Genomic DNA, 54821 nt, shown 5'->3' with positions numbered 1-54821 from the left:
CAGGAAAGGGTTCCACCCATGCTCAAGAAAACTCTAATAAGTCTCGCCGTAGCGTCTTCCGTGGGCTTGACCGGCTGCCTCGGTGGCGATTCCGTCGGTAAGAACGCGGATCCCCAGTACAACATCAGCAACCCGAATTTTACTGGTAAGACCTGGCCGATCTTCAATCCCGTAACAAGCGAGCTCCCTGTTCCGAGTGACCTCCAGTTCACCCAGGGCGCCGGTGCCGACGGCACGCTGAATGGCTCTGATGCGAATGCCATCACCCAGGCGCTCGATTTCATGGACGGGTCCTCCACGGTCGCTCAGTTCGACGTCAAACTCTCTGGTTCCATCGACCCATCAACCGTCAACGCTACACCGGTCATCGTTGTTGACGGTGCGCCAGCGCCCAATCCTCAGCAGAACGTGTTCCTCCTTTCTCTGGACTTCCCGGGAGATGACTCGCTGCTGAACAGTTCATCCTATTACACCAATCTGATTGCCGAACTGGTCGCAAGTGGAGCCATATCCCCGGCTCCAGAGCGGACAAGCTTCCCGGGTGAAACGCCGACATTCAAGATCGGTATTGCGTTCCAGCAACTGCAAGCGGCTGTAACTAATTTCGGTCCAACCAGCCCGGAAGCTGCAGCAGCCGCTCAGGCAGTACTGGACTTCAATAACGAGTACCGGGCCGAAGTGGTATCGCTGGATGGCGGCACCAACAACGTGCTGCGATTCACCCCGCTACGTCCTCTGAATGACAAGACCAAATACCTGGTTGTAGTGACCGATGGCGTAAAAGATGCGTCGGGTGAAAGCATTGTTGCGTCTCCTGCTTACCAAAACATCAGCAACCCTGACGAGCCCCTTGGTACAGCCTCACTGGCACCGGTTCGGGGAGCGATTCAGAGCTGGGAAGCGCTGGCATCTGGCTATTTCACTAACCTGACCAACACCAGCCGCACAGCTGCGGGGCTTCCGCCCCTGTCTGCGGACAACCTTGCCCTGTCCCTGACCTTCACGACGGGAGGTACTGTTGATGTTCTGGAGGCAGCCACCTCTCCAGCGCAATTCTTCTACAAGAATTCCGTTGTAGACACGAAGCAGCAAGCAATCGCGACTTATCTCGCAAACAACGCCGATACCTTTGAAACGTTGACACCTTCACAGCAGTACGGAGTTCTGGCCCAAGAGGCGGGGATGGCAGTGGCACAGGCCGAAGCAGCGTCCCCTTCACTGAGACAGATCGCTGCGGGAACCGAGGCCAATCTGGCGATGGCAGGGGCTGATTTCAGCAACCCAGCTCCCCGAGCAATTACGCCCATTGAAGCGACTCGCGTGCCGACAACCGCGGTGCTTGGATCGTCAGCTAATCCAGGGACGATCTTCCAGGCGGGAATCAACCTTCCTTACTATCTGAAAGTACCGACGGAGACCGACCCTTCTAACCTCACCGCAACTTGGGAGGCATCGGAAACAGTAGGCGCAATCATTGATGCCAGCCAAGGAAATGCAGAAGGAACAACTCCGCCATCGGACAAGGTAACGTTCCGGTACCCATTTGCCGCGCAGAATGCCACTGTGTTTGCGCCTCTGCTTATCTCAGTGCCTGACAACTCGGCCTGCAGCGGACAAAAGCCTTATGACGTGGTGATCTATCAGCACGGCATTTTCGGCAATCGCTCCCACAGTTTGGCACTTGCCAACCAATTGGTTCCGGCGGCATCAGGCTGTAAAGTGACGGTGGCCATGGACCTTCCCATGCATGGTATAGCTCCTAAGCTTGCGACCGGTGATCTTGACCCAGCTCTGGGACTTAGCGTTGACGTGCAAGTGAACCCCAGCACTGGCGAAATCGTCGGTGAAAGCCCGCTGCCTATGAACGAGCGGCATTTCGGCTGGGGACAGACAGCTACAGGCGCACCCGCTCGGATGGAGTACTCTACCGATCCGGCGGAAGCAGTTGGCTCATCTGGTCAGTACTTCCTGAATCTCAGCAAACTGCCTGCAGCGCGCGACAACAACCGCCAGGGCGTGGTTGATCTTCTGAACCTCAACGCGAGCTTAGTAAACCTGAACGGCATCGATCTCGACAATGCTGATGGTGACGGCGACCCCTCAACCGGCGGCGGCGATGTGAATGTTCAGACCGATGGAAGCGGAAGCCGTGTCTACTACGTAGGCCATTCCCTCGGCGGCATCCTTGGAACGTCCTTTGTTGCGCTGGTGAATGACTCAGCTCAGGACGCCACGATTGGCAACGGCAACCTGACGCCTTTCACTGCAGCGGCTCTGGTAACACCGGGCGCCGGAATCGCCAAGCTGCTGGAGAACTCGCCTTCCATTGGCGCTCGTGTTCTTGCCGGCCTGGCGCAGTCTGGCCTGACCCAGGGTACAAGCAACCTGGAGCTCTACCTGAACGTTGCTCAGGCTTCGCTTGACAGTGCAGAGCCACACAACTTCGTGAACTCGCTGCTGGATAGCGCCACGCCTGTTTACCTGAACGAAATCTACGGTAATGGTGTAGACCGCTCCACTCAGGATCAGACCATCCCAGTTGCTGCAGATACCGCTTACGCAGGCGAGTACACTGCACCGCTGGGAGATGCCCTGCCGGCTCCGTTGGCGGGCACAGAGCCTCTGATCATGCAGCTTGGTGCGGAAACCATCGCGGCGAACACACAGACTACCGTTGGTACAAGCCAGGCAACCAATGTGGTCCGGTTCACCGCTGGTACCCATACCACCATCATTCGTCCGGAAGACACTGCAGGGACCGCCGTCTTTGCTGACATGGCGACCAACATCGCCAGCTTCTTCGGCAGTGCGGGCGGTGGCATCAGCTTCAACAATGCAATGTTTGTTAAGCAGAATGAGCCAACACCAGAAAATCCCTAAATCCACGGCTTACTAACCCTTTAAAGCCCCGGCATACGCCGGGGCTTTTTTATCGCTCAGTTTCTATGCCGAAACAATAAATGAGAAACAATTCATTATTTCGCTACACTGGTCTGGAGGCGTTTCGGAAAACCCGGAAAATGCGACGATCAGGCCTTTAAAGCATCGCGTTTACCGCTTTTCGGCCTACACTTGTAATCAGGATTGATTCAGTCAGACGGCGGGCTTGGCCATGGATATCGCGCAACCGGAATCTCCGGTGGTGTCACCCCAGCAGGTGACCGACACCAACCTTGAAAGCACCGAGCAGAGGCTCCGGCTCCGGCGGCTGGGCATGTCGTTTGCCTCCTACCTCGCCACTTTCTCCCTGGTCATTTTCTGCTGGTACCAGGGCATGGTGCCGGGCGAGGTGGTGGCGCAGTTTGCGGTGTTCGCGCTGGTGCTAAACGGCGCATTCTTTGCGCTGATCCGCTCCGGCATCAACCTGCGTTTCGCCGACCCCAGCATGACCAGCGCCCAGATGGTGCTGTCTCTGCTGCCGGCGCTCTGGGTAATGTTCTTCCTCGAGGCCGGTCAGGCCCGGGCGGCCTTCCTGATGATCGCCATGGTACCGCCGCTGTACGGCATCCTCGGCCTTTGCCGGCGCCAGTTCCTGGTGGTGAGTCTCTGGTTCTTCACCCTCTACGGCCTGCTCTACCTGAGCCTGCTGGTGTACAAACCACAGGTGCTCACGGGCGCCCTGGACCTGATCCAGACCGCCGCCTTCACCCTGGTGATGGCCCAGATCGCCATCATCGGGGGATTTATCAGCAGCCTGCGCCAGAAGCTGCGGGAGCGTAACCAGGACCTCAAGGAGGCCATGGCCCGCATCCAGGAGTTGGTGGACGTGGACGCGCTCACCGGCGTCTATAACCGCAGGCGCCTGTTCGAGGTGATTTCCGAGGAGTCCAATCGCTACAGCCGTTCTCCGGGCTCCTTCTCCCTGTGCCTGCTGGACGTCGACTACTTCAAGGATGTCAACGACACCTACGGCCACCAGGCCGGCGATGCCATTCTGCGGGGCATTGCCCAGTGCGTGTCCAAGGGCTTGCGGGAAATCGACTGCTTCGGGCGTTACGGCGGTGAGGAGTTCCTGATCGTGCTGCCCCAGACCCCGATCTCCGGAGCCGGCATCAAGGCGGAGCGGGTGCGACGCTGCATCGAAAGCCTGCGCTTCGACGACATCCGCAAGGATCTGAAAATCACCGTGTCCATCGGGGTGGCGGAGTTCCAGCCCGGTGAGGACACCGAGGCCACCCTGGCCCGGGCCGACCAGGCGCTGTACGAGGCCAAGCACCTCGGCCGAAACCAGGTGGTGCTCAGCGAGCAGCCACCGGTGGCTGTCAATGCATCGTCCTGATTAGTTACCGAGAACCTCGTCGTTGTCCGCCCCCAGTTTTTTGCCGATATAACGGCTCTGGCAGGGGGTGCGGCTGAACTTGATGGGGTGGCCGAGCTGGCGCTGGCTGCCGCCATCGTCACAGGCCACCTCGATCACCATGTCCCGGACCTGCAGCTGGGGATGCCTGGCTGCCTCTGACAGGGTCAGCACCGGCTCCACACAGGCGTCCTGGTGGGCGAACACCGATTCCCAGTGGGCAAGATCCTGCTTGCTAATTGCCGCCTTGATGGCGGCCTTGAGTTCGGCCTGGTGGGCGGAGTTCTGGCTGAGGCCGTAGCTTTTCATTTCCGGAATGCCTAGCAGGTCACAGAGGCGGCCACAGAATTGGGGCTCCAGGCTGCCCACCGACAGCCAGCGGCCGTCGGCGGTGCGGTAGTAATCGTAGAAGCTGCCACCGTTGAGCAGCGAGCCCTCCGGTTCAGGCTCGGCGCCGCCGGCCAGGCAAGCGGCGCCGGCCATGCCGTTGAGGGCAAACGCGGCGTCGGTCATGCTGACATCGATGAACTGCCCTTCCCCGGTCTGCTGGCGATGCACCACCGCCGCCAGGATGCCCATGACCGCATGATGGGAGCCGCCGGCCACATCTGCCACCTGGATGCCGAGCGGCGGCGGGCCTTCACCGCGGCGGCCGCTGTGGCTGCTCACCCCCGCAAGGGCCAGGTAATTGATGTCGTGGCCGGCCCGGTCCCGGTAGGGGCCGGTCTGACCATAGCCGGTGATGGCGCAGTAGATGAGGCCGGGGTTGAGCGCGTTCAGGACGTCGTAACCCAGCCCCAGGCGGTCCATGACGCCGGGGCGGAACTGCTCGATCACCACATCGTAGTCGGCCACCAGGGCCTTGATGGCCTGGACGCTCTCCGGCTTTTTCAGGTCCAGCCCCAGGGAGCGCTTGCCCCGGTTCAGGTAGGCGTGGGCGGTGCTGACGCCGCGATCATGGGGCGGCATCACCCGGGTCAGGTCGAGCCGGCCCGGCGCCTCCACCCGCAGTACATCGGCGCCCATGTCCGCCAGCATCATGGTGGCGTAGGGCCCGGGTAGCAGGGTGGTGAAATCCAGCACTTTGAGGTGGCTCAGTGGACCGCTCATGGTATCTCCCGATGGTTTAGCTGGGGGTTTTGGGGTGTTCCGGCAGTATGACTCCGTGTCGCCATGCTGACCGTTTTTACCGATTCGGCCAACCGCCGTGGCGGTCAATTGCATTGACCTTTTCTTCCACCGCGAGGCTGCGCTGCGGCGGTTGCATTGGTGGCCCGGCCCTCTATGATGGTCCTCGTTGCCGGCGTCAGAAAAGAAACGGGTCAGGAAGCAAGCATGGCAGAGCTAACGGTATCGCGACATTTTGTACTGGCCGCGCTGGCGGGAGCCCAACGCCAGGGCTACGACACCCAGGCCATGCTGCGGCAGGCGGGCATCTCGCCGGAACTGCTGAAGATCGATATGGCCCGGGTCAGCAGCGCCCAGTACAGCCGCCTGATGCAGGTAATCTGGAGCGTCATGGAGGACGAGTTCATGGGCCTGGGGCCGCGGCGCGGTCGTCCGGGCACCTTTGCCACCCTGTGCACCCTGGCCATTGGCGCCCCGAACCTGGAGGCAGTTTACGAGCGCGCCTACCAGTTCTCCCGCCTGTTCGAGCCGGCGCTGGCCATGCGGCTGGAGACCGACGGTGACGAGGCCCGCCTGGTGGCGGTGCTGGAGGGCGAGATCCACGACCCCATGCACTTCCTGCAGGAAAGCCTGCTGGTGATCTGGCACCGGCTGGGCAGCTGGCTGATCGGCCAACCGGTGGAGCTGAACAGCGCAGCCTTCGCCTACCCCCGGCCGCCCCACGGCGACGAGTACCGGCAGATTTTCCACTGCCCGCTGCATTTCGATGCGCCGGAGACGGAGCTGCGCTTCGACCGCCGTTTTCTGAGTGCCCCGGTGATCCGCGACAAGCCCGAGATGCACCGTTTCCTCAAGACCTCGCCGGCGGACCTGCTGTCCCGGCCCGATGAGAGCAACACCTACTCCGGCAAGATACGGGCGCTGATCGGCCGCGATTTCTCCAGGGCGCTGCCGGATTTCGAGTGGATTGCGGCGGAACTGCATACCAGCCCACAGACCCTGAGGCGGCGGCTGAAGCAGGAAAACACGTCATTCCAGGAGATCAAGGACCTGCTGCGGCGGGATCTGGCCATCTATTATCTGGCCCGGGAAGAGCTGCCCATCAACGACATCGCCCACCGGGTGGGCTTTACCGAGCCCTCCACATTCCACCGCGCCTTCAAGAAGTGGACCGGGGTGACCCCCGGCGCCTATCGTGAGGGCGAGCGCGGCGACTGAGCCTGCTTTAGCTGGGGGCCTGCAGGGTCCTGATGAGCTGGCCCAGGGTTCTGGCCAGTTCCGCCACGCGCTCGCGATCCGCCGCCAGCTTCAGCAGGCGCGAGCCGTCCCTGGGGTCATAGATCCAGCAGGTGGGGTCCACGCCGGGGCATTCCCAGCGCACGTTCGGATTGACGCCGTAGACACTCATGGTCTGTACCGACAGCCGCCGGCGTGCGTTCTCCCCTTCCACCAGGCGGGACTCCTGGATATTGATCTGGCCGTTTTCCGCCGAGACCCGGTAAAGGATGTCGGGCAGCGCGCCGGCGCGGACGATGCGCTGATCCTTATGCCAGCCCGCCAGTTCCAGCAGGGTGTTGGTATGAATCACCAGGGCCTCGGCGTCGGAATCCGCCAGGTAGAGCTGGCGCAGGCGGCTGAGGCTGTCGCTGTTGGCCGGTTCGATCACCGCCACCTGCTCGCTGCCGGCCGGCTGGGTGGGCGCCCGCTCGCTGGCGGTTTTCTGCTGCTGCTCCACCTCGGTGATCAGCTCCAGGGCGTCGGTGTAGAACTCGCCTTCTGCGCCGGCGCTCTGGATATAGCCCTCCAGGGCTTCCCGGGCTTCGGTAAGCAGACCGGACTGGAGCATGACCCGGCCCCGGTAATAGAGGTAGGCCGGCGGTTTTTCCGAATCCAGGCCCTGGAGGCGGTTGAGGAACTGACCGGCGTCACCCCAGCGCTGCTCCTTGATGGCCTGCTCGGTGGCGATCATCAGGCGCCGGGTTTCGTGTTCGGGGGCCAGCGCCTGAGCCTGGGTCGCCCAGAGGCTGGCGGCAATCAGCACACCGTGACAGAGGCGGCGAATCGGACTGCGTTTCACGTTCATACCGGGTTCTCTCCGTTCGGATTACGGCCGGGCTACTCTTCTTCCGCCTCGGGCCGGTCCTCCCTATCTTCGGCGTCTTCGATGTCCACTTCTGCCTGATCCATCACGGCTTTGGGCAATTCTTTTTTAACACGAACCCCCAGTTCCACAAAGCGGTTGGCCTGGGAAATCAGGTTGCCCCGGCCCCGGGTCAGAGTGTTCATGGCATTGTCGTAGGTGCCCTGCACGGTCTGCAGCTGGCTGCCCATGCGCTCCATGGCCTCCACGAACACCCGCAGCTTGTCGTAGACCGCGCCGGCCCGCTCGGCAATACGCCGGGCGTTCTGGCTCTGGCGCTCATAGCGCCAGATATTCTCGATGGTGCGCAGGGTGGCCAGCAGGGTGGTGGGGGTTACCACGATGATCTTGCGCTCAAAGGCCTCGGCGAACAGGTTCTCGTCCTGCTGGAAGGCCGCCACGAAGGCCGGCTCGATCGGCATGAACAGGAACACGAAATCCGGCGAGTGCAGGCCGTGGAGCTGGCTGTAGTCCTTCTCGCTGAGGCTGCGGATATGCTGGCGCACCGCCTCCACGTGGGCCTTGAGGGCGGCCTCCTTGTCGCTTTCCTCTTCCGCCACCACCCACTGCTGGTAGGCCACCAGCGACACCTTGGAGTCCACCACCAGGTTGCGGCTGTCCGGCAGGTGGACGATCACGTCGGGGCGCAGCAGCTGGCCCTCGCCGTCCCGGTAGCTGCCCTGGGTCTCGTACTCGATACCTTTACGCAGGCCGGATCGCTCCAGTACCCGCTCCAGGATCACCTCGCCCCAGTTGCCCTGGATCTTCTTGTCGCCCTTGAGGGCCCGGGTCAGGTTGGCGGCTTCCTCGGTGATCTGCTGGTTCAGCGCCTGCAGGGACTTGATCTCGCTGCGCAGGGCCTGGCGGTCCTTGGTTTCGGTGGTGTAGACGTCTTCCACCCGCTTGCGGAAATCCTGCAGTTGATCGCGGAAGGGGTTGAGCAGGGTGTCCAGGCTGGTGCGGGTCTGCTGGCTGAAGCGCTCGCTCTTCTGCTCGAAAATCTTGTTGGCCAGGTTCTCGAATTCCTGCTTGAGGGCGTCCCGGTTGCGCTCCAGCAGTGCGAGCTTTTCCTCGGTGGCCCGGCGCTCTTCCTCCAGGGTCACCTGGTATTCCCGCAGCTGGACCCGGGCCTCGTGCAGTTCCTGGCCCAGATGCTCGGCCTTGCGGGCGTAGTCGGCACGCTCCTGCTCCAGCTCGCCGATCCGTTGCTGACGGGCCTCGCCCTGGGACTGCAGGGAGGCCAGCCGATGTTCACCCTGGGTGGCCTGCTGGCGCCAGTCCTCCACCGCCCGGGTCTGGCGATCCAGCTCCGCCTCCAACTGGCCGATGCGCACACTGGCCTGCTCCGCCCGCTGTTCCTGCAGGGCCAGGCTGTTCTCGCCCTGGCGCAGCTGTTCGCGAACGCCCTCGAGTTCTTCGGCCAGAGACCGGGCCTGTTCCTCGGCCCGGCGGCGGCTCCGCTGCATGGGCAGGAACACCACCAGGGCGCTCACCAGAGCGGCAAGCAGCGCCCAGGCGGCAAGCTCGGGGGACAGCGCGGCTACAAGCCCTTCGGTCACGGCATACTCCTTAGGATACGGCTGCGATGGTGGCCATGGGGCCGGAAACGCCCAGATAGTACATCAACGGGAACCAATTGGCAGGCGCCAGCGTCTGACCGTAGAGCGGATTGTGCTAAAGCCGTATCGACACCCGGATTTGGAATTTGAGACATTGTCCCGGTGGCTGCGCATCTTTTGTTGGACTTCGGACGTACCATACGTTACATCACTACAGAGCGTTATGGACAACCTCCGAGGGTTCCCGAACGCGCCCCGGGCATCAGGAGGTCAGTATGCTGAAAGAACTATGGCGAAAGACACTGGGGCACCCTGGCCTCGAGGGTGGCAGCAGCGCCAGTGAGCGCCTGGATGGCGTCAGCCTCTCCTCCCACATGACCCATACCGGCGAATTCCATCTTGAGCGTCTCACCGAACTGCTGTCCGCCCGCTATGGCAAGACCTTTGGCGCCGGCAGCGCCAAGGCGGACGACCGCGGCATCCACCAGCTCATTCGTTTTGCCTCCCGCATCCAGGACCAGGACATCCAGCGCGAGCTGCTGCTGTTCTACCTCAACTGCTCCCCCGTGGTTCAGGACTACCTGAAGTCCGGCGGTGTGTTCAGCGAGGACCATTTCATCAGCCGGAACGCCGACCAGCACCCCCGCTGAATTCCCGATCCGTACTTGTACCATATCGGTCGTTCCTTAACGGACCGTATGTCACGCTCGTCCCGTCTGTGTTGTATACTCCCGCGCAAGAAAGTCTGTCTGCAAAACAGGCACATCACAATTTACGCACACCACGACACTGGCAGGCCAATGGCCGGCCCGGGTTGACGACGTTTGAGGTCCGGAATGCTTTATCGCCTTACCCGCTCCCACGCCACCGCTCTCATGGCCACCACGCTCGCCCTCACCCTGACCGGCTGTGCCCAGACCGGTCTTTTTGTTGAACGCACCGAACTGTCTGAACTGGATGCCGCCATTGCCAAGCAGCGCCAGGAGCTGTCGGCGCTGCAGAGCCAGGCCCGGGCCCATCAGGCCCAACAGACGTTGCTGATGGCCCAGCAGCAGGCAGCCACCGACAAAGTGCTCACCGCCATCTCCGAGCAAGTGGCCAAGCCGGAGTGCCCGCCGGTGCCGGAACCCCGCACCTGCCCCAAGGTCAGCTCCCAGGCTGATCGGGAAAAAGGCCGCACCGATCGCCTCAACAACAAGGTGATCGTCGGGGAGCTGGAGAAGTTCTATCTGGTAGGTCCGGGTTACGTCTATGACGCCCGCATCGACAGCGGTGCCACCACCTCGTCCATCGATGCCCGCAACGTCACCCGTTTCGAGCGTGATGGCGAGAACTGGGTGCGCTTTGACGTGCCGATACCGGGCGAGGCCGACAAGTTCACCACCCTGGAACGCCAGGTCCAGCGCCGGGTGCGCATCGTGCAGGCCACCGAGGAGGATTTCGAGCGCCGCGTGGTGGTGGACCTGCAGTTCATGATTGGTGACCACCAGCAGAAAGCCGAATTTACCCTGGCCGATCGGGGCCATATGACCCATTCGGTCCTGATCGGCCGCAACATCCTGCGGGATGTGATGCTGATCGACGTGGGCAAGGAGTACGCCACCGAGCTGCCGGAATCCATCTCTCCGGAAGCAGGTGCTAGCCAGTGAGCGTCCGATCCCGCAAGCCGTTCTATTTCGGTATCTTCCTGCTGATCACCTCCGGCCTGGTGCTGGCGGTGCTGCGCCACATGGAAATGGGCATTCCCTGGCAGGCCGGCGAACAGCGTCCGGTCTGGATGGTTGAGGCCCGCATCGACTTCATCGCCCAGAACGAGCCGGTGAAGGTGAGCCTGAATATTCCGGACAACCCGCCGGGCTTCACGATCCTCTCGGAACAGGCCGCTTCCCCGGGCTATGGTTTCTCCATTGTGCAGGAGAACCGCAACCGCCGGGCGGAGTGGACCATCCGGGAGGCCAGCGGCCCCCAGACGCTCTATTTCATGGTGCAGATGGTTCCCGACCGAAGCTCCGAGGGCGTAAAGCCAAAGCGTCCCCCCGAGCCCACGCAGGTGTTCTGGGAAGAGCCACAGGCCACCGCGGTGGAGGAAATCCTGGCCCGGGCGGCGGAGAAATCCAGCACCCCGGAAAGTCTGACCCGCGAGCTGATCAAGCTGCTGCGCTCCGAGGACCCCAACCAGAACACCGCCTTGCTGCTCACCAACAGTGACTACCTTGAGCTGCTCACCCGCATGCTCAACCACGCCGCCATTCCGGCTCGCATTGCCGACGGCCTGAAGCTGGAGGACGCCCGGCGGCGCCAGCAGCTGCGGCCGTTCCTGCAGATCTACAACGGCGAGTCCTGGCTGACCTTCAACCCCATGACCGGCCAGCAGGGCCTGCCGGAAGATGTGGTTCTCTGGCGCCAGGACTCCGCCTCACGCATTGATGTGGTGGGTGGCCGCAACTCCGAGGTCAGCTTCGCCATGCTTCGGCAGACCGTGCCGGCCATTCAGCTGGCCCGGGAGGAGATGACCAGCGAGGGCCTGGGCCTGCTGAGCCTGTACCAGCTGCCCATCGAGGAGCAGAGCATGTTCCGCATGCTTCTGCTGCTGCCCCTGGGTGCCCTCATGGTGGCCTTCCTGCGGATCGTGATCGGGGTGAAAACCTCCGGTACCTTCATGCCGGTACTGATCGCGGTGGCCTTCGTCCAGACGTCCCTGGCGCCGGGACTTATTGCCTTCGTCACGGTGGTGGCCATTGGCCTGCTGCTACGGGGGTACCTGTCCAGCCTCAACCTCCTGCTGGTGGCGCGAATATCCACCTTGATCATCCTGGTCATCTTCATTACCGCCGGGTTGAGCATCATGGGCTATCAGCTGGGCTTCAATACCGGCATGACCGTCAGCTTCTTCCCCATCGTCATTCTGGCCTGGACCATCGAGCGCATGTCCATCCTCTGGGAGGAGGACGGTGCCCGGGAAGTCATGGTGCAGGGCGCCGGCAGTCTGTTCGTGGCGGTCTGCGCCTACCTGGTGATGAGCCGGCCCACCGCCGGGCACCTCACCTTCAACTTCCCGGAACTGCATCTGGTGGTGCTGGGCCTGATCCTGCTGATGGGCCAGTACACCGGCTACAAACTCAGTGAGCTGCGCCGTTTCTACCCGATGAAGGTCTACGACAAATGAAGTGGGTGTCGCCGTTTGCCCTGAATCGGGTCGGGCTGCTGAACATGAACCGGCGCAATGTGGATTACATCCTGCGCTACAACGAGCGCTCCTCCTACCCCCTGGTGGACAACAAGCTCAAGACCAAGATTGTCGCGGCCGAGTGCGAGGTAAACACCCCCAAGCTGCTGCAGGTGGTCACCCAGCAGCACGAGATCTCACATTTTCGTGAGAAGGTGGGCGACCTGGACGGTTTTGCCATCAAACCCGCCAAGGGCTCCGGCGGCAAGGGCATCATGGTGATCCTGCGCCGTGAGGGCGACGACTACATCAAGGCTTCCGGCGCCGCGGTCACGGTGGCTGCCATGGAGCGCCACCTGTCCAACATCCTGGCGGGCCTCTATTCGCTGGGTGGCGCGCCGGACGTGGCCGTCATTGAGGATCTGGTGAACTCGGTGCCCACCCTGGCCAAGCATTCCTTCCAGGGCGTGCCGGACATCCGCATCGTGGTGTTCCAGGGCTATCCGGTCATGGCCATGCTGCGGCTGGCCACCAAGGCGTCCGATGGCAAGGCCAACCTGCACCAGGGCGCGGTAGGTGTGGGTCTGAATATCGGTAACGGCCGCTGCCTCAACGCCGTCCAGTTCAACCGGCCGATCCTGCTGCACCCGGACACCGGCCTCAACCTGAACACCATCGAGATCGAGGACTGGGAAAAGCTGCTGGTCATGGCCTCCCGCTGCTACGAGGCCACCGGTCTGGGCTACATGGGTGTGGACCTGGTGGTGGATGCCCAGTACGGGCCGCTGCTGCTGGAGCTCAACGCACGCCCGGGTCTTGCCATCCAGATGGCCAATGGCCGCGGCCTGCTGCCCCGGCTGCGCAACATCGAATCCCTGAAACGGCCGCATTTCTCCGCCGAGAAGCGGGTGCGCTACGCCATGACCGCCTTCGCCAGCTGACCACAGCTAATCGTCGAGCAATGAAAAAGGGCCCTCGCAAGGGCCCTTTGTCGTTCTGGCGTCAGGGTTCTTTGAACCCGTTATTTCGTCAGCTTGCCTTCGGCAATCAGGAGCGCTCGCTCGTGATTGAGGCCTTTTAGCAGGCTGTAGCACATCACCAGCAATACGAAGGTGAAGGGCAGCCCCACACTCACCGCACCGGCCTGCAGTGCGCTCAGGGCATCGGCGCCGCCAACGAACAGCAGTACGGCCGCGATGGCACCCTCGGTGACCGCCCAGAACACACGCTGAGCCTTGGGGGCGTCGATCTTGCCGCCGGAGGTGATGCTGTCGATCACCAGCGAGCCGGAGTCGGACGAAGTCACGAAGAACACCAGCACCAGTACGATACCGATGAATGACGTGATGGCGGTCAGCGGGATGTTGGCCAGCATCTGGAACATCGCCAGCGACACATCGGTGAGGCCCTCTGAAGCCAGCGCACCCACGTTGTTCTGGATCTGTTCCAGGGCGCTGCCGCCGAAGGTGCTCATCCACACAATGGTGATCACCGTGGGGATGATCAGCACCGCGGTCACAAATTCCCGCACGGTACGGCCCTTGGACACCCGGGCGATGAACATGCCGACGAACGGCGACCAGGAGATCCACCAGGCCCAGTAGAACACGGTCCAGCCGTGGAACCAGGTAGCGTCGTCCTCACGGCCGAAAGGGTTGCTCAGCGGCAGGATATTGGCCACATAGGCGGAGGTGGTGGTCCAGATGCTCTCGATAATGGCCAGGGTGGAGCCGGCGAAGAACACGAAGAACAGCAGTGCCGCCGCCAGCATCATGTTGGCATTACTGAGCAGCTTGACGCCGCCCTCGATACCGCGAATCACGGATATGGTGGCCACCGCGGTGACACCGGCGATGATCGCCACCTGTACGTTCAGGCCGCCATCGATGTCGAACAGGTAGGCCAGGCCCGAAGCCGCCTGCTGGGCACCGAAGCCGAGCGAAGTCGCCAGGCCGAAGATGGTGGCAAGTACCGCAACGATGTCGATGATGTGGCCGGGCCAGCCCCAGACCCGGTCACCCAGGATGGGGAAGAAAGCCGAGCGGATGGTCAATGGCAGGCCCTTGTTGTAGGCAAAGAACGACAGCGACAGGCCGACAATGGCGTAGATGGCCCAGGGATGCAGGCCCCAGTGGTACATGGTGGCACCCATGGCCATGCGAGCGCCCTCGGGGGTATTGGGCTCAGCCCCCAGTGGCGTGCCGTACCAGTCGGTGTAGTAGGCCACCGGCTCCGCCACGGCCCAGAACATCAGGCCGATACCCATGCCCGCAGCGAACAGCATGGCAAACCAGGACAGGGTGGAGAATTCGGGCTTGGCATCCATGCCCCCGATCCGGATCTTGCCGATGGGCATGAAGATCAGGATCAGACAGAAGAGCACGAAAAGGTTCGCGCTGAGCAGAAAGCCCCAGTCGAAAATGGCGATGGCCCCGTTCTTGGCACCATCCAGCATCTCCTTGGAGGCCGCTGGAAAAATCAAGGTACCGATTACGAACAGGACAATCAGCAGCGCCGTGAACGGGAAAACGATATTGTGCATATCGAACCCGAAGCGGGCGACGTTGTCCTGACCGACCACGTAGTCGGTCTGATACTCGTCTTTCAACGCTTTGCTCACGCGTGAGCCTCCCTCATTTTGTTGTGCAAAATTTGCCAGAGCCCGATCGGGGCGCAATCCCCTTCATCGTTTTACTCAACAATCTGTCAGGTTACAGAAAGTTTAGTCTATTGTTTTGAGCACGAAATATCAAAGTTGGGGGCCGGGTGTGGACACTGTATGGACACAAAATGGTGTAAATCCCTTGTAACCTGGGCTGAGATGGTTACTGTTGTAAAGGAACAGTAGTCAAGGTCAGTGCCTGTGCCTGGAGTCCTGCACCAGTCCACAAAACGAGCAACCTCCCCAGACGGCCGCTCCTTATGTCGGCCTCTCTCCTTTCTGTGCCTGCATTCCCGGCCAGCACCGGCTTCTCCGGTCATAAACCCACAAGGAAATTGATCATGAGAAAAACAACTCTGGCAGTATCCCTTTGCGCGCTCTCCGTATCCGGCCTGGCCAAGGCCGATTGCGGCGAGGTTTCCATTACCGAAATGAACTGGGCGTCGGCCACGGTGGTCACCAATGTGGCCAAGTTCGTCATGGAGCAGGGCTATGGCTGCGATGTGGCGGTGGTGCCCTCCGACACCGTGCCTGCGGTCACATCGGTGGCTGAGAACGGCGAACCCGATATCGTGACCGAACTCTGGCTCAACTCCACCGGTGAGGTCTACGAGCAGCTGGAGGAGCAGGGCAAGGTGGAACGCCTGGGCAAGGTTCTGGACCCGGGCGGTGTCGAGGGCTGGTGGCTACCCACCTACCTGGTGGAGGCCCACCCCGAGCTGGCGACCATTGAGGGTGTCATGGCCAACCCGGAACTGGTGGGCGGCCGCTTCAACAACTGCCCGGACGGCTGGGGCTGCCGGGTCGTCAGCGACAACCTGGTTCGCGCGCTGGACCTGGAGGCATCGGGTATCGAAGTCTTCAATCACGGCTCCGGCGAGACCCTGGCCTCGTCCATGGCATCCGCCGTGCAGAGCAAGGAGCCCTGGTTCGGCTATTACTGGGGCCCCACCGTGCCGCTCGGTAAATATGACATGACCAAGGTGGACCTTGGCGAGGTCAAGCCGGACGTCCACGCCCGCAACCAGAACCCGGACACTCCGAACCCCGGGGTATCGGATTTCCCGGCGGCACCGGTGCTGACGTCCGTCACCGCGGACTTCAAGGAGCGTGAGCCGGAAGTGGCCGAGATGCTCAGCAAGCTCACCTTCCAGACCAGCACCATGAGCTCGGTCCTGGCCTGGATGGATGAAAACAACGCGTCGGCGGAGGAAGCCGCTGTGTATTTCCTCAGCAACAACACCGACGAGTGGTCAGCCTGGCTCAACGACAGCGCTCGCGAGCGCCTGGCCGCAGTTCTGAACTGATCGGCCCCGGCGGCGCAGGCCCGCTCGGGTCTGCGCCTTCATTCACTGTTTCAGCGCATCGAACTGGCGCAGCATTCCGGAACCCTGAACGTCATGGCCACCTACGATTTTGTTTTCTCAGCCCTGGGGCTGGACGACTGGTGCTCCCGGGCAGGCGGCGATATGCCCATGTCCATGAGCGACCTGCTGGCCAAGGCCAAGGGCTCGGACGCCCAGCCTGAATCGGTCTGGGACCTGCCCTTCCCTTCCATGGACGCACTGAATGACGCCTGCCCCGCCTTCCCCCAGTCCCGCGAGCTCACCAAGGGCCTGGAACAGGGCTTCCTGGCGGTCAAGGACAACCTCAGCGTGGTGCTTGACCCCCTCACCCAGCCGTTGAGCTGGATGCTGGACACCACGCTCTACGCCATGCTCAATACGCCCTGGTGGATCGTCATACCACTGCTGCTGGCACTGGTGTTCTTCGTTACCAAATCCTGGAAGCTGGTGGGATTTGTTGCGGTCAGCATCCTGCTGTTGGCGTTTATCGACTATTACAGCTATTCCATGCAGACGCTGTCCATCATCTTCGTCTGTGCCTTTATCTGCGTTCTGTTCGGCGTTCCCATCGGCATTGCCATGTCCCGCAGTGATGTCATGCAGCGCCTCACCATACCGGTGCTGGACATGCTGCAGACGCTGCCACCCTTTGTGTATCTGATCCCGCTGATTTTCCTGTTCAGCGTGACCGAATCCAAACTCTACGGCATTGCCATCATCCTCTACGCCATCGTGCCGGTGATCCGTCTCACCAACCTGGGCATCCGGCTGGTGGACAAGGACGTCATCGAGGCGGCAGACGCTTTCGGCATGACCCGCCGGCAGAAACTCTACAAGGTGCAGATACCCCTGGCGCTGCCCAACATCATGGCCGGCGTCAACCAGACCATCATGATGAGCCTGGCCATGGTGGTCATTGCATCGCTGGTGTCGGCGCCGGGCCTCGGGGTACTGGTGCTGCGGGGCATCCGCAACCTGGAGCTGGGCGTGGGCCTGGTGGCTGGCCTCGGGATTGTCATCCTGGCGGTGATCCTGGACCGGGTGACCAAGGCCTCCCTGGCGCGCATTAATGCCGCCCAGAAGCATTAGGGGAAAAGACCATGACCAGACCCGTCAAACTCACCATCAGAAACCTCTGCAAGATCTTTGGTCCGGACCCGCAGAAGGCCCTGACGGCGGTCAGGGAGGGTGTCGGCAAGGCCGAGCTGCTGGAGCAGCACAACCATGTGCTGGGCCTGCAGGACATCAATGTGGACATGCGCGAGGGTGAGATCACCGTCATCATGGGTTTGTCCGGTTCGGGCAAATCCACCCTGATCCGCCATCTCAATCGCCTAATCGAGCCCACTGCCGGCGAGATCGAGCTGGATGGCGAGAACGTGCTGGCCTACGGCGAGGCCGCGTTGCGGACACTGCGCCGTGAACGCATGTCCATGGTATTCCAGAAATTTGCCCTGCTGCCCCACCGCACCGTACTGGAGAACGCCGGCATGGCCCTCGCGGTGCGGGGCTACAGCGTCCGGGAATTCGAGGCCGAGGCCAACAAATGGCTAAACCGGGTGGGTCTGGAGGGCAATGCCCAGCAGTACCCCCACCAGCTCTCCGGGGGCATGCAGCAGCGGGTGGGCATCGCCAGGGCGCTGGCGTCCAACTCCCCCATCATGCTGATGGACGAAGCCTTCTCCGCCCTGGACCCGCTGATCCGCTCTGACATGCAGGACCTGCTGCTGGAGCTGCAGGACGAGCTGCAGAAAACCATCGTCTTCATCACCCACGACCTGGACGAGGCGCTGAAACTGGCGGACCACCTGGTCATCCTCAAGGACGGCCACATCGTCCAGCAGGGCGAGCCCCAGAAGATCCTGCTGGAACCCAACGACCCCTACATCATCGATTTCATCAGCGACATCAACCGGGCGCGGGTATTGCGGGTGCGCTCCATCATGACCCGGACCACGGATGTCCCCGCCGACTGTGCCGGCGACATCGCCGACACCGACAACCTGGAATCGGTTATCGCCCGCTCCGGTGGCGATACCGACCACGTCTACCGGGTCTTGCGCAAGGGCAAGATCGTGGGCGTGCTGGACATGAAGGACCTGGTGCGGGCGCTGGTGCCCACCGAGGCCGCCACCAGCCGCAACGGCTCGGTGGACGCGGCCTGAGCTTTATGAAGCCGCTCAGCAGTGAGTGACCGTGGGGCAGACCTCGCCACCCCGCTCCCACTGAATGGTGGTGTGGTGGATGCGGAACTCCCGGGCCAGCATCTCCGAGGCCTCGCTGATCAGGGCGTCATCCCCCACCGGGTCGGGCTTGACCAGATGCACGGTCAGAGCGTTCTCGGTGGTGCTGACCGCCCAGATATGGAGATGATGGGCGGAGCTGACACCGGGCAGACTTTCCAGGCGCTGCTGGACTTCCGCCAGATTGATGCCCTTGGGTACCGCATCCACCGCCAGGTTGACCGAGTCTTTGAGTAGCTGCCAGGTGCCGACAAAGACCACGGCGGCCACGACCAGGCTGACCACCGGGTCGATCCAGGCCTGCCCGGTGAACATCAGGATTAGGCCGGAGATCACCACCCCCACCGATACCGCGGTGTCCGCAGCCATGTGCAGGAAGGCGCCCCGGATGTTGATGTCCCCCTGCTGGCCCTTGACGAACAGCAGCATGGTGGCGCCGTTGATCAGGACACCGATACCGGCCACGACCACAACGGTAAGGCCTGCCACCTCCGCGGGGTTGGCAAGTCGCTGAATGGCCTCCCAGGTGATTCCCCCGACGGCCGCAATCAGAATGAGCGCGTTGAACAAGGCCGCCAGGATGGTGGTCTTCTTGAGACCGTAGGTCTTGCTGATGGTCGCCGCCCGGTTGGCCAGCCAACTGGCCACCCAGGCCATCACCAGGCCCATGACGTCGCTGAGGTTGTGGCCGGCATCGGCGAGCAGCGCCAGGGATCCCGACAGCACCCCGTAGACCGCTTCAATCACCACAAAGAGCGTGTTGAGCAACACGGCGATGGCGAACGAGCGGTTGTGGGCCTGAAAATGATGACTGTGGTCGTGACCGTGACCGTCATTATGATCGTGAGCGTGCATAGTCACTCCTGCCCGCGGGCGCGTTACCGGGCTGTTTGCCGGAAACAACAAGGCCCGGGGTCTTTCGACACCGGGCCTTGTTGTGGAGATAATTGGTCGGGACGGCAGGATTTGAACCTGCGACCCTCTGCACCCCATGCAGATGCGCTACCAGGCTGCGCTACGCCCCGAAATGCTACTGGCCCGTTTGCGGAACCTGCCAAGGAGAGAAATCTCAGTGGCTTAGCGGGAGCGAAGTCTACACGAGCTCCCGGCAAAAATAAACACTTAAAAAGCCGCTGATTATTCCATAAAACCAGGAAGCCCCCGGACATTACCGAACCGGGCTATTGAGTACCTCGAGCACTTCTTCCAGCTCGGTAATCATCTGGCGGATAAGCTGCTTGTACTGCGAGGTGTCGTCCTTGATCTCGTGGCTGCTGAGCTTCTGCTTGGCGCCACCGATGGTGTAGCCCTGATCATACAGAAGGCTGCGGATCTGGCGGATGGTGAGTACGTCGGCCCGCTGGTAGTAGCGGCGGTTGCCCCGGCGCTTGACCGGCGACAGTTGGGGGAACTCCTGCTCCCAATACCGAAGCACATGGGCCTTGACGGCGCAAAGATCGGCCACCTCACCAATAGTGAAGTAGCGCTTGCCCGGGATCGTTGGCAGCTCGTTGTTATGACTGGGTTCCAGCATACGCCTCTACTTTCTGTTTTAGTTTTTGTCCGGGGCGAAATGTCACGACACGACGGGCGCTGATGGGAATTTCCTCACCGGTTTTCGGGTTACGACCAGGGCGCTGCTTCTTGTCCCGCAGATCAAAATTGCCAAAACCTGACAGCTTGACCTGCTCGTTGTGACTGAGCGCGTCCCGAATCTCGTCGAAAAAGGCTTCCACCATTTCCTTGGCTTCGCGCTTATTGAGGCCCAATTCTTCGTACAAACGCTCGGCCATCTCCGCTTTGGTCAACGCCGCCATTCATCAACTCCTTAATGTCGCCCCAAGCTCTTTCTGCAGTACTTTCACCACGCCGTCAAAGAGCGCGTGCACTTCATCATCATTCAGCGTGCGTTCCGGGTGCTGCCAGAACAGGCTCAACGCCAGGCTTCGGTTGCCCTCGCCCAGGTTCTGGCCTTCATACACGTCAAAGGCCCGCAAAGCGGTCAGATGATCACCCGCCGTCTGCTTTACAATACGCTCGACGTCGGCAAACGCAACGTCACTTCCGATAATAATAGCCAAATCCCGGCGAACTTCAGGGAATTTTGAAAATTCTTTGAAATTAGGCACATATCCTGTGCGTATTGGAGTCAAGAATAGCTCAAACACAAAGATCGCGCCATTGAGGTCGAGCTTTTTCTGCACTTGCGGATGCAGGGCACCAAGCCAGCCCACCGAGCGACCGTTCAGCTCCAGTCTTGCAGACTGGCCGGGATGCAGGGCCGGATGCTGGTCAGGGACGAAGGCGATGGACACACCCATCAGCGCGAACAGGGCTTCCAGCTCGCCCTTGACGTCGAAGAAGTCGGCCTGGCGGCGGCCGTTGGCCCAGTTCTCCGGATATTGTGGCCCCGCCACTACACCCGCCAGCATGGGCTGCTGATCGATCTCGTCGCCGAAGCGGACGAACCGCAAGCCGGTCTCGAACAGCCGGATGCGGGACTGCTGCCGGTTCTGGTTGTGGGCCACGGTCTTGAGCAGCCCGCTCCAGAGCGTGGTGCGCATCACCGACAGGTCACTGGAGATGGGATTGGCCAGCTCGATGCCCTTCTGGTCCGGGTCCACCAGCGCCTGGACCCTGGGGTCCACGAAACTGTAGGTGATGGCTTCCTGGTAACCCCGGGACACGAAAAAGTTCTGGATTGCCGACACCGGGCGCTTGGCCTCGGAAACAGGACGCAGCTCCAGACTGCCCACCGCCTGGGTAACCGGCAGATTGTTGTAGCCGTAGATACGGCCCACTTCCTCGATCAGGTCCACCTCGATGGTGATGTCCGGGCGGAAGGTGGGTACCCGTACCCGCCAGCCGTCCCGGAGCAGCTTGTCGATGTGCATGCCCAGGCGGCCCAAAATTTCCTCCACCTGGGTGCGGTCGATGTGAACGCCAAGCACATCCGCCACCCGATGCTCCCGCAGATCAATCACTTTCTCGGCCGGCAGGTCGTTGGGGCTGCTGACCTCGACGATCTCGCCGGGCTCACCACCAACGATCTCCATCAGCAGGGCCGTGGCCCGCTCCATGGCCTGGCGCGCCAGCTCGGGGTCAACACCCCGCTCGAACCGGTGGGAGGCGTCGGTGTGAAGGCCGTAGTGACGGGCCTTGCCAGCCAGCATGATGGGGTCGAAATAGGCCGCCTCCAGGATCAAATCCCGGGTAGCGGTGCTGACACCGGAGTGCTCACCGCCCATCACGCCGGCAATGGCCACCGGCTTGTCGTGATCGGCTATCACCAGGGTGTCGTCGGTAAGGCTGACTTCCTGGCCATCCAGCAGCACCAGTTTTTCATCCTTGCCGGCCATGCGGACGACAATGCCGCCCTGGATCTGGGCGCGGTCAAAGGCGTGCATGGGTTGGCCCAGCTCCAGCATGACGTAGTTGGTGACATCCACCGCCGCGTCAATGGAGCGGATGCCGGAACGGCGCAGCTTCTCCTGCATCCAGAGGGGCGTGCTGGCGCTCAGGTCCACGTTGCGCAGGATGCGGCCCAGGTAGCGGGGGCAGCCTTCCGGCGCTTTCACCGACACTTCCACCACGTCAGAGTGGGCGGCCGGCACCGGTGTGATCTCGGGGCCTTCCGCCAGCATCTGGTTGAGCACCCCCACCTCCCGGGCGATGCCCCGGATGGAGAGGCAGTCGGCGCGGTTCGGCGTCAGGTCCACATCGATGGTGACGTCATTGAGGTGCAGGTAGTCGGCGATGTCTCGGCCGACCGGGGCGTCGTCCGGCAGTTCCATCAGGCCTTCGTGGTTGTCGGAGAGACCCAGCTCCTGCTCGGAGCAGAGCATGCCGTTGGAGGGCTGGCCCCGCAGCTTGGCTTTCTTGATCTTGAAATCCCCCGGCAGGACCGCGCCAACGGTCGCGAAGGGCACCTTCATGCCGGCCCGCACGTTCGGGGCGCCGCACACCACCTGGACTTCGCCATCGCCGCCGGCAACCTGGCAGACCCGCAGCTTGTCGGCGTCCGGGTGGGGCTCCACCGCCATGACCTCACCCACCACCACACCGGTGAAGCGGCCCGCGACGGCTTCATAACCGTCGACTTCCAGACCCGCCATGGTGATCTGGTGAACCAGTGCCTGGGTGTCATTGGCGGGGTTGACCCACTGGCGCAGCCATTGTTCGCTAAATTTCATGGTGTATGCCTTATCCTGATGCGGTGAAGCCTTTAAAAGCCCTGATTCGTTCAGCGGCGGGGCCGCCGGCGCCCCGGTTAGCGGAACTGGCGCAGGAACCGCAGGTCGTTCTCGAAGAACATGCGCAGGTCGTTGACGCCGTAGCGCAGCATGGCGAGGCGCTCGACACCCAGACCAAACGCGAAACCCCGGTAGACTTCCGGGTCCACGCCGCAATGTTCGAACACCTTGGGGTGAACCATGCCGCAACCCATGACCTCAAGCCATTTGATGCTGCCATCCGGCTCACGCCCCCACTCGATATCCACCTCCGCCGAAGGTTCGGTGAAGGGGAAATAGGAAGGCCGGAAGCGCACTTTCAGGTCCCGCTCGAAAAACACCCGCAGGAACTCCTCCACGGTACTCTTGAGGTCGGCGAAGCTGACGTCTTTCTCCACCAGCAGACCCTCCACCTGGTGGAACATCGGCGTGTGGGTCATGTCGGAGTCGCAGCGGTAGACCCGACCCGGGCAGATCATCCGGAACGGTGGCCGGGAAGACTCCATGGTGCGGATCTGGACCGGCGAGGTGTGGGTGCGCAGCAGGGTACCCGGATTGAAGTAGAAGGTATCGTGCATCGCCCTTGCCGGGTGGTGGCCGGGAATATTGAGGGCCTCGAAGTTGTGGTAGTCGTCTTCGATTTCCGGGCCCTGTTCAACGGTGTAGCCGGCACTGGCGAAGAACTGCTCGATGCGCTGCAGGGTCCGGGTCACCGGGTGCAGTCCGCCCAGGTCCTGGCCGCGCCCCGGAAGCGTCACATCGATGGACTCCTTGGCCAGCTTCTGGTCGATCGCCGCCGCTTCGAGCTCTTCCTTGCGCGCGGTGATGGCGTCCTGGACCCGGGCCTTGGCGTCATTGATCTTCTGGCCGGCGGCCGGGCGCTCCTCGGCGGATAGCTGGCCCAGGGATTTGAGCTGCTGGGTCAGCACCCCTTTCTTGCCAAGGTAGTCCACCCGGACCTGATCGAGTGCCTGCAGGCTGTCGGCTTTCTCGACGGCGGCGAGACCGTCCTGCACGAGTTGTTCCAGGTTTTCCATGAACCCTAGCTCCAAATCAAATGTGGGCGCTGACATCTGGTATGTCACAGACAAATGCGTATGTCACAGACCGTATCGTGCGTCACAGAAAAAGTGCTGTGCCACTAACAAAAATAGGGGAAGAGCACGCTCTTCCCCTATTAACGGCAGCCCGGAGACTGCCCTATCGACCGATGAAAGAGCTTAAGCGGCCAGAGACGCCTTTGCCTTCTCCACAACAGCGCTGAACGCCTGCTGCTCGTTCATGGCCAGATCGGCCAGAACCTTGCGATCGATTTCCACGTTTGCCTTCTTCAGGCCAGCGATCAGACGGCTGTAGGACAGACCGTTGGCGCGGGCACCCGCGTTGATACGGGCAATCCACAGGGCGCGGAACTGACGCTTGCGGTTGCGACGGTCGCGGTAAGCGTACTGACCGGCTTTGATAACCGCCTGCTTGGCAACCCGATAGACACGACTGCGCGCGCCGTAGTAACCCTTGGCCTGATTCAGAATCTTCTTGTGACGACGACGAGCGACGACACCACGTTTTACGCGAGGCATAGTTTAATCCTTCTCTTATCCAGTAAACGCTTTACAGCGCGAGCATACGCTTGACGGAGGCCACATCGGACTTGGCAATCAGCTTGGTACCACGGAGCTGACGCTTACGCTTGGGGCTCTTCTTGGTCAGGATATGACTGGTGAAGGACTGCTTATGCTTGAAGCCGTTGGCGGTCTTCTTGAACCGCTTCAAGGCTCCACTCTTGGTTTTCATCTTGGGCATTTCTGAAACTCCGCATTCTATTTTTAAAAAACATAATGACCCCGAACGACAACTCCCCCGCGCATGGCAGGGGAGGCATCATCGGTCAGGATCACTTCTTTTTACGGGGAGCCACGACCATAGTCATCTGGCGGCCTTCCATCTTGGGCCGCTGTTCGACCTGGGCCAGTTCCTCAATATCCTGTTCGATGCGGTTCATGAGCTTCATACCAATTTCCTGGTGTGCCATCTCACGCCCGCGGAATCGGATAGTGATTTTGCCGCGATCCCCGTTCTCAAGGAAACGTACCAGGTTGCGTAGTTTTACCTGATAATCCCCTTCTTCCGTTCCTGGCCGGAACTTCAGCTCTTTGACCTGCACCTGCTTCTGCTTTTTCTTGGCAGCTGCCTTGGCCTTTTTGTCTTCGAAAATCTTTTTCCCGAAGTCCATTATCTTACAGACGACCGGATCGGAATCGGTGATCTGAACCAAATCCAGGGAGGCTTCCTCCGCCTGCTTCAGGGCTTCATCAAGCGGAACTATACCCACCTGATTCCCTTCGGCATCGATCAACCGGACTTCCTGGGCTTGAATGTTCTCATTGATTAACGCGCGCGGAGCACGTCCACCCCGATTCGTTCGCTGTTTAATAATCAGTTCTCCGTCTTGGTTCTGCCTTTGCGTTTTACTTCCTCGGCCAGCATGGCCTCGAACGCATCCAGCGTCATGGTACCCAGATCCTCACCTTTGCGGGTACGAAGGGCAACCGAGTTGGTTTCCACTTCCTTGTCACCCACAACGGCCAGGAACGGCACCTTGTTTAAAGTATGCTCGCGGATTTTAAAGCCGATCTTCTCGTTTCTCAAGTCAGCATTAACCCGGTACCCCAAAGATTCCAGGTTTTTCGCCACTTTCCGACAGTAATCACGCTGATTGTCGGTGATGTTCATCACCGCCACCTGGGTTGGGGCCAGCCACGTCGGGAAGGCACCCTCGTATTCCTCGATGAGGATTCCGATGAAACGCTCGAACGAGCCCAGCACCGCCCGGTGCAGCATGACCGGGGTACGGCGCTCGGAGTTGTCCGCCACGTACTGCGCCCCCAGCCGGCCCGGCATGGAGAAGTCCACCTGGATGGTACCGCACTGCCAGACCCGGCCGATACAGTCCTTCAGGGAGAACTCGATCTTGGGCCCGTAGAAAGCACCCTCACCCGGCAGCAGCTCCCACTCCACGCCTTCGCGATTCAGGGCCTGCTCCAGGGCGGCCTCGGACTTGTCCCAGACCTCGTCGGAGCCCACCCGCTTCTCCGGGCGGGTGGACAGCTTGTACAGAATCTCGGTGAAGCCGAAGTCGGTGTAGACCTCGTGCAGTAGCTCGATGAAGCGGGAAACCTCCTCCTGGATGGCGCTCTCTTCACAGAAGATGTGGGCGTCGTCCTGAGTGAAGCCGCGAACCCGCATCAGGCCGTGCAGGGCGCCGGAGGCCTCGTTGCGATGGCAGGAACCGAATTCCGCCAGCCGCAGCGGCAGGTCCTTGTAGCTCTTCAAGCCCTGGTTGAAGACCTGGATGTGGCACGGGCAGTTCATCGGCTTGATGGCAAAGTCGTGCTTTTCCGACTCGGTGGTGAACATGTCGTCGGCGAACTTCTCCCAGTGGCCGGACTTCTCCCAGAGCACCCGCGACAGTACCTGCGGGGTCTTGATCTCCTGGTAGCCGTGCCAGCGCAGCTTCTCCCGCAGGTACTGCTCAATGGCCTGATAGACGGTCCAGCCGTCCGGGTGCCAGAACACCATGCCGGGGGCCTCTTCCTGCATGTGGAACAGGTCCAGTTTCTTGCCGATCTTGCGGTGGTCGCGCTTCTCCGCCTCTTCCAGGCGGTGCAGGTAGGCCTTGAGGTCCTTCTTGTTGCCCCAGGCGGTGCCGTAGACACGCTGCAGCTGCTCGTTGCTGGTGTCGCCGCGCCAGTAGGCACCGGCCACCTTGGTCAGCTTGAAGGCTTTGAGCTTGCCGGTATTGGGCACGTGGGGGCCGCGGCAAAGGTCGATGAAATTGCCCTGGCGGTAGAACGAGAGCTTCTCGTCACCGGGGATGTCCTGGATGATGCGGACCTTGTATTCCTCGCCCATCTCGTCGAACAGTTTGACCGCCTCGTCACGGGACATGACCGAGCGGTGAACCGGGATATCCTGCTTGGCCAGTTCCTCCATGCGCTTCTCGATCCGGGCCAGGTCTTCGTTGGTGAAGGGCCGGTCGTACTTGAAGTCATAGTAGAAGCCGTTGTCCACCACCGGGCCGATGGTGACCTGCGCATCCGGAAACAGCTCCTTCACCGCCATGGCCAGCAGGTGCGCGGTGGAGTGGCGGATGATATCCACTCCCTCTTCGTCGCGCTCGGTGATAATGGCCAGGTCGACGTCGTCGTCGATGGTGTAGCTGGTATCCACCAGGCGGCCATCAACACGGCCAGCCAGGGCTGCCTTGGCCAGGCCGGCGCCGATATCGGCGGCCACATCGTGAACGGTGACGGGTTCGGAAAAACTGCGGTGACTGCCATCCGGCAGGGTGACAACGGGCATCGGGAACAACTCCTCTCAGCGGTGATCCGTACCAAAGACCACGTGGTTTCGGCGCGGCGTTACGATCGCCGCGCAAGGCTGGCGATTGTAACAGCTCACCGCTGAGCATGTCATGTTACCCGACGCCCGTTACGGGCGTTTCTCAGGCCTTTTCAGGCAGATAGCCCCGGTCCTCGTCGGTGCGGCGGCGCACCTGGCCATAGGCCACCAGGCCCAGGAGCAGCAGCGCCGGAACGAACATCCATTCTTTGGGCGGTCGCTCCAGCGGCACCCGGATGGTGTCGATGGTCCAGCCGTATTGCAGGCCCGCGGCTTCCGCGGGACTGCCGAACTGGACGAAGTCCACCAGCATCCGGTCGTCCTCCTCCCTCAGCTCCAGGCCAGTGGCTTCCAACCGCGCCTCGGGGCTATCCCCTGCCGGCACTTCGAACTGCATGTAAGTGGACACATCACTGCCGTCCAGGGACATGCCGGACGCCTGGACCACCAGATTTCCGCCCGGCGGCACCTGCTCGATGTACTCCATCAACTGGCTCGCGGGCTGCTGTTCGTGAGGCGGGTAGATCCGATCCCACCAGAAACCAGGCCGGAGCATGGTGAAGGTCACCAGCAGCAGGATCAGGGTCTCCCACTTGTAGCTCTTGGTGAGCCAGTAACCCTGGGTTGCCGCCGAGAACACCAGCATGCCTATTATCGAGCTGACGATGGTGACCATCAGGTCGAACCACCCGGTCAGTCCGATCAGCAGCAGCTGGGTGTTGAAGATGAACATGAACGGCAGGATCGCGGTCCGGATATCGTAGGTAAAGCCCTGGATACCGGTACGGATGGGATCCGCCCCGGAGATGGCCGCCGCCGCGTAGGCGGCCAGCCCCACCGGCGGCGTATCATCCGCCAGAATACCGAAGTAGAACACGAACATGTGCACCGCGATCAGCGGCACGATCAGGCCGCTCTGGGCCCCCAGCGTGACGATCACCGGCGCCATCAGGGTGGACACCACGATGTAGTTGGCGGTGGTGGGCAGCCCCATACCCAGCAGGAGGCTGATGACCGCAGTGAAGATCAGCATCAGCATCAGGTTGCCGCCGGAAATGAACTCAACAAACTCGGTCATTACCAGGCCGATGCCGGTCAGGGTCACGGTGCCCACCACGATACCGGCGGTGGCGGTGGCCACACCAATGCCCACCATGTTGCGGGCGCCGGTGGCCAGTGAGTGGATGAACTCCTCCACTCCCACCCTGACCTGCTGGCCGATCTCGCCGCGCTTGCGGAAGAATGCCTGCATGGGACGATGGGTCACCACGATGACAATCATGAACACCGTGGCCCAGAACGCCGACAGCTGCGGCGAGAAGCGCTCCACGGTGAGACACCACACCAGTACGACCACCGGCAGCAGGAAGTAGAGCCCGGTTTTCACCGTCGGCCCCACTTCCGGCAAGGTGTTTATGTCATCGGTGGGCTTGTCCAGCTCCAGCTCCGGGAAGGTGGCGGAGTAGGCCACCAGGCCTACGTAGGCGGCCACCAGCAGCGGTGCCAGCACCCACATGGCCTGCTCACCCAGCAGTTCCTTGATCCAGCCAATGCCGTAGTAGACCGCCAGGGTCAGTATGCAAAGCCCCAGCAACAGGAACACCCAGGTGAGCATGCGCTGTGCCAGGGTGGGCTTGTTGAGCCGCTCGATGCCCCGCATGCGCAGCTTGCAGGCCTCGATGTGAACGATATAGATCAGCGCGATGTAGGAGATCATCGCCGGCAGGATGGCGTGCTTGATGACCTCCAGATAGGAAATACCCACGTACTCCACCATCAGGAAGGCCGCGGCCCCCATGATGGGCGGCGTCAGCTGGCCATTGGTGGAAGCCGCCACTTCAACGGCACCGGCCTTGGTGGCCGGGAAGCCCACCCGCTTCATCAGTGGGATGGTAAAGGTACCGGTGGTCACCACGTTGGCGATGGAGGAGCCTGAAATCACACCGCTGAGGCCACTGGAGACCACCGCCGCCTTGGCAGGGCCGCCACGCATGTGGCCAAGACAGGCATAGGCCACCTTGATGAAGTAGTTGCCGGCGCCGGCCTTTTCCAGCAGGGCACCGAAGAGCACGAACAGGAATACGAAACTGGTGGACACACCCAGCGCAACACCAAAGACCCCTTCGGTTCCCAGCCATTGATGGGAAGCCAGCTTGCTCAGACTGGCGCCCTTATGGGCAATCACCGCCGGCATGTAAGGGCCTGCCAGCGAGTAGCCAATGAACACCAGCGCCACGATGGCCAGGGGCAGGCCCAGTGAGCGCCGGGTCGCCTCCAGCAGCAGCACCAGACCGCCGAGCGCCACCACGATGTCGAAATCCGTGGGGTCTCCCGGACGGGTGGCCAGCTGGTCGTAGAACAGAAACAGGTAGCCGGCGGCAAAGGAGCCGGCCAGGGCCAGGATCCAGTCATACACCGGTATCCTGTCCAGGTGCTTACCCTTCTTGATCATCGGGAAAGCGGTGAAGGAAAGGAAAACCGCGAATGTGAGGTGGATCGATCGGGCCTCGGTGGAGTTGAGTATCCCGAAATCGAATATGTAGGGTAAGGGAGAGGCAATCCAGAGCTGGAACAAGGACCAGCACACCGGAACAATGAACAGCAGAACCGCTGAAGGGCCGGTCAGTGCTCGCCCCCCGGTTTCGGTCTGGAGCACCTCGGCTATCTTTTTAACGTCCGCTACGTCGGAGTCAGAGCGCTCGCCAGTCGCCATAACTGCATCCTGTAAAGACTAATACTTGAAAGAAAAAAGGCCGGATGAGGGTCGCCCATCCGGCCCCGGTTCACTCCGGTCGGATCAGAGCAGACCGGCTTCCTTGTAGTACTTCTCGGCACCCGGGTGCAGCGGGGCACTCAGGGCGTCAGAGACCATTTCTTCCTTCTCCAGGTTGCCAAAGGCGGGATGCAGCCGCTTGAAGCTGTCGAAGTTCTCGAACACAGCCTTGACCACCTCGTAGACCACGTCATCCGCCACCTTGGCAGAGGTCACGAAGGTCGCCGCCACACCGAAAGTGGTGGTGTCCTCGTCATTGCCGCGGTACATGCCGCCGGGAATGGTGGCAATGCGGTAATACGGGTTTTCATTGACCAGGGTCTTGACCGCGTCGTTGTTGACATTGACCAGGGTGCTGTCGCAGGAAGTGGTCGCTTCCTTGATGGCACCGGACGGGTGACCGACGGTGTAGAAGAAGGCGTCGATGTTGCCGTCACACAGGGCCTGGGACTGCTCGGCAGCCTTCAGCTCCGCCGCCAGCGAGAACTTGTCCATGGTCCAGCCCATTTCCTCCATCAGCACCTCGGCGGTGGCGCGCTGGCCCGAGCCGGGATTGCCCACAGACACCCGCTTGCCCGCCAGGTCGTCAAAGTTGGTGATTTTGGAACCTTTGCTGGCCACCACGGTGAACGGTTCCGGGTGCAGTGAGAAAACCGCACGCAGGTCCTTGTTGGGGCCGTCGTCCTTGAACTCACTGGTGCCGTTGTAGGCGTGGTACTGCCAGTCGGACTGTGCGACCGCCAGATCCAGCTCACCCTGGCTGATGGCGTTGAGGTTGTAGATGGAGCCGCCGGTGCTTTCCACCGAACAGCGGATACCGTGATCCTTGCGGTCCATGTTCACCAGACGGCAGATGGCGCCGCCTGCGGGGTAGTAAACACCGGTGACACCACCGGTGCCGATGGTGATAAAACGCTGCTCTTCAGCGCTTACAGCTCCTGCGGAGGAGCCGAGACCAATCGCTGCGGCGACGGCGAGGGTGGAGAACTTTTGTCGAAGTGCCATTGGGGGTTCCTTTTTTCCTCGTTTTTATTACTGCCCGCTTTTCTGGTCACGAAAAACAGGCACTTGCGTCTTTCCTTCTTGAACATAGTCCAAAAACGCCCTGAAATAAAGAATTGTTAATCTGGCTAACTATATGACGAGGCGAAAAAAAAGCCCGCTATTGCGGGCTTTTACAAGGACTTCGGAAATTACTTAGAGGCTTTTGCTTTTGCCAGCATCTTCTCCGGACGCAGCAGGAAGCGGGCCAGGGCCGGCAGCAGCCAGATGGCGCCAATCATGTTCCACAGGAACATGAAGAACAGCAGAAAGCCCATGTCGGCCTGGAACTTGATCGGTGAGAAGATCCAGGTCACCACACCCAGGCCCAGGGTCACGCCGGTGAAGACGACCGCCTTACCGGTGGAACGCAGGGTCTCGAAGTAGGCCTCCTGCAGGGTTTTGCCCTCCAGCAGGTACTTCTCGAGCTTGCTGTAGATGTAGATGCCGTAGTCGACACCGATACCCACGCCCAGGGCTATGACCGGCAGGGTCGCCACCTTGATGCCGATACCGGACACCGCCATGATCGCCTCACACAGGACCGAGGTCAGGCCCAGCGGGACCACGATACACAGCACCGCCCGCACTGACCGGAAGGTCAGCAGACACAGGAAACTCACCACGCCGTAGACGAAGATCAGCATCATGTTCTTGGCGCTGGAGATGACCTCGTTGGTGGCCGCCTCGACACCGGCATTACCGGCAGCCAGCAGGAAGGTATGCTCTTCGTTGTTGTGCTTGGCGGCAAACTTCTCGACGGTTTCAACCGCGGTTTCGAGCGTCTCGGCCTTGTGGTCCTCCAGGAACACCAACACCGGGGTCAGGCTGCAGTCGGTGTTGATCAGACCGGCCGGCGCCTCCCGGATGGACGCGTTGATGATGGTCTGGTTACGGGACAGCGCATACCACTTCCAGTTGCCCTCGTTCAGGGCCTTGGTAACCACCTTGGAGACGTCCGCCAGCGACACCGAGGACTGCACGCCCGGGGTGTTCTGCAGTTCCCACTGCAGGCGGTCCATGGCGGTCAGCACGTTGTACTGGGTGCACTGCTCCACCTGGGTCTTGACCATCACCACCAGAACGTCGGCACTGGTGGAATAGTTGTCGATGATGAAGGCGTTGTCCTGGTTGTAGCGGGAGTCCTTGCGGAGCTCCGGCGCACCCTGGTCCAGGTCACCCACTTTCAGGTCCTGCTTGTAGTACATGCCCACACCCAGACCCAGCAACGCGATCAGCAGGGAGATGGGTGCCACGCCCGGATGGGCAAAGTAGGACATCAGGCGCCACTTGCGGTCCTGCTTCTCACCGTGGTTCTGGACGTGATTGATGCCGCCCTTGGTGATACCGATGTAGGACATGATCAGCGGATGCAGGACCAGGTTGGTGATGATGACGATCGCCACACCCAGGCCGGCGGCCACCGCCAGATCCTTGATCACATCGATCTCGATGAACAGCAGGGTCAGGAAGCCGAATGCGTCGGAGATCAGCGCCAGCATGCCGGGAATGTAAAGTGCCCGGAAGGCGAGGCGCGCCGCCATCATGGGATCGAAGCCTTTGGCGGCCTCGATGGCCATGGCGTTGACCACCTGGACACCGTGACTGATACCTATGGCAAACACCAGGAAGGGCACCAGCACCGAGTAGGGGTCCAGGCCATAACCCAGCAGGCGCAGGGCGCCAAGCTGCCAGATCACCGCAATGATGGAGGAGAACACCGGAACCAGCGTGCCGGCGATGCAGCGGGAGTACCAGAACAGCAACAGGGTGGTCAGCAGAATGGTGATGCCGGCGAAATAGGCAATCGAGCCGATACCCTCGATCAGGTCACCCACCTTCTTGGCAAAACCGACGATGTGGATGTCGATGTTGGGGTTGGCGGCCTCGTACTTGTTGCGGATCTGCTCTTCCAGCGCCCTTGAGAACTCGGCGTAATCCAGCGGCTTGCCGGTTTCCGGGTTGGTCTCATACAGCGGCGCGTAAACCACCGTGGACTTGAAGTTGTCCGCCACCAGACGGCCCACTTCGCTCGACCGCAGGATGTTCTGGCGCAGCTGCTCCAGACTCTCGCGGGAGCCGTCGTAGCCGTCAGGGATAACGGTGCCACCCTGGAAGCCCTGCTCGGTCACCTCCACCCAACGGACGTTGGCGGTCCAGAGGGATTTCAGGCCGGAGCGGTCGACACCGTCCAGGTAGAAGACCTCATCGGTGATCTGCTTGAGGGTTTCCATGTACTCTTCGGTGAAGATATCCCCTTCTTCCGCCTCCACGGCGATACGCACGAAGTTACCCAGGTTCTCCAGGTCATCGCGGTGTTCGAGCATGTTGACGATGTAGGGGTGCTCAAGCGGAATCATCCGCTCGAAACTGGCATCCGGCTGGATTTTTGCGGCGTTGTAGCCGAGAAACAGCGTTAGCACAGCAAACGCAATCAGGATCAGCGCCCGATTGTTGAAGATCAGCCGCTCAAGGAACGGCTCAGCCTTCGGTGTTGTCAGGTAATGCTCGCCCTTGTCGTGCTTCGGGTTGGACATTCAAAGACCCTCTTGTTCTTTCGGTTCTTGCCACTACAGGGCGGAATTAGAGATTCTTACCGGCGGCATCGGCGGCGTTGACGCCCTGCTCACCTACCAGAATGAGACGGTTCTCGACAACCGGAACGACAGCCATCACACCCTCGCGATCTTCCCGAAAGTAACTTTTGAAGGTCTCGCCGCCGTCGGTGCTCTCAAGAACCGCACCGCCGTTGCCCACCAGAATGATGCGCCCGCCGGGGGTGACGGCGCCCTCATTGAGGGTGGCGGTGGAATCGGTGGGAACCGTATCCCAGCTCCGGCCCAGGTCCTCGGAAAACAGGATGTTGCCCCGCAGGCCGAAGACCAGGATCTCATTCACATCGCCGGTACCCATGACGCCAAAGAAGGAGCCGTCGTAGGGACTTTCACGCTCTTCCCAGGTCTCGCCATTATCGGTAGAGACCCGGATCAGGCCTGCCTCACCGGCGATCACCAGACCGCCGCCCTTGACCCGGTCAATGGCGTTGAGGTGGAAACCGGTGGGGTTCGCCAGTTCGCCGGACCAGTCGCGCCAGCTCTCGCCGCCATCGGTGGTGCGGAAGATCATGCCGTAGGCACCCACGACGAAACCGTGGCTCTCGTTCTCGAACCAGACTGCCAGGAATGGGTTTACCGGCCCGATCTCAAGGTCCGCCCGCATGTTTTCCAGGGTAAACAGCAGGTCGTCCAGGGCCCACTCGAGGTCGCCGACCTGCTCTTCCGGCGCCTGCTCGATTTCAGCCTCCAGTTCCGCTACCCGCTCTTCCTTGGCCTCGATGGCCAGCTCGAATGCCCGGATGCCGTCGAGCTGCAGGCTCCAGGTCTCGCCACCGTCGGAGGAGTGCAGCACCGCACCACTGTGACCAACCGCCCAGCCGTGGGTGGGGGTTGCAAAATGCAGGGCGGTCAGGGTGACGGACACCGGCACTTCGGCCTGGATCCAGGTCTTGCCGTCGTCGTCGGAATAGATGATGTGGCCGCGTTCGCCCACAGCAACCATGCGCTCACCCGCCTGGGCGATGTCATTGAGCAGATACTCTGTCGCCAGCTGGGTGTCCCGGGCGGGGGTTTCCAGCAGGTCACTGACAGCAACCGCTGATGGAGCCGTGATTACCAGGGAGAGCCCTAGGCAAACCGCTCCGATACTCTTGCGCGTCAACCGTGTAGCCATGCAGAAATGCCTTTATGTTGTGTAACTTCAGATCCTGACGGTGCCGACCTCGGCTCCGCCCTGACAATACAAATGCCGGCCCCCTTTCGAAGGCCAGCATGTCCGGAACAGGAAAGCTTTTTAAATCAGCGTCCTGAACGTTACCGCACGCTCCTGCGACGCAGTGAGGCGGGTGAGAAGTAGCGCTTGTTCGGCACCTCGTCGGTGAACACCCGGGTCTGGGGTTCTTCGGTGTCCAGGCCCTGGACGTGGTACCGGCGGGCCTGCAGGTCGTGGAAGACTTCCAGCGACGACCAGACACCCGGCAGCTCGTAATAGTTCTTCAGGACCGCCATGCTGACGCGCCACAGGTTGCCGCGGCCATCATACTGGTCCAGCAGCACTGTGTTCCAGCTATCTTCATCGATGTAGAACACCCGCTTGCCATAAATGTGGCGCGCACCTTCCTTGAGATTGGCCTCCACCACATGGACGCGATGCAGCTCCCACCGGGTCAGATCCGGGTTGAGGTGGGAAACGCCCAGAATCTCCGAGTAGGGCAGGCCTTTCTCGCCGATGCGGTAGTTGTTGTAGGGGATGTACATTTCCCGCATGCCCTTGTAGGTCCAGTTGTACCGGTCCAGGGCACCGTTGAAGATATCGGTGTCATCGGCGGTCCGCAGGTTGTCGGCGGCAGCGATGGGGGAGTCATAACCCAGGTTGGGGGCGCGGCGCACACGGCGCTGGCCGGCGTTGTAGCCCCAGCCGTTACGGGGATTGACGATCTGGTTCAGGGTCTCGTGCACAAGGATTGCGCCACCGGCCAGACGCGGCGGCGACTGGGTGAAGGACAGGTAATAGAAGATGATGTTGTCCAGATCTTCCTCACCGCCCTCCGGGTTGTAGAAATTGAAGAAGGCTTCCTGCTGGGAGGTGACCAACGAGTAATCGCCATCCGGCTGGACCGCCACTTCACTGGCCCGACGGGTCAGGGAGATGCCCCGCCAGCGGGTCAGGTGGTTCCAGATCGCCTGCCAGCCCTTCTCTTCGTCGGTGCCGTGCAGAATCGGGAAGGGATAACCGCCAAAGGCGCCGTCAAGACCGGCACCCTCGCCCACGATGGTGGCGCTGGTGGCGTTCTCCTTGGTGTTTTTCTCCACGAACTCGGGCACAGCGTGGGTGCGGCGGGACTGGTAGACCGGAATTTCAAAGCTTGCCGGGTAGGTGTCCAGCATGGCCTTGATGCCATCCGACAGGAACTCGCCGTACTGGTCGGCGTTGCGGGCGTTGATGGTGAACAGCACCTGGTCGTCCGGGAACGGGTTGATATGGTGCTGGCCGGAGCCCTTGTAACCCGGAGGTGCCTCGGTCAGACCACCGGTCCAGGGCGGAATGGTTCCGGCGTCGTTACCGGCCTTGATGGAACCAAACGGAGTCAGGTCTTTGCCAAGCCGGGCCGCTTCAGAGGCGGAGACTGCGGCATGAGCAGCGGTGGTCACAAGCGAGCAGGCCAAGAGGCCGCCCAGCAACCAGTTCTTGTCGTATCTCATGTTTCTAGAGCCCTACATGCGTCTGAAAGCCTTTAACGGCTTTTAATTGTTGTATTTCATCGGACCTAAGGTTAGCCGAACGTCTAACATTGTCCATCGACCGAAAGTGCGATTTTGTATCACTATGCTTCTTTAGGTATGGCTGGGCGCTGGCAGATAACACGCTGGCCCCAGCCAATGGTTCCCTCTGATCCCGCCTGACCGTGGCGTCAGTCACCCCCGGACTCCCGCGCCGGGCCAGCCGGCCTCAGGCCGGCTCCGCCAGGCTCTTGTGCACCACCTCATAAACATCCCGTGACAGCCCGGCTTTGTCCCGCACCGTCTCCAGCGCCGCTTTCATGCCGTCCCGGTATTGCGGAGCAAACTTGCGCCAGCGGGTCAGCGGCGACACCAGACGGGCGGCGATCTGGGGATTACTGTCGTCCAGCCGGCAGATCTGCTGTGCCAGGAAACGATAGCCCGAGCCGTCCGGGGCGTGGAAGCGGGCCAGGTTCTGGCCGGCAAAGGCCCCAATGACCGCCCTCACCTTGTTGGGATTCTTCCAGTCGAAGGCCTCGTGCTCCAGCAAAGCCCTGACCCGCTCCAGGTCGCCGCACCGGGGACTGGCGGTCTGTACGGAGAACCATTGCTCCACCACCTGGGGGTCCTCCCGCCACTGGCGGAAGAAGTCGGCGAGCACCCGGTCCCGGTCCGCCTCGAAGTCCGAGTTCACCAGCGCCCGCAGCGCGCCGGCCTGATCCGTCATATGGCTGGCATCCTTGAACTGGCGAAGTGCCAGCTCACGGCCTTCCTCATCGTTGATGTGCAGCAGCCAGGCCAGCGCGGTGTTGGCCAGGGCGCGCCGCGCAATGGCGCTGGAGTTGTAGGTGTAGTCGCCGCTCTGATGGTTGCGGTGATAGCAGGCCACCAGCTCATCACGCAGGGTGTCGGCAACCTCCTGGAGCACCCGGTTGCGGGCAGCGTGGATGGCCTGTACGTCCGCCTCGGCGGTCAGCTCGATCAGATAGGCCTCGCTGGGCAACTGCAGCATCTTCGCCACCAGGGCCTGGTCCAGTTCGGTGTCGGAAACCAGGTGGCGGTAGGCGGTCAGCAGCCGGGGCTCGACTTCGGCCTCAGCCGGGGCACCCACCAGCGAGCTGATCACATCCACCGCCAGGCGCTGGCCGGCATCCCAGCGGTTGAAGCCGTCGGAATCGTGGCTCATCAGGAACATCAGCTGGTCGCGGGTCCAGGGGTAGAACACCCGTACCGGCGCCGAGAATCCCCGCAGCAGGGACGGTACCGGCCGCTCCGCCAGGCCGTGGAACTCGAAGGTCTGGAGTTCACCGGTCAGTTCAAGCACCCGCTCGGTGAGGTGGCTGTGGTCCCCGGCGGACAGCCGCAAGGACAGGTCTTTGCCGTTGCTGTCCAGCAGACCGATGCCAAACGGAATGTGCTGGGGCTTCTTATTGCGCTGGCCCGGGGTATCCGGAATACGCTGCTCGATGGTCAGGGAGTAGACCTGCCGGCCGGCGTCGTAATCGTCACGGACGGTAAGTTCCGGGGTGCCCGCCTGCTCGTACCATAACCGGAACTGGCCGAGGTCGCGGCCGCTGGCGTCCTCCATGGCCTGGACGAAATCGTCCGTGGTCACCGCCTGGCCATCGTGGCGCTCGAAGTAGAGATCGCTGCCTTTGCGGAACAGCTCCGGCCCCAGCAGGGTACGGATCATCCTCACCACTTCCGAGCCTTTCTCGTAGATGGTCAGGGTGTAGAAGTTGGAGATCTCCATGTAGGAGGCCGGGCGCACCGGATGCGCCATGGGCCCGGCGTCTTCGGCGAACTGGGCGGTGCGCAGCAGGGTCGCGTCCTCGATGCGCTTGACGGTGGCCGAGCCCATGTCGGAGGAGAACTCGGAGTCCCGGAACACCGTGAAGCCCTCTTTCAGGCTGAGCTGGAACCAGTCCCGGCAGGTCACACGGTTGCCGGACCAGTTGTGGAAATACTCGTGGGCAACGATGGACTCGATGCGCTCGAAGGCCACATCGGTGGCGGTGTCGGGGCTGGCCAGCACACAGGAGGAGTTGAAGATATTCAGGCCCTTGTTCTCCATGGCCCCCATATTGAAATCGTCCACCGCCACGATCATGAAGATGTCCAGGTCGTATTCGCGGCCGTAAACCTCCTCGTCCCAGCGCATGGCGCGCTTCAGGGAGTCCATGGCATGGTCGCACTTGTCGGCGTTGCGGGGCTCCACATACATCCGCAGATCGATACCGCGGCCGGACTGGGTGGTGTAGTGGTCACGCTTCTCGGTCAGGTCCCCGGCCACCAGGGCGAACAGGTAGCAGGGTTTGGGAAAGGGGTCTTCCCAGGTCACAAAATGACGGCCGTCCGCCAGGTCGCCCCGCTCCACGTCGTTGCCGTTGGACAGCAGTACCGGGTAGTGGTGTTTGTCGGCCTCCACGCGGGTGCGGAACCTGGCCATGACGTCGGGCCGGTCGGGATAGTAGGTGATGCAGCGGAAGCCCTCGGCCTCGCACTGGGTGCAGAACATGCCGGAGGATTTGTAGAGGCCTTCCAGGCGGGTGTTGTTCTGGGGCTCGATCCAGGTCACCACCGTGAGCTGGAACTGATCGGGCACCCGGGCTATGACCAGTCGCTCACCCTGGTTGTCGTACTCGTCCTCGCCCAGGGTCCGGCCGTCCAGCTGAAGCCGCTCCAGGGTCAGGCTGTCACCATCCAGCTCTAGGGCCGCCTGGTCGCGGCCGGCTTCGGTGTTGCGCCGGATGTCCAGCACACTGTGAACCCGGGCGCCGTCCTCGAACAGCTCGAACCGCAGGTCGACATGATCCACCAGAAAGGCCGGAACCTGATACTCACTGAGGTAAATGGTGGTGGGCTGGCTGGTACGCATACTGAGTCTCTCCGAAGCTGTCGATCATGGCACAGGCAGTTGGCTGGTCAGCCGGTGCGCGGTTCAGGCCGCGTCCCGTCCGGCCCGGAACCGTACCTGATAGGCGGTGTACTTGCGAATGTTGATCACCCCGGTGTCCAGTATCAGATACTGGCCCTTGATGCCCTGGAGGATGCCCGACACGGACGGCGTCTTGTCCAGGTTGTGGGTGGCGATCTTGGCGGGCCAGACGTCCACCGGATAGCCCAGGCTGAGGCCGTCATCGTCCACAGTCTGCAGGGCGTTGTCACCGTGCTCGGCCCGCAGCGCGGCCAGTTCCGGCTCGATTCGGGCCAGCAGGCTGCGGCGCTCCTGAGCCAGGTCAACCTCTGGCACATCGCCCTTGAGCATGGCCCGCCAGTTGGTGCGGTCCGCAACATGGGCCTTGCAGGCCACCTCTACAAGACCCGCGAGGCGCCGGGTGGCGACCCGAAGCATGGGCAGCGCCGCCACTGCGCCCTGGTCGATCCAGCGGGTCGGCACCTGGGACGCCCGGGTGATCCCCACCTTCAGGCCGGAAGAGTTGGCCAGGTAGACCACATGCCCGGTCATGCAGTGGGTCTCGCCCCATTCCGGTTCCCGGCAGGTCCCCAGGTGGTAGTGGCACTTCTCCGGGCTCATGATGCAGCTGTCGCAGGCCGCCAGGCGCTTGAAGCAGGGGTAACAGTAGCCCTGATTGAAACTCTTGCTGGTGTTGCGGTCGCAGTTAATACAGCGAATCCTGCCGTCGAAATCGATCTGCACCCGGCTGCCGATCAGATCATTGAGGGGCAGACGGGTGTCCCCCACTTTCAGGGTGTAGCTGACCGGGTCACCGGCTGCCACGCCCATCTTGGTCAATCGGCCAGCGACGTCAATTCCAGTGCTCAAGGGCCTACCTCAGTTCAGGATGCGGATTCGGTCAGTGTCGCCCTTCGGGCCGGCCTGACTGCCGTCGGCCCTGCGACGGTCGATGTAGCCCACCCGCTGCTCCTCCGGAATATCATGCTTGCGCTCATAATAGAGCACGGCTTCCATGCAGATGGCACGCTGCTCCTTGGTGACCGGGCGACCGTCGGGCCATTTGCCCAGTTCGATGCCCCTTTTCAGGCTCTGATAGACCGCCGGATCCAGGCGCTCTATTAATTCGTCGTAAGTCATGAAAATTTTTCCCCCACAGAGGTTGACCGCAATAAATGATAACGATTATCATTATTAAACCAGATGACAACGGTCGTTTGCCATTTGGTCTCTCTCATCAGGAGCTTAGGCTCTTTTAACGCCCCGCATCATGCGGGGCTTTTTTTTGGCGGTGCCACCAGCAGCGCCATCGTCAGACCCGCCAACAGACCGCCCAGGTGGGCCTCGTTCGCCATCGGCCCCATGCCCAGGAGCGCCGGCAGCGGGGTGAAACCCACCACCATCCAGCCCACTGCAAACAGGATCAGCGCCGGCGGAAACTGGAACCGGGCCCGGCGCTGCTGGCTCAACCAGCAATAACCCAGGGCGCCGTAGACCACCCCGGACAGGCCACCGAACAGCGGCCCGGACACCACGAACTGCAGGCCATTGGAAACCACCGCCGTCACCAGAAAAAGCGCCAGCAACCGGCCCTTGCCGTCGAACCACTCCACCTGGCTGCCGAGGAACCAGAGCATCACCGCGTTGAAAATGATGTGGGTCCAGGAGAAATGCAGAAAAGCCGGCGTCACCAAGCGCCAGAGCTCACCGGAGGTGAGGGTCTGGCTGAGGGCCGCCAGGCGCTGGTCCATGGTCGCCCAGCCAAACTGCTGGGGGTCCACAAACATCAGCCAGGCCGACAGCTGGCTGCGGCCAAGGCCCGTTGCCCAGGCCAGCAGGGCCGCCACAATCACCACCGCAAGCACCACCGGGGCATGCCCCGGCGAGGGTTGCCAGCGCCCGCCCACGAACACCGGTGAGTGGCGGGTTTCCTTCACCGCCGCCCGCACTGCCGGCCGGTTGAGGTACTGATCCAGCGCATTCAAAACCGCCTCGGCATGCTCGGGTTCTGCCAGCCAGAGCACCTGCTGGCCACCCTCCTCGGCAATCCGGTGCTCGACGCCCTGCGCCCGCAGCCAGGCGCTGAAATCCGACAGGTCCACATCCGTTGCCAGCTGCTTCACTCGATACAAGGGGTCACCTCGACAGACTGTCTTCGGTTTGTGGATCGTCGCTGAGCTCCGGCCGCTCCACTTCCACAGAGACGAATTTATCGCGGCTAAGTTCCCGTTCGTCGTCCAGACGGTAGGCCACCAGCTTGCCGTACTTGACTGCGCTGTAGTCCAGGCAGGCCACATTGGGCTTGAGGGGCGCAGGCTCGCCCTCCATCCAGTAGTGACCCACGAACACCGGCGGCTCCGACAGCGGGTAGCTCCGCAACTGCCGGCGCTCGTCGTCGGTGAGGGTCCGCTGGGCGATCGCATCCGGCAGCGGGTCGGGCTGGAACACCACGTCGGCGTAGGTCTGGGGGTTGTCGGCCCAGAACTTGGTGCGGAAGAAGTGCCGCTTGAAGCCGTCCCGGCTGGTGATGGAGAGCCCTTCCGGCAGGCGCAGATCCGTGCCCCGCAGCAGGTTGTCCATGACCTGGCCGGCGAAGGAGTCGATCACCGAGGAGGCATGGAGGAAGTCCTCGTCAATGCAGCTGCCCCCCTGGACCTGCCTGAACTTCTCGATCAGCTCGTGATCCCAGCAGGCGTGCACAACCCGGAAGTGGTCCTCCTCGATGAACAGCGGCAGGGTGTAGAACCACTCCAGGAACTCGTTCCACTCATGGGGATAATGGGCAAACTGCTCCAGGGTTTCCCGGATCAGACGGTCATGGCGGGGGTTGTGCTCCCGCAGCCACTTGCGGCCGCTGCCGGCCCGGGCCAGGGTGCAGTAGCCCAGGGCATTGTATTCGTGGTTGCCCATGACGATACGGGCGGAGCCGTGATCCACCATGTCCCGCACCAGATGCAGGGCCTCCCGGATGCGGGGGCCACGGTCGATGATGTCGCCGATGAAGATGGCCTGCCGGCGCGGGTGCTGGTAGATCCCGTTGATCTTGCGATAGCCCATCTGGCCCAGCAGGCGCTCCAGGGTGTTGGCGCAGCCATGGATGTCACCAATGATATCGTAGCCGCGACTGGCGGATTTCCTGACTGCCATGATCAACTCGCTGCTATCTCGCTGGCCCAGCCCAACTTGTCCCGGCAGGTGGCGTAGAAATTGTGGTCGGTGGGGTGGATCAGCCGGATCTTGAAGGGCTTCTTGGTGATGCGGATGACATCCCCCGGGGCGCAGGCCACGTTCATCTGGCCGTCGCAGCTGACCTGGGGGTAAGTCTCGTTGGTCTCGCCGATCACCAGCTTGATCTCGCTCTTGCCGTCCACCACGATCGGCCGGCTACTGAGGGTATGGGGGAACATGGGCACCAGCACAATGGCATCCAGTTTGGGATGCATGATGGGGCCACCGGCGGACAGGGAATAGGCCGTGGAGCCGGTGGGGGTGGCCACGATCAGGCCGTCCGAGCGCTGGGAATAGACAAAATGGCCATCAATGTAGAGGTCGAAACCGATCATCCGGGTGGAACGGCCGGGGTGCAGCACCACATCGTTCAGGGCCGAGCCAAACCCCAGGGGCTGGCCCTTGCGCTCCACGTGGGCGTCCAGCAGGAAGCGGTTCTCCTCGATGTATTCGCCCTGCAGCACACGGCTCAGGCGCTTTTCCAGCTCAGCCGGGGCAATATCGGTCAGAAAGCCCAGGCGGCCCCGGTTGACTCCCAGCAGCGGGATCTTGGACTTGGCCAGCTCCCGCGCCGCTCCCAGCAGGCTTCCGTCGCCACCCACCACGATCACCAGGTCGCAGATTTCCCCCAACAGTTTCTTGCTGGCCACCTGCAGGCCATGGCCCGGGAGCATGTTGGCAGTGTCGGACTCCAGAATCACATGGTAGTTCTCATTGACCAGGTAATTGCGCAGCTGGCGCAGGGACTCCACCACCTTGACGCTGCCCATGCGGCCAATGACACCTATGTTCCTGAACTGATCCATGCGACATCCTGTAGAGTGAGATCCAGTGACGCGCCGCCACCGGTGGTGCGGGAATTGAATCGCACCATCTTACCGAATTACGGCGTGATTCTGAAAAAGTTCTCCGGGCAGCAACAGAGCAGTGGAGCCACACCATGAACCACACCGCCAGCCCACTCTGGCAGACTCCCGCCGTGCGGCACCTGGCCTGGCTGTGCCAGGCGCCACCGCTGCTTGACGACCAGCCGCTGTTCCGGCCCGCCGATTGGCTGCCCGAAGACTGGATGACCCGCCTGGCGCTGCTGGATGCCGCGCCCGGACCCCTTCTGGCCTGGCTGGAGCAGGCCCCCTCCCGCCGCCTCGGGCACTATTTCGAGCGCCTGTACGCCTACCTGCTGGAGCAGTTGCTGGGCTGGCCGGTGCTGCTGCAGAACCAGCCGGTCAGGGACACCCGCGGCCGAACCCTGGGGGAGCTGGATTTCATCGTCTGCAACCCGGTGACCGCGGCGGCCGAGCACCATGAACTGGCGGTGAAATACTACCTTGGCCTGCCGGAGCCGGACCGGGTGCGATGGTACGGTCCCAATGCCCGGGACCGCCTGGACCTGAAACGGGACCGGCTGCTGAACCACCAGAGCCGCATGACCGAGCGGCCCGAAACCCTGAGTCTGCTGGCCGCCCAGGACCTGGCGGGCCCGCTGACCGCCCGCATCGTGATGCCGGGCAACCTGTTCTACCCCTTGCAACCACCCTGCCCCCGGGCCCCGGACTGGGTCAACCCACACCATGAGCGGGGCTACTGGCTGGCGCTATCGGAGTTACCGGGGCTGGATCACGACCATTGGGTGCCCCTGCACAAGCCGGACTGGCTCGGCCCCTTCCAATGCCGCCAGCCGCCCTGCCCGCAGGCAGTGGCCGACCAGCTTCAGCGGATCGCACGGGACCGGACCGCGGGACTGTTTGCGCGCATGGCGCCCAGGCCGGATGGCCAGGGCTATGACGAGAAGGACCGATATTTCGTGGTGCCGGACAGCTGGCCTGGGGAAGAGGCCCGGGCCATGGCCTGAACGGTCCACTGAACGCCCGGTGTCCTAGACGGTCTGGTGCTCGGCCACCTGGTGCGCCTCGCAGCGGTCGTCCCGGCCGGGCTGGAAGTCGCCGGGCTGGCTGACCCGCAGGATGGGCTCGCCACAGAGTTTGCCGTTCTTCAGCTTGTGGTGGCAGGTGGGGGCCTCGTAGTGGGCCAGCCATTCCCGGTAGGCGGGCTCGTTGAGACCGCACTTGGCGGCGGCGTAGGCGGTGGGATTCTCGAAGTAGCGGTCAATCTCGGAGTACGGCAGCGTCAGGTGACCGACACCGGCGTGATAGGCCACCAGAAACACGCTCTGGACCTGGAGTTGCCGCATCAGTGAATCTTCCACCGGCTCCCGGTGCCGGAGGTCGTGGTTCTCCTGCTCGAGCAGTATGATCTTGTCGTTGCGCATCTCCAGCTCGCGCTGCTTGCGCTCCAGCTGCTCCCGCAGCAGTACCACCTCGGCGTGATTGGTCTGGTTCTCCTGGTTGCGGCTGTCGGCCTCCTGGCCCATCCGCTCCTGGATCGAGAGGTACTGCTCGTTGCGATCCGCCAGACGTTTCTTGAGCTGCTCGTTGGTCAGACGCTGGCGCTCGTACTTCTGCTCCAGGTCCGCCATTTCACTGCGCAGGGCCTGCATCTCCAGCCGATGCTCCCGCTGCAGGTCCGACAGGGCATCCCGGTGTACACTCTGCAGGGTCTTGATGCGCAGCCGCTGCTCGCGGATCGTCTGGGCCAGGCGGGAACGCTGGGCGCCGGTCTCCGGATCGTCGGCGGCTCCGCCGCCCTTGGTAAGGGCCGAACGCAGCACCGGAATCTCCGGCTCGGTTTCCTGGGCGGCCTGGCGCTGGAACTTGAGACTGTTGGCGTCAATGGCCTTGCGAATGGCCTGGAAGTGGTTACTGCCCGGCGTCATGTCCGGGTCCCAGAGCTCGTCCGCCAGATTGGGCGCCGGGCACTGGCTGCGGCATACCAGCCGGATGGCGCCGCCGCCCAGGTCGGGACCCTTGGCGCCGTCCTGGGCAAGCTGCTCCACCGGCAGGTTCCAGTGGCTGTCGGCACGGCCTTCCTCATCAAAATAGATTCGGAAAAATACCAGCGAGCGGATCAGCAGATCACCGCCCAGCACCACATGCACCGCACGCACGTCCGTGTCCGCGAGATCCGACAGACCCACATACCCATCCAGGAAGGCGCCAAACTCGGACGCCCGCATCTGGCGGGACACCTGGGCGCCGTCCATGAACAAGACCGCCGAGTAGCCTTCGGCGGCCTGATTGGCAGAAGCCATCCAACACTCCCCTGAACAAAAAGCTACCGGACACACGCCGGCACTGGGCCAAACGTTCCGCTAAAGCCCGATTGATCACATTGTAGCGAGTGTCCGAGGAACAGGCAGGATGAAAACTGAAAAGTTTTGTTGTTGGACCCGGTGCGGTGAATGCCACCGGGCCCGCCCGGAACTCAGAGCTGCGCCGCCAGCCGGCTGCCCTGGTTGATGGCCCGCTTGGCGTCCAGTTCCGCCGCGACATCGGCACCGCCAATCAGGTGTACCGGCACACCCGCCTGCTCCAGACCCTGCTGCAGCTCCCGCAGCGGCTCCTGGCCGGCACAGATGATGATGCTGTCCACCGGCAGCACCCGATCCTCACCCTGGCTGGCGCCTTTGGGCGTGATGGTGATGTGCAGACCCTCGTCATCGATCTTGCGGTAGCTGACGCCGGGGATCATCTGCACCTGGCGATGCTTGAGGGAGGTGCGGTGGATCCAGCCGGTGGTCTTGCCCAGGTTCTTGCCCACTTTGGAGGTCTTGCGCTGCAACAGGTAGACCTCCCGCGCCGGCTCCGGCAGCTCCGGCTTGACGCCCTGGATGCCGCCCCGGTGCTCGACAGTGAGGTCCACGCCCCACTCCCGCATGAAATGCTCGGGATCCAGCGCCGCCGAGGTGCCCTTGTGGACGATGAACTCGGAGACATCGAAACCGATGCCGCCGGCACCGATCACGGCGACCCGCTGGCCCACCGGCTTACGCTCCAGCAGCGCATCCAGGTAGCCCATGACCTTGGGGTGATTGATACCCTCGATCTCTGGCACCCGGGGTGCTACGCCGGTGGCCAGCAGCACTTCGTCAAAACCGGCCGCCACCAGGTCCTCGGCGCTGACCCGGGTATTGAGCTTCACCTCGACGCCGTGCTTGTCCAGCATCACCCGGAAATAGCGCAGGGTCTCGTAGAACTCCTCCTTGCCAGGGATCCGCTTGGCCACATTGAACTGACCGCCCACTTCCGACGCCGAGTCGAACAGGGTCACCTGGTGGCCGCGTTCGGCCGCCACGGTGGCCGCTGCCAGGCCGGCGGGGCCGGCGCCCACCACGGCAATGCGCTTGGGGTTGGCGGTCCGGACGTAAGTGAGTTCGGTCTCGTGACAGGCCCGCGGGTTCACCAGACAGGAGGTCAGTTTGCCGCTGAAGGTGTGGTCCAGGCAGGCCTGGTTACAGCCGATGCAGGTGTTGATTTCCTCCGCCCGGTCAGCGGCGGCCTTGGCCACCAGGTCGGCGTCCGCCAGGAAAGGCCGCGCCATGGACACCATGTCGGCGTCGCCTTCCGCCAGGATCTTCTCCGCCACGTCCGGCATGTTGATGCGGTTGGTGGTCACCAGAGGGATGCTGACATGCTCCTTGAGACGGGCGGTCACCTTGGTGAAGGCGCCGCGGGGTACCGAGGTGGCGATGGTGGGCACTCGCGCCTCATGCCAGCCGATACCGGTGTTGATGATGGTGGCGCCGGCCGCTTCGATGGCCTTGGCCAGGTGCACCACTTCGTCCCAGGTGCTGCCGTCCTCGATCAGGTCCAGCATTGACAGCCGGTAGATAATGATAAACTCCGCCCCCACCCGCTCGCGGACCCGGCGCACGATCTCCAGGGGCAGGCGGATTCGGTTCTCGTAGCTGCCGCCCCAGCGGTCGGTACGATGGTTGGTATGGGACACGATGAACTGGTTGATGAAGTAACCTTCCGAGCCCATGATCTCGACGCCGTCGTAGCCGGCACGCTGGGCCAGGGCGGCGCAGTCCACATAGGCCTGGATCTGCTTCTCGATACCCGCTTCGTCCAGCTCTTTGGGAGTGAACGGATTGATGGGCGCCTGGATCGCGGATGGCGCCACCAGCGTCGGGGAGTAGGCGTAGCGACCGGCGTGGAGGATCTGCATGCAGATCTTGCCGTCGGCCTCGTGCACCGCCTGGGTGATCACCTTGTGGCGGTCGGACTCTTCCTCGGTGTCCATCTTGGCGGCGTGCTGGAAAACCGCGCCTTCGGCGTTGGGACCGATACCGCCGGTGACAATCAGGCCGGCACCGCCCCGGGCCCGCTCGGCATAGAAGGCCGCCAGGCGGTTGAAGCCGTCGGGGGCTTCCTCGAGGCCGGTATGCATGGAGCCCATCAGGGTGCGGTTGCGCAGGCGCGTGAAACCCAGATCCAGCGGCTCGAGCAGGTGCGGGTATTTGGCAACGCCGGGGCTGGTAGCGGTAACGGTCATGGTGTTCTCCTCATCACTTCGGTCGTCCGGTGCCGATCTTTACGCCGGCGGCCGGGAATGAGCACAAATTAGCCTGCTGCCTTGCGTGGAACAATATCCTCAAATAACATTTTATTATCTCCAGATTACTTGTCCGACAATATGCCCGCACCCGGTTCTCTCCAGAGAAGCAACACCCTGGGCGACATCAGCCTGCTCTACGTGGCGGTGATCGCCCGGGCCGTCGATGCCCACGACCTCGACTCCGGCCCGCTGCTGGCCCAGTTCGGTATCGAGCCCCAGCTGCTGGCGGTGCCGGATGCCCGTATCAGCATCCCCCGCTTCATGCGCCTGGGCCATGCCGCCACGGCCCTGACCGGTAATCCGGCCCTGGGCCTGACCATGGGGCAGCTCACGCGCCCGGTGGATGCCGGCCGCGCCGGACTCGCCGCCCAGACCGCCGCTGTTGCGGGCGAGGCCCTTGCAACCCAGATCCGGTATGACCTGCTCACCAGCCAGAACAGTCGCGGCCAGCCCCGGATGCTGACCGAACCTGCCGCCGCCGAGTTCTACTCCATCAAGCCCTACAACGCCTTCAATCACTTTGTGGTGGATTCGGTGCTGGCGGCCTGGACCCAGCTGCTTCGCACCGTCACCGGCCAGCAGCAGGTGCTGGCCCGGGTTAGCATCGAGTACCCGGACCGGGGCGTTGCCGAGGCCTTCGAGCACTGGTTCGGCTGCCCGGTGGTGTTCGGCGCGGGTCACAACCGGATCTACCCGCGACCGGAGGTGATGCGCATGGCCTGCCGCGACGCCCAGCCGGCGGTTCACCGCCAGTTGCGTGAGGATTGCGAGCAGGCCCTGGCCCGGCTGCGTTCGGGATGGGGTGTCCGGGATCAGGTACGGGAGAAGCTGACGCCACTGCTGGAAGGCGAGGCGCCGCGACTGGAACAGGTGGCCATGGAACTCGGAATCACGCCCTGGAGTCTGCAGCGTCGCCTCACGGAAGCCGGCACCGGTTTCCGGGAGCTGGTGGATCGCACGCGACAGGACCTGGCCCTGGACTACATCCGGGAAACGCGGCTGGCGTTCTCTGAGATTGCCTGGCTGCTGGGGTTTTCCGGTCCGGCGGCCTTTCACAAGGCCTACCAGCGCTGGTTCGGGCGGAGCCCCGGGCAGCATCGGCGGGCGTTCAGTGAAGAGCAGAAAGCCAAAGGCATAGCCTGACGGTTAACGAACGGACGGGACTGTGCCGTGACAGATGAGACAGAAAAATGAAGAAAGTGTACGTCATAGAGAGGGGAAAAATGGCGGAGCGGACGGGACTCGAACCCGCGACCCCCGGCGTGACAGGCCGGTATTCTAACCAACTGAACTACCGCTCCGCGCGGTGTTGTCGAGCTTTCCGGAAGGGCTCGCTCGGTGACAACGAGGGCGCATTATAAAGAGGGCGCCCCGCATGTCAACGGTTTTCCGAAAGATTCCCGGCGGAATTCACCACCGGGCCTCTCAGGCTACATGGCATCCACCATGACATCCTTGCCCTGGGCGGTTTTGCGATATTCGATGGGGGTCATGCCGGACCAGCGCTTGAAGGCCCGATAGAAGGTGCTGGGCTCGGAAAATCCGGTGAGGTAGACGATCTCGTCAATGGATTCGTCGGTGGTGGCCAGCAGCTGCCGGGCCAGGCGGTAACGGAAATCCGCCAGCACCTGGTTGAAGCTGGTCTCGGCCTCGGTGAGCCGGGTCCGCAGGGTCCTCGGCTTGATACCCAGGCGCTCTGCGACACCGTCCAGGGTCACCTCGCCGCTGTCCAGCAGTTCGGCGACGATGCGCTCCACCTGGCCCACGATGTCCTTCTTCTCCAGCCTGGCCACCTGCTCGCTGGCAAAACGCTCGTGCAGGTCCAGCAGCTCCGGCTCGGCATGGGGCGACGGGTGGGCCAGCAAGCTGGCGGGGAAATACATCCGGTTCTCGCGGGCACCGAAGACTACCTCGCAGCCCAGCACCTCGCGGACGTGGTCCTGGCTGTGGTCCCGGTCATGCTCGAATTCGATGCGGGAGGGATGGAACTCGCCATCAGTGATGGACTTGAAGAAGATCATCAGGCCCTGGACGAAGCATTCGTTGAAATGCCGCAGCCGGCTGACCTCCTCGGAGGCGGCGTCCAGCACCATGCAGGCTTCGTCACCCTCGATCAGGAAATCGGTGCGGGCGGCGTCACTGAGCAGGCGCTGGTAGTTCTGGGCCCGGCGCAGGCCTTCGCCGAAGGTGGGGCTGCTGAGGAAAAGATACTCCAGCACCTGGCCCTTGTAGACCGGCAGGACCTGGCCCAGGTGCAGGCCGATGTTGCGGTCGCCGGAGACGTCCTCCACGGCCTGCCAGAAATAGAGCTGGGCACTGTGGGGTGTGCGCAACTGCTCGGTGTAGACGTAATCCGTGTTGACGCCCAAACGGGAAAAAATGGCGTCAGTGTCGATACCCTTGGTTTTCATCGCCTGGTAAATCAGGCGAAGCATCACGCCAGCATCACGAAGTTCCTGCATAACGCACCATTTATAGTTATCGGGTTATTGAAACCTTACGGCCTGCGTTGGCCTACTCGACCGGCCCCCTGGTGGCTGGAGTCAATGCCGCCACCGCCGGACTTTGCCAGACTGGCAGACTGTCTACCGCTTATGGTATCCCACTGCCACCGGTAAGCGCACACCTGGCGACGATGATCGGCGAACCGGATCCAGACCCCTCCGCCGGCAATCGACCGCCAGCGCCTTGTTCACGGGCATGAAGGTCAGACGCAGAAATCCACGGAACCGTTCCGGCAAGCACCGTTTGGCCCCATTTGACTTATAGTAGAGCGATTCCAGCGCCGCTCAAGACGGGAGATGTAAAACCATGCAACAGACAATGTCCTATCGTAACCAGGGTCCTGGACTCCTATCCCTGTACGGTCGCGCCTTGTTGCCGAAATCCGGGGCCGGCGAAGACACCCGCCTGCCCGAACTGTCTGCCGAATTGGTGGGGGTGTCGACCGGGGGCGCCGAGCTGGCGCGCTACCGGAGCCTTTGCGGCTTTCCTGTGCGCACCAGCGTGCCGCTCACCTGGCCCCACATTCTGGCCTTCCCGCTGCACCTCAAGCTACTGACCGACAAGCGTTTTCCCCTCCCGCTGCTGGGCCTGGTGCACCTGCGCAACAGCATCACCCAGCACCGCCCCATCGGCGTCGCCGAGCGCCTGGACCTGACCGTCACTGTGGCCAACGACCAGCGCACGGACAAGGGCCTGGAATTCGATCTGGTCACCAGGGCCTGGTCCGGCGGCTCCCTGGTGTGGGAGGAGGCCAGCACCACCTTGTTCCGGCAGAAGCAGGCCGGCGGCAAAAGCCAGGCGAAAGCAAAAAAGCCGACCCTGGCCAGCTACCCCAATCGGCTGGAGGTGACGGCACCGGAGTCCCTGGGACGGCGCTACGGCCGGCTCTCGGGCGACATGAACCCGATCCACATGCATGCGCTGACCGCCAAGGCCTTTGGTTTTCCCCGCGCGATCGCCCATGGCATGTGGAGCAAGGCCCATTGCCTGGCCCTGCTGAGCCAGCAGACCGGCTGGTCTGACACGGGGGTGACCGTCGACTGCCAGTTCAAGAAGCCCCTGTTCCTGCCGGGTCGGGCCGCCCTGAACTGGCGGGAAGGCAATAAGGCATGGGATTTCCAGCTGCTGAATGCGGCCGGTGATGCGCCCCACCTGACCGGTCAGGTGCACTGGCGCTGAGGCCGCTTCAGGCGTTGGCGGCGGGCGCCACCGGCAGGGTGAAGAAGAAGCGGGCACCCCCTTCAGGTGGCCGCTCGAAACCGATATCACCGCCCTGGGCCTGGATCAGGGAACGACACAGGGCCAGGCCGATGCCCATGCCCTCGGCCTTGGTGGTGAAGAACGGCAGGAAAAGCTGCTCTTCTGCCTCGTCGGAGACCCCCAGGCCCTGATCAGTCACGCTGATCCGCACACACTCGGGCCCGCGCAGCTCGGCGCTGACCACAACCGGCGCATGGCGACCGGCACTGCGGGTGGATTCCAGGGCATTGCGGATCAGGTTCAGGGCCACCTGCTGGACCTGGACCGGATCCGCCACCACTTCCGGCACATCCTCGGCCACCTCCACCAACACGTCCCCTTCATTGTGCCGGGCGTCCACCTCGGCGAACTGCCGGGTCTCCTCCAGCAACTGCGAGAGCGACAGCACTTCCTTGCCGGCGGCCGGCTTCTTGACGAAACGGCGAATGCGACGGATCACCTCACTGGCGCGATGGGACTGGGCCTCAATCTTGCTCAGTGTCTGCTGGATCAGCTCCCGGTCCAGCGGATCGTCCGCCATCATCCGCAAGGCCACGCGGGCGTAGTTGGTGATGGCGGTCAGCGGCTGGTTGACCTCGTGGGCAAAGCCGGCCGCCATTTCCCCCATGGTGGACATGCGGGAGGCATGGGCCAGCTGGTCGCGCTGTTCCTGCACCAGTGACCGGGCCTCCTCCAGGGCCTGCTCGTTGGCAAGCTCCGGACTGATGTCGCGGAACACCACGACGGCCCCCACCAGTTGCCCGCCTTCCAGTTTCGGCGTGGCCCGGTATTCGGCGGGAAAATCCACGCCATTGAGGCGGCGCATGCGGACATCGCGCTGGTGCTCGGCGATCCCCTGGGCACAGGTGGTCTGCACCGGCAACACCTGCGCCGAGGGCTCGTCTTCCGGGCCACAGCGGCGACCAAAATGCAGTTCGAAGAAGTTGCGACCGATCAGCTCGTCGGTGGAGCAGCCGGTGATCATGGCGGCGGCCGGATTGGCGAATTCGATGGTGCCGGCGGAATCCAGCCCGTAGATGCCCTCGTTGATGGCATTGAGGATACGGGTCTGGTCGTTCTCGAGCTGGCGGTTACGGGCCTGCAGTTCCCGCTCCAGCCGGATGACCTGGGCGTGGGTGCGCACCCGGGCGATGACTTCCTGGGCCTGAAACGGCTTGGCGATGTAGTCGGCGCCACCGAGGGCGAAGCCCTTGACCTTGGCATCCACATCGTCGAGGGCGGACAGGAAGACAATGGCGCTGTCGGCAGTGACCGGATCGGTCTTGAGCCGCTGGCAGACTTCGTAGCCGTCGATGTCCGGCATCATGATATCCAGCAGGATCACTTCCGGCAGGTGGCGCTGGGCCAGGTTCAGGGCCTTGTGACCGTCGTTCGCGATCAGCAGCTTGTAGCCGCGGTCTTTCAGCGTTTCGTAGAGGACTTTGAGATTCTGGGCATTGTCATCCACCAGAAGCACGGTGGCTTCCGAGTAGCCGTTGACGGTTTCAGTCATAGAGTCTGGCCGGTTCAGGGAGTGCCCGTATCTTGGCCGTCAATTCAGCCGGCGTCGATACGGTCCTTTACTGACAGCACCATGCGCACCAGGTGTGCCAGGGAGTGGGTGCCCATCTTGTGCATGACCCGGGAGCGGTGGATCTCCACGGTGCGCTGGCTGATGTCCAGCTCGATGGCGATGACCTTGTTGGCCTGGCCGGCGATCATGCGATCCATGATCTCCTTTTCCCGGGGCGTCAGGGTCTTGATACGGCGGACGATTTCCTGCTTCTCCCCAAGCGTCCTGCGCTGCTCACGGTCCTGTTCCAGGGCGGCCTCGATCTTCTCCAGCAGGGCTTCTTCACGATAGGGCTTCTGGATGAAGTCCACCGCACCCTCTTTCATGGCGTCCACCGCCATGGGCACATCACCGTGGCCGGTGACAAAGATGATGGGCAGGATCGAATGACGCTCGTTGAGCTTCTTCTGAAGTTCCAGACCGTCCATGCCCGGCATGCGGATGTCCAGCACGATGCAGCCTGCCATGCGGTCGGAATAGTCGCTGAGAAAGGCGTTGGCCGTGGGGTAGGTCTTGACGGACTTCTTGGCGGACTTGAGCAGCAGCTCCAATGAATCCCTTACCGCCTCGTCGTCTTCCACCACATACACGGTCTGATGGATGTCGGTCATCGGTTCTCGTCTCCCCTTACTCGTGTTGTTCTTCGTTTGGCCTGAGGCGCCGGGCAGGACCTGCGCCCGCGGCTCAGGGTGTGTGCCCGGCCGTCGGGGCCGGTGCCACCGTGTTGGGATCCACCCGCACCTGGTACCAGTTCATACGCCAGTCCAGGTGCGGCCCGGTGGACCGTCCGGAGCTGCCCACCCGCGCCACCCGATCCCCCTGGCGCACCCGCTGGCCCACCGTCACCTCGAAGCCCGACAGGTGCAGGAAGGTGGAGCTGACGCCAAAGCCATGGTCAATAATGAGGGTTCCGCCGGAATAGAACAAATCCGGCTCTGCCAGTGTTACCACACCGTCCGCCGGCGCCACCACCGGGGCCCCGGCCGGCGCCGCGATATCAATACCGTAATGGGGCGACCGGGGCTCGCCGTTGTAGATCCGCTGACTGCCGTAGACCCCGGTAATGCGACCGGACGCCGGCCAGATGAAATCCCCCAGAAAGCCTGTCAGGCTGGAGTCGGTGTCACGAACCTCCCGAACCTGCGACGCCTCCTGGCGGATCCTCGCCAGGTGCTCCTCCGACGGCGTCACCGTGCGGCCAGGCACGCCGTCGATACGCTGGACGCGGTAGTCGCGCTCGGCCAGGGTCAGGGTCTTCTGCCGGCGGCTGCCATCCGGTGCCAGCACCGTAAGCTGCTGGCGAAGCTCAGCGTTGCGGTCAAAGCCCAGCACGAAGCGGCCATCATCGGTGACCCGCACAGGATCGCCGTTGAGCCGGACTTCACTGCCGGGCGCCACCTGGCCTCGCACCAGTGCGCCCTGGGACAGCGGCCCGGTCAGCTCCAGGGCCTGGCTGGCGGCGCTGGCGCCCAGTATCACCAGGCCCAGCACAAACACTGCAATGCTTCTGCTCATGGAACGGACTCGCCCTGCGGTTGGTTAGTGGATGGAGGGATCCTTGTCACCCTGCTGGTGCTCCTGGCGCTCCTGTTCACGCATTTTCTCCAGCCGCTGCTGGATGGCACCGAACACGCTCTG

Annotated in this window: 43 protein-coding genes and 2 tRNA genes; 13 read left to right on the top strand and 32 right to left on the bottom strand. The window is 62.4% G+C overall.

Annotated features, from left to right (window positions below; genetic code table 11):
- Positions 1-18: 18 nt before the first annotated feature.
- Positions 19-2880 (top strand): hypothetical protein, encoded by a 2862-nt coding sequence (locus R3280_RS04330; RefSeq protein WP_318997349.1) that lies wholly within the window; start codon positions 19-21, stop codon positions 2878-2880.
- Positions 2881-3112: 232 nt separating this feature from the next.
- A complete protein-coding gene (locus R3280_RS04325) occupies positions 3113-4279 on the top strand; it encodes a GGDEF domain-containing protein (RefSeq protein WP_318997348.1) in 1167 nt (388 codons plus the stop codon).
- Here the strand turns inward: R3280_RS04325 and R3280_RS04320 are convergent, their stop codons facing one another.
- Positions 4280-5407, bottom strand: a complete 1128-nt coding sequence (locus R3280_RS04320) for a CaiB/BaiF CoA-transferase family protein (RefSeq protein ID WP_318997347.1) — start codon at positions 5405-5407, stop codon at positions 4280-4282.
- A 225-nt stretch (positions 5408-5632) separates the two neighbouring features.
- Here R3280_RS04320 and R3280_RS04315 point away from each other — a divergent pair, with 225 nt between their 5' ends.
- Positions 5633-6643: an AraC family transcriptional regulator gene (locus tag R3280_RS04315; protein WP_318997346.1), complete on the top strand. Its 1011-nt coding sequence runs from the start codon at positions 5633-5635 to the stop codon at positions 6641-6643.
- A 7-nt stretch (positions 6644-6650) separates the two neighbouring features.
- On the opposite strand, the gene R3280_RS04310 is transcribed toward R3280_RS04315, so the two are convergent.
- Together R3280_RS04310 and rmuC are read right to left on the bottom strand one after the other, a co-directional pair.
- On the bottom strand, positions 6651-7508 hold the full coding sequence (locus tag R3280_RS04310) for a hypothetical protein (protein WP_318997345.1): 858 nt from the start codon (positions 7506-7508) through the stop codon (positions 6651-6653).
- Between the two features lie 32 nt (positions 7509-7540).
- Positions 7541-9124 carry a DNA recombination protein RmuC gene (rmuC, locus tag R3280_RS04305; RefSeq protein WP_318997344.1) on the bottom strand — a complete coding sequence of 528 codons (1584 nt, stop codon included), beginning with the start codon at positions 9122-9124 and terminating at the stop codon, positions 7541-7543.
- A gap of 275 nt (positions 9125-9399) precedes the next feature.
- On the opposite strand from rmuC, the gene R3280_RS04300 reads away from it, so the two are divergent.
- From R3280_RS04300 to R3280_RS04285, 4 genes are all read left to right on the top strand, one after another.
- Entirely contained in the window at positions 9400-9774 is a 375-nt protein-coding gene (locus R3280_RS04300; protein ID WP_318997343.1) for a hypothetical protein, read from the top strand.
- Positions 9775-9960: 186 nt separating this feature from the next.
- The gene (locus R3280_RS04295; protein ID WP_318997342.1) at positions 9961-10773 is read left to right on the top strand and encodes an ATP-dependent zinc protease; all 813 of its coding nucleotides are present in this window, start codon (positions 9961-9963) and stop codon (positions 10771-10773) included.
- Complete coding sequence (locus tag R3280_RS04290; protein WP_318997341.1) at positions 10770-12290, top strand: inactive transglutaminase family protein; 1521 nt, start codon at positions 10770-10772, stop codon at positions 12288-12290. Before R3280_RS04295 ends, R3280_RS04290 begins: the two co-directional genes overlap by 4 nt.
- Positions 12287-13231, top strand: a complete 945-nt coding sequence (locus R3280_RS04285) for an alpha-L-glutamate ligase-like protein (protein WP_318997340.1) — start codon at positions 12287-12289, stop codon at positions 13229-13231. Before R3280_RS04290 ends, R3280_RS04285 begins: the two co-directional genes overlap by 4 nt.
- 80 nt (positions 13232-13311) lie before the next feature.
- Here the strand turns inward: R3280_RS04285 and R3280_RS04280 are convergent, their stop codons facing one another.
- Positions 13312-14910, bottom strand: a complete 1599-nt coding sequence (locus R3280_RS04280) for a BCCT family transporter (protein WP_318997339.1) — start codon at positions 14908-14910, stop codon at positions 13312-13314.
- Positions 14911-15293: 383 nt separating this feature from the next.
- Here R3280_RS04280 and R3280_RS04275 point away from each other — a divergent pair, with 383 nt between their 5' ends.
- The 3 genes from R3280_RS04275 to R3280_RS04265 all read left to right on the top strand — a co-directional run bounded on the left by R3280_RS04275 (position 15294) and on the right by R3280_RS04265 (position 18463).
- On the top strand, positions 15294-16259 hold the full coding sequence (locus tag R3280_RS04275; protein WP_318997338.1) for an ABC transporter substrate-binding protein: 966 nt from the start codon (positions 15294-15296) through the stop codon (positions 16257-16259).
- Between the two features lie 93 nt (positions 16260-16352).
- The gene (locus R3280_RS04270) at positions 16353-17387 is read left to right on the top strand and encodes an ABC transporter permease (protein ID WP_318997337.1); all 1035 of its coding nucleotides are present in this window, start codon (positions 16353-16355) and stop codon (positions 17385-17387) included.
- Positions 17388-17398: 11 nt separating this feature from the next.
- Complete coding sequence (locus tag R3280_RS04265; RefSeq protein ID WP_318997336.1) at positions 17399-18463, top strand: betaine/proline/choline family ABC transporter ATP-binding protein; 1065 nt, start codon at positions 17399-17401, stop codon at positions 18461-18463.
- 15 nt (positions 18464-18478) lie between these two features.
- Here R3280_RS04265 and R3280_RS04260 read toward each other — a convergent pair whose 3' ends face one another.
- The 21 genes from R3280_RS04260 to R3280_RS04160 all read right to left on the bottom strand — a co-directional run bounded on the left by R3280_RS04260 (position 18479) and on the right by R3280_RS04160 (position 43215).
- Positions 18479-19396 (bottom strand): cation diffusion facilitator family transporter, encoded by a 918-nt coding sequence (locus R3280_RS04260; protein WP_318997335.1) that lies wholly within the window; start codon positions 19394-19396, stop codon positions 18479-18481.
- Positions 19397-19489: 93 nt separating this feature from the next.
- Positions 19490-19566, bottom strand: a tRNA-Pro gene (locus R3280_RS04255).
- Between the two features lie 143 nt (positions 19567-19709).
- Positions 19710-20075, bottom strand: coding sequence for a MerR family transcriptional regulator (locus R3280_RS04250; protein WP_318997334.1), 366 nt, complete (start codon positions 20073-20075; stop codon positions 19710-19712).
- Positions 20056-20358 (bottom strand): integration host factor subunit alpha, encoded by a 303-nt coding sequence (ihfA, locus tag R3280_RS04245; RefSeq protein ID WP_152206387.1) that lies wholly within the window; start codon positions 20356-20358, stop codon positions 20056-20058. Before ihfA ends, R3280_RS04250 begins: the two co-directional genes overlap by 20 nt.
- 3 nt (positions 20359-20361) lie before the next feature.
- Positions 20362-22734, bottom strand: a complete 2373-nt coding sequence (pheT, locus tag R3280_RS04240; RefSeq protein ID WP_318997333.1) for a phenylalanine--tRNA ligase subunit beta — start codon at positions 22732-22734, stop codon at positions 20362-20364.
- A 77-nt stretch (positions 22735-22811) separates the two neighbouring features.
- The gene (gene pheS / locus R3280_RS04235; protein WP_318997332.1) at positions 22812-23810 is read right to left on the bottom strand and encodes a phenylalanine--tRNA ligase subunit alpha; all 999 of its coding nucleotides are present in this window, start codon (positions 23808-23810) and stop codon (positions 22812-22814) included.
- Positions 23811-23993: 183 nt separating this feature from the next.
- Entirely contained in the window at positions 23994-24353 is a 360-nt protein-coding gene (rplT, locus tag R3280_RS04230) for a 50S ribosomal protein L20 (RefSeq protein ID WP_318997331.1), read from the bottom strand.
- A gap of 31 nt (positions 24354-24384) precedes the next feature.
- Positions 24385-24576 (bottom strand): 50S ribosomal protein L35, encoded by a 192-nt coding sequence (gene rpmI / locus R3280_RS04225; protein WP_318997330.1) that lies wholly within the window; start codon positions 24574-24576, stop codon positions 24385-24387.
- 91 nt (positions 24577-24667) lie between these two features.
- Positions 24668-25213: a translation initiation factor IF-3 gene (gene infC, locus R3280_RS04220; protein ID WP_318997351.1), complete on the bottom strand. Its 546-nt coding sequence runs from the start codon at positions 25211-25213 to the stop codon at positions 24668-24670.
- Positions 25210-27135: a threonine--tRNA ligase gene (thrS, locus tag R3280_RS04215; RefSeq protein WP_318997329.1), complete on the bottom strand. Its 1926-nt coding sequence runs from the start codon at positions 27133-27135 to the stop codon at positions 25210-25212. The genes infC and thrS overlap by 4 nt, the downstream gene beginning before the upstream one ends.
- A gap of 142 nt (positions 27136-27277) precedes the next feature.
- Positions 27278-29887 (bottom strand): TRAP transporter permease, encoded by a 2610-nt coding sequence (locus R3280_RS04210; RefSeq protein WP_318997328.1) that lies wholly within the window; start codon positions 29885-29887, stop codon positions 27278-27280.
- An 84-nt stretch (positions 29888-29971) separates the two neighbouring features.
- On the bottom strand, positions 29972-30952 hold the full coding sequence (locus tag R3280_RS04205) for a TAXI family TRAP transporter solute-binding subunit (protein WP_318997327.1): 981 nt from the start codon (positions 30950-30952) through the stop codon (positions 29972-29974).
- Positions 30953-31140: 188 nt separating this feature from the next.
- Positions 31141-33525 carry an efflux RND transporter permease subunit gene (locus R3280_RS04200; RefSeq protein ID WP_318997326.1) on the bottom strand — a complete coding sequence of 795 codons (2385 nt, stop codon included), beginning with the start codon at positions 33523-33525 and terminating at the stop codon, positions 31141-31143.
- Between the two features lie 46 nt (positions 33526-33571).
- On the bottom strand, positions 33572-34717 hold the full coding sequence (locus R3280_RS04195) for a WD40/YVTN/BNR-like repeat-containing protein (RefSeq protein ID WP_318997325.1): 1146 nt from the start codon (positions 34715-34717) through the stop codon (positions 33572-33574).
- A gap of 140 nt (positions 34718-34857) precedes the next feature.
- On the bottom strand, positions 34858-36246 hold the full coding sequence (locus R3280_RS04190) for a DUF1329 domain-containing protein (protein ID WP_318997324.1): 1389 nt from the start codon (positions 36244-36246) through the stop codon (positions 34858-34860).
- A 247-nt stretch (positions 36247-36493) separates the two neighbouring features.
- Positions 36494-39142, bottom strand: coding sequence for an aminopeptidase N (gene pepN, locus R3280_RS04185; RefSeq protein ID WP_318997323.1), 2649 nt, complete (start codon positions 39140-39142; stop codon positions 36494-36496).
- Between the two features lie 63 nt (positions 39143-39205).
- A complete protein-coding gene (locus tag R3280_RS04180) occupies positions 39206-40012 on the bottom strand; it encodes a DUF2797 domain-containing protein (RefSeq protein WP_413468739.1) in 807 nt (268 codons plus the stop codon).
- A gap of 48 nt (positions 40013-40060) precedes the next feature.
- On the bottom strand, positions 40061-40321 hold the full coding sequence (locus R3280_RS04175; protein ID WP_318997321.1) for a YeaC family protein: 261 nt from the start codon (positions 40319-40321) through the stop codon (positions 40061-40063).
- 128 nt (positions 40322-40449) lie between these two features.
- On the bottom strand, positions 40450-41304 hold the full coding sequence (locus R3280_RS04170; protein WP_318997350.1) for a rhomboid family intramembrane serine protease: 855 nt from the start codon (positions 41302-41304) through the stop codon (positions 40450-40452).
- Between the two features lie 13 nt (positions 41305-41317).
- Positions 41318-42328 (bottom strand): metallophosphoesterase, encoded by a 1011-nt coding sequence (locus R3280_RS04165; protein WP_318997320.1) that lies wholly within the window; start codon positions 42326-42328, stop codon positions 41318-41320.
- A 2-nt stretch (positions 42329-42330) separates the two neighbouring features.
- Positions 42331-43215 carry an NAD(+) kinase gene (locus tag R3280_RS04160; RefSeq protein WP_318997319.1) on the bottom strand — a complete coding sequence of 295 codons (885 nt, stop codon included), beginning with the start codon at positions 43213-43215 and terminating at the stop codon, positions 42331-42333.
- Positions 43216-43349: 134 nt separating this feature from the next.
- Here R3280_RS04160 and R3280_RS04155 point away from each other — a divergent pair, with 134 nt between their 5' ends.
- Positions 43350-44261, top strand: a complete 912-nt coding sequence (locus R3280_RS04155) for a DUF1853 family protein (RefSeq protein WP_318997318.1) — start codon at positions 43350-43352, stop codon at positions 44259-44261.
- A gap of 24 nt (positions 44262-44285) precedes the next feature.
- On the opposite strand, the gene R3280_RS04150 is transcribed toward R3280_RS04155, so the two are convergent.
- A complete protein-coding gene (locus R3280_RS04150) occupies positions 44286-45557 on the bottom strand; it encodes a DNA repair protein (RefSeq protein ID WP_318997317.1) in 1272 nt (423 codons plus the stop codon).
- Positions 45558-45730: 173 nt separating this feature from the next.
- Positions 45731-47803, bottom strand: a complete 2073-nt coding sequence (locus tag R3280_RS04145; protein ID WP_318997316.1) for an NADPH-dependent 2,4-dienoyl-CoA reductase — start codon at positions 47801-47803, stop codon at positions 45731-45733.
- 141 nt (positions 47804-47944) lie between these two features.
- On the opposite strand from R3280_RS04145, the gene R3280_RS04140 reads away from it, so the two are divergent.
- Positions 47945-49009, top strand: coding sequence for an AraC family transcriptional regulator (locus tag R3280_RS04140; protein WP_318997315.1), 1065 nt, complete (start codon positions 47945-47947; stop codon positions 49007-49009).
- An 81-nt stretch (positions 49010-49090) separates the two neighbouring features.
- On the opposite strand, the gene R3280_RS04135 is transcribed toward R3280_RS04140, so the two are convergent.
- Together R3280_RS04135 and R3280_RS04130 are read right to left on the bottom strand one after the other, a co-directional pair.
- Positions 49091-49167, bottom strand: a tRNA-Asp gene (locus R3280_RS04135).
- 129 nt (positions 49168-49296) lie between these two features.
- Positions 49297-50328: an AraC family transcriptional regulator gene (locus tag R3280_RS04130; RefSeq protein ID WP_318997314.1), complete on the bottom strand. Its 1032-nt coding sequence runs from the start codon at positions 50326-50328 to the stop codon at positions 49297-49299.
- A gap of 349 nt (positions 50329-50677) precedes the next feature.
- On the opposite strand from R3280_RS04130, the gene R3280_RS04125 reads away from it, so the two are divergent.
- Positions 50678-51550 (top strand): MaoC/PaaZ C-terminal domain-containing protein, encoded by an 873-nt coding sequence (locus tag R3280_RS04125; RefSeq protein ID WP_318997313.1) that lies wholly within the window; start codon positions 50678-50680, stop codon positions 51548-51550.
- 7 nt (positions 51551-51557) lie between these two features.
- On the opposite strand, the gene R3280_RS04120 is transcribed toward R3280_RS04125, so the two are convergent.
- The 3 genes from R3280_RS04120 to R3280_RS04110 all read right to left on the bottom strand — a co-directional run bounded on the left by R3280_RS04120 (position 51558) and on the right by R3280_RS04110 (position 54698).
- Positions 51558-53123, bottom strand: a complete 1566-nt coding sequence (locus tag R3280_RS04120) for a response regulator (protein WP_318997312.1) — start codon at positions 53121-53123, stop codon at positions 51558-51560.
- A gap of 44 nt (positions 53124-53167) precedes the next feature.
- Positions 53168-53794: a response regulator FixJ gene (gene fixJ, locus R3280_RS04115; RefSeq protein ID WP_318997311.1), complete on the bottom strand. Its 627-nt coding sequence runs from the start codon at positions 53792-53794 to the stop codon at positions 53168-53170.
- A 73-nt stretch (positions 53795-53867) separates the two neighbouring features.
- Complete coding sequence (locus R3280_RS04110) at positions 53868-54698, bottom strand: M23 family metallopeptidase (RefSeq protein ID WP_318997310.1); 831 nt, start codon at positions 54696-54698, stop codon at positions 53868-53870.
- Positions 54699-54821 lie beyond the last annotated feature (123 nt).

Origin of the sequence: Marinobacter sp., assembly GCF_033722195.1 — a bacterium.
Taxonomy (GTDB): domain Bacteria; phylum Pseudomonadota; class Gammaproteobacteria; order Pseudomonadales; family Oleiphilaceae; genus Marinobacter.
Note: the sequence above shows the minus strand (reverse complement) of the source record. Positions and strands in the feature narration are given on the sequence as shown.

Coding starts and splice junctions, on each gene's coding strand:
- R3280_RS04140 (WP_318997315.1), top strand. CDS start 47,945: ATGCCCGCACCCGGTTCTCTCCAGAGAAGCAACACCCTGGGCGACATC.
- R3280_RS04260 (WP_318997335.1), bottom strand. CDS start 19,396: ATGCACGCTCACGATCATAATGACGGTCACGGTCACGACCACAGTCAT.
- pheS (WP_318997332.1), bottom strand. CDS start 23,810: ATGGAAAACCTGGAACAACTCGTGCAGGACGGTCTCGCCGCCGTCGAG.
- R3280_RS04180 (WP_413468739.1), bottom strand. CDS start 40,012: ATGGGCGTGGCAGCCGGTGACCCGGTCAGCTACACCCTGAAAGTGGGG.
- R3280_RS04320 (WP_318997347.1), bottom strand. CDS start 5,407: ATGAGCGGTCCACTGAGCCACCTCAAAGTGCTGGATTTCACCACCCTG.
- R3280_RS04285 (WP_318997340.1), top strand. CDS start 12,287: ATGAAGTGGGTGTCGCCGTTTGCCCTGAATCGGGTCGGGCTGCTGAAC.
- R3280_RS04295 (WP_318997342.1), top strand. CDS start 9,961: ATGCTTTATCGCCTTACCCGCTCCCACGCCACCGCTCTCATGGCCACC.
- R3280_RS04130 (WP_318997314.1), bottom strand. CDS start 50,328: ATGCAGGAACTTCGTGATGCTGGCGTGATGCTTCGCCTGATTTACCAG.
- R3280_RS04210 (WP_318997328.1), bottom strand. CDS start 29,887: ATGGCGACTGGCGAGCGCTCTGACTCCGACGTAGCGGACGTTAAAAAG.
- R3280_RS04275 (WP_318997338.1), top strand. CDS start 15,294: ATGAGAAAAACAACTCTGGCAGTATCCCTTTGCGCGCTCTCCGTATCC.
- thrS (WP_318997329.1), bottom strand. CDS start 27,135: ATGCCCGTTGTCACCCTGCCGGATGGCAGTCACCGCAGTTTTTCCGAA.
- R3280_RS04175 (WP_318997321.1), bottom strand. CDS start 40,321: ATGACTTACGACGAATTAATAGAGCGCCTGGATCCGGCGGTCTATCAG.
- R3280_RS04155 (WP_318997318.1), top strand. CDS start 43,350: ATGAACCACACCGCCAGCCCACTCTGGCAGACTCCCGCCGTGCGGCAC.
- R3280_RS04205 (WP_318997327.1), bottom strand. CDS start 30,952: ATGGCACTTCGACAAAAGTTCTCCACCCTCGCCGTCGCCGCAGCGATT.
- pheT (WP_318997333.1), bottom strand. CDS start 22,734: ATGAAATTTAGCGAACAATGGCTGCGCCAGTGGGTCAACCCCGCCAAT.
- ihfA (WP_152206387.1), bottom strand. CDS start 20,358: ATGGCGGCGTTGACCAAAGCGGAGATGGCCGAGCGTTTGTACGAAGAA.
- R3280_RS04315 (WP_318997346.1), top strand. CDS start 5,633: ATGGCAGAGCTAACGGTATCGCGACATTTTGTACTGGCCGCGCTGGCG.
- R3280_RS04165 (WP_318997320.1), bottom strand. CDS start 42,328: ATGGCAGTCAGGAAATCCGCCAGTCGCGGCTACGATATCATTGGTGAC.
- fixJ (WP_318997311.1), bottom strand. CDS start 53,794: ATGACCGACATCCATCAGACCGTGTATGTGGTGGAAGACGACGAGGCG.
- R3280_RS04150 (WP_318997317.1), bottom strand. CDS start 45,557: ATGGCTTCTGCCAATCAGGCCGCCGAAGGCTACTCGGCGGTCTTGTTC.
- R3280_RS04125 (WP_318997313.1), top strand. CDS start 50,678: ATGCAACAGACAATGTCCTATCGTAACCAGGGTCCTGGACTCCTATCC.
- rplT (WP_318997331.1), bottom strand. CDS start 24,353: ATGCCTCGCGTAAAACGTGGTGTCGTCGCTCGTCGTCGTCACAAGAAG.
- R3280_RS04160 (WP_318997319.1), bottom strand. CDS start 43,215: ATGGATCAGTTCAGGAACATAGGTGTCATTGGCCGCATGGGCAGCGTC.
- R3280_RS04270 (WP_318997337.1), top strand. CDS start 16,353: ATGGCCACCTACGATTTTGTTTTCTCAGCCCTGGGGCTGGACGACTGG.
- R3280_RS04265 (WP_318997336.1), top strand. CDS start 17,399: ATGACCAGACCCGTCAAACTCACCATCAGAAACCTCTGCAAGATCTTT.
- rpmI (WP_318997330.1), bottom strand. CDS start 24,576: ATGCCCAAGATGAAAACCAAGAGTGGAGCCTTGAAGCGGTTCAAGAAG.
- R3280_RS04325 (WP_318997348.1), top strand. CDS start 3,113: ATGGATATCGCGCAACCGGAATCTCCGGTGGTGTCACCCCAGCAGGTG.
- R3280_RS04190 (WP_318997324.1), bottom strand. CDS start 36,246: ATGAGATACGACAAGAACTGGTTGCTGGGCGGCCTCTTGGCCTGCTCG.
- R3280_RS04300 (WP_318997343.1), top strand. CDS start 9,400: ATGCTGAAAGAACTATGGCGAAAGACACTGGGGCACCCTGGCCTCGAG.
- R3280_RS04330 (WP_318997349.1), top strand. CDS start 19: ATGCTCAAGAAAACTCTAATAAGTCTCGCCGTAGCGTCTTCCGTGGGC.
- R3280_RS04145 (WP_318997316.1), bottom strand. CDS start 47,803: ATGACCGTTACCGCTACCAGCCCCGGCGTTGCCAAATACCCGCACCTG.
- R3280_RS04110 (WP_318997310.1), bottom strand. CDS start 54,698: ATGAGCAGAAGCATTGCAGTGTTTGTGCTGGGCCTGGTGATACTGGGC.
- R3280_RS04195 (WP_318997325.1), bottom strand. CDS start 34,717: ATGGCTACACGGTTGACGCGCAAGAGTATCGGAGCGGTTTGCCTAGGG.
- pepN (WP_318997323.1), bottom strand. CDS start 39,142: ATGCGTACCAGCCAGCCCACCACCATTTACCTCAGTGAGTATCAGGTT.
- R3280_RS04250 (WP_318997334.1), bottom strand. CDS start 20,075: ATGCTGGAACCCAGTCATAACAACGAGCTGCCAACGATCCCGGGCAAG.
- R3280_RS04310 (WP_318997345.1), bottom strand. CDS start 7,508: ATGAACGTGAAACGCAGTCCGATTCGCCGCCTCTGTCACGGTGTGCTG.
- R3280_RS04200 (WP_318997326.1), bottom strand. CDS start 33,525: ATGTCCAACCCGAAGCACGACAAGGGCGAGCATTACCTGACAACACCG.
- R3280_RS04120 (WP_318997312.1), bottom strand. CDS start 53,123: ATGACTGAAACCGTCAACGGCTACTCGGAAGCCACCGTGCTTCTGGTG.